The organism is Photobacterium sp. GB-50 (genome assembly GCF_003026755.1).
Classification (GTDB): Bacteria; Pseudomonadota; Gammaproteobacteria; order Enterobacterales; family Vibrionaceae; genus Photobacterium.
In genome coordinates this window covers 57,672-107,074 of sequence record NZ_PYNX01000013.1, presented here as the reverse complement: position 1 = coordinate 107,074, position 49,403 = coordinate 57,672, and the positions used below count along the sequence as shown (strand labels likewise).

Below are 49,403 nucleotides of genomic sequence, written 5' to 3'. Positions count from 1 at the left end.
ATTTTCCATCGTTTCATGCGCTTGGTTTAACTCATCAACTAACATATAAAAATCCCTACCAACAAACGTTGGTAGGGATTATTACGCAATCTTAGGATCGTTCAAGTACCTTAAACGATCGGCATTAAGCTTAGTGCTAGCCTTTTTTATTTTTAACTCTTACCACTCTCAATATTGTTAAAAATTTGCTACATTAATCATAACGTATGCCATTTTTTATGACTTAAATATTGGGAAGCCAATGACTAATCAGCCAATTGATTTTCAACTCGAACACGAGAACCCGCTTATTTGGCCGATCCTGTCCTTACTGCAACACCAACCAAAAAACTGGATGATCCACACCCTTAGCCAAGCATTACGTGAAAAAGAAATGTTAGATACGCTTGATAGTGACAGCAATAAGGATCTCTTCAAACGTAATTTCTTATTAATGAATGCACTCTACCAACTGCAGATTTTATTGTTTCCAAAACAGTGGCTACAAGTTCAAGCAATGGATATTCAACTGCTTAATATTGTTTATCAGACCCATCATATAGAACAAGAAGATCCGCTACGGGAGTATTATTTAGACTGGAAGAACTATCATGCTAATGGCGATGCGATAGAGCAACTACTGAGCTCTTTTTGGCGACGATACCAGCAACATATTAATAACCAGCCAATTAATATTACCACGACATCCATTGATGATGATTTTGATTTATTTTCTTTATCCAATACAGCATCACTAGCGGAAGTCAGAAAACAGTGGCGTCGTTTAGCATTACAATGGCACCCTGATCGTGAAAATGGTGATAGTGAGAAATTCAAACTACTTTATAACGCTAACCAACGATTAGTTAATTACTTAAAGAATAGATAGCGACACTGATAATCATACGACTGATATTTCACACATAGCTATCACACAGTTCTGACAGCACATTAACCTTCATCACCTACATTGTCCGCGACATTTATTTTTGGCTGCGAGACAATGAAACGATACTCTATATTGCTACTTTCCCCCCTTTTGTGTCAGATGGCTTTCGCAACAACGTCATCCAATACAGCACAAAGTACCCCAGCCTTTGATGGTTCAGCAAAGCTGGGCTTTATCTATTCAAAAACGACCAACACTTCTATGTCGTTAAATTCCGGTACTGATTTTAATTACGATAAAAATAATTGGTCGAATAAATTATCATTAAGCTCTTTTTATACCGATAGCACTAAAGAAGAAGATGGTGTTAATAAATACCAAATAGCACTAAAAAATGAATATGCTATCGGGCCTCATTCTTTTACTTATTTAAGTAATACCTATAACCACGATCAATTTGGCACATACCACAGTGAATATATTGTCTCGACCGGTTTAGGCTACAAATTTTATAACACCAAAACAACAAAACTAACGGTTGGTGGTGGTCCGGGTTATCGTCATAGTCGTCGCCAAAAAAATGATCCCGATTATCCAAATCAAACTGAAAAAAACATGATTGCCAATGTATTCTTGCGTGCAAAAAAACAGTTCACTCCGACTTTTTCTGCTGGGCTTGAAAGTAATATTGACTATGGTCGTTCAAATACAACCTATGATGTAAAAGCCTTTGTAAAGAACCGATTAATTGATCATATTGCACTCATGTTAGATACCCAATATATCTACAATACAGAAGTAGCAAGTGATAAAAGTAACGATGAGATATACAGTACGGTCAGTATTACTTACGACTTTTAATATTTTCCCTGATAGAAAATATTAGGTTAGATATAAAAAAGCCGAAGATAATAACCTTCGGCATTTCTATTCTCTCTTTATATATTCGCTATCTTTGTCTAACTACTTATATAAACATGGTTCACCCTCTGGGCGGGTTTTAAAGCGGTGATGTAACCACATATATTGCGAAGGTGCCGCCAAAATAGAGTTCTCTACCGCTTTATTAATATAAGCCGCAGCGGCATCTGGGTCGTTGTGTGGAAACGCTTCCAAAGGTGGAAATATTTTCAACGTATATTGACCGCTATCAGTATCACGGATCATCGCAAAAGGTAATGGCACCGCATCAGTATTATCAATCAATAAACTGGTACCTGTCGTTGTACACGCTTGCTCTACCGCAAATAAAGGTGCGAATGTGGAATTTCGACCACGACCATAATCATGATCCGGTGCATACCACAGCATTTCACCCTGTCTTAAATCCTGAAACATGCCTTTTAAATCTTTACGATCACGCATATGTTTATTTGAACGGACACGCCCTTTAAATTGAAAGAAATCAAAACATGGATTGTTATTAGGACGATATACGCCGACACCTGGCGTATGTAAACCAAAAGCACGCGCACCTAATTCAAGGTTCAGTGAATGAACAGCAATTAACAAGATCCCTTTTCCTTGTTCTTGCAGCTTATAAACATGCTCTAAACCTTCAACCTTAACGTGGCGCTCAACCCGTAAGTCAGGCCAAAACCATGCCATACTGGTTTCAAATAACGCTAGGCCAGTATTATCGATATTTTGTTTAATAAGCTTATTACGCTCATTAATATCCATATCTGGAAAGCACAACTCTAAATTACGCTCAATCGTTTTACGTCGGTCACGCATAAAATGCATTACTAAACGTCCAACATTTTGACCTAAGCGAAATTGTATAAAATAAGGCAACCAACTAATTAAATACATCACTGCCATAGATATCAGAACAGGCCAATATCTAGGATGTAAAAAAGATGAAGTAAACGTTGGAGCTGTGAACTTTCTCATAGCGACGATAATCCCGTTACAATGTATGTCTGCTTAGTGAAGTATAAATCTCTAATTATATTGATAGTATTTCTAAGCAGTTAGTAACAGTATTTTATGTTGAGTTATGGAATAGTTGCAAGCTCAAGTGTGATCATCATCGCAAATAGACAGCTTGCGTTAAGATTTTGAAAAATAAAAAGCCTGCAATATTTGCAGGCTTCAAAGTATTAATCAGATAGCTTAGGTTATTTATACAAGCATTCTTGCCCTTCTGGGCGAGTTTTAAAGCGACGATGTAGCCACATATATTGGCTAGGCGCAGCCATAATTGATTCTTCAACAATTTTATTGATGAAGGCTGCAGCTGCATCAGGATCTTTTTTCGGAAACCCTTCAACCGCTTTACGTAAGGTTAGTGTGTAATGGCCTTTATCATCTCGTACCATTGTAAAAGGTACGATAACGCAATCAGTATTATCAACTAACAAACTTGTACCTGTTGTTGTACACGCTTGCTCTACTGCAAATAATGGCGCAAATGTTGAACGACGACGCCCATAATCATGATCGGGTGCATACCATACTCGCTCACCCGTTTTTAATGCCTGCAACATTGATTTTACGTCTTTACGATCAATCAAAGTACGGTTTGAGCGTGAACGACCTAAATACTGAAAGTAATCAAAACAAGGGTTACTATTAGGACGATAAACCCCCATACCTGACATTTTAATGCCAAACGCACGCGCACCTAATTCAAGATTCATTGAATGCACAGCAACCATTAATGCGCCTTTGCCTTCTTTGGCAAGTTGTTCCATTTGTTCAAGACCCACAATTGTCACATGGCGATTCACGCGTTCATCAGACCAAAACCATGCCATGCCAGTTTCAAACAGGCCCATACCTGTATTATCGATATTTTCGGCAATTAAACGTTGTTTGTCTTCTTCCAGCATCGTAGGAAAACATAGCTCTAAATTACGCTCAATTGTACGGCGACGTTTTTTCATCAATTTAATCGCTAGGCGACCGATGTTTTTACCCATCGTTAATTGCCATGAGTACGGAAGACAACTCAGCAGATACATTACGCCAACGAGAATAAGCGTCCCCCAATAACGGGGATGAAGAAGAGATAGGGTAAATTTTGGAGTGTTATTTTTTGTCATATTTATAGCCTTCTGCCTCCTATCGTGCAAAAAGACAATAGAACGCATAATCATGTAGACGGACATAATAAGCGGTTAACAACTAATGAGGTAGTAAAATATTGTAAATAAATTATTTCCCCTAATTCATTTGATATACATCTCAATATTTACTCATAACATCGTACTAAAAGAATCATTATTGTAAGTTGGTTTTATTTAAAAATTCGTTAACCAATTAAAAAATAAATGTTTATTATTTAAAATTAGCTCATAATTAAAGGTATTAGTTCATTTTGTAATAAGTTTAAATTTTTACAAAAATAGAACATAAGTTTATTGACTTATCCCCCAGGATAATTCTTCAACTCAACGGAATCTGTATATGGAATTAAGCAAAACAAAATCGAGTTTTTATCGTCGTCTTTATATCGCTTATTTAATCGAAAATGGCATTAATAATGTCCCTAAAATTATTGCCTTTTCAGGTATGCCTCGCCGTACTGCACAAGATACTATCAAGAGCTTGATTGAACTTGATATTATTTGTCAATTTACCCAAACCAAGGGTGAGCGACATCAAACAGGCCATTACAGCATTGAACAATGGGGAGCGATTAATAAAGACTGGCTTAACCAGAATATTGAACAGATAAAAGTCGCACTAGATTATCCATAACTCGTTACACATTTACGCTATAACATTGTGCTTTTTTCCGTATAATTTTCTCACTCACCTTAGATAGACAGGTAACGCATTGGAACTGCTTCAACTAGATGACTTTTTAGGTAAACCGCTTCGTTTAGAAGGTTCACTTGCAGGCTGGCAACAGTTGTTCTGGGACAACACGCTAGTTTCACAAAAAGATGCTTCAGCATCAGATAATAACAATTTTCATCACCAATTTGCGCTTCAAAATGGCGATGAAACCATTGAATGCCAGCTATCAGGTAATCTTTCATGGCAACCTTTTTTGATCAGTTACCAAGCGCAAGTGAATAACCAAGTTATCGCGCAGGGTGAGCGTAACGAAAAAGACATAGAGCGCCAAACGCCTCATACACCAATTGTTGCTGAAAGAAGATTCAGCATAATTGGTCTAGTCTCGCTCGGTATGAAGGCATTAAAAAGTGCCAAGCTGATCAAAGTGGTATTAGCGTCAGCCAGCCTTGCTGCCTATTCTTGGCTTTTCTCATTTCAGTTTGCTTTAGCACTTATCGCTTGTTTAGTTTTTCATGAATACGGTCACGTCCGTGCCATGAAATATTTTGGTATGAAAACCAAAGGTATTTATCTTGTGCCTTTTCTTGGTGGGCTTGCGCTAAGTGATGAGAAAATAAATACTCGCTGGCAAGATGTGGTTATCTCTATTATGGGACCGCTCTTTGGTTTGATCATGTCTTTGATCTGTATGGTTGCCTATTGGATCACAGGCGAGATGTTCTTTGCAGGTCTCGCGGTATTTAATGCTTTACTGAATTTATTCAATCTACTGCCTATTTTACCGTTAGATGGTGGACATGTACTGAAAAGTATCAGCTTTTCTATGAACAGTAAGCTTGGCATTATTCTATGTGCCGGCGCGGCTATTGGTGGTGTCATTCTCAGCTATAAACTAGGATTAACCCTCTTTGGTTTTTTACTTATCATGGGCTGTATTGAAATCGTTTTTGAATGGAAACAGCGCCATCATAGTCATTTGCTTCCACTTGATCGCTATGGACAGATTTTCTCTTTCGTTTGGTATGTCGGCCTTGTTTCGTCGCTAATGGCAATTATTTGGTACTTTGCAAGTATGGGCGATACCTTACTGAGCCTGCCATTACAGATTCTAGGCACCTAATAGATATTTCAAAACGACAGAAACAAAAAAGGGACGAATTATCGTCCCTTTTATCTTTCTAGCTGGCATAAGCACGTTATTACTTTTTGCCTTTTTCCATCATTGCTTTTAAATCTGCAAATGGGTTGAACGTAGCAGCTTCATGCTCATTTTCACCAGCACGGATAACACTACTTTGACCGTTATCCGCATCAGTGTATTTCTCATGCTCATGGTCGTGACAGAATAAACAAAGTAGTTCCCAGTTACTGCCATCTTCTGGATTATTAGTATGATCATGATCTACGTGGTGAACGGTTAATTCACGGAGATTTGAATATACAAATTCACGAGAACAACGACCACATACCCACGGGTAAATTTTTAATGCTTTTTCACGGTAACCCGCTTCTTTACGTGCATAAGCGGCACTGGTGCCGTAGAAATCAGATGACATATCTTGACCTATCTTCTAACACAACAGCCCATACACTTAAGAACTATTATGCTTTAGTACTAATTTTGCTGTATTGAACCACCACCAAAGTGGTTATATCAAGCAATTCTTTTAAGATTAATGACCTTGTTATCGAATTTTAAGCCATATCTTTTTAATACAATCAGTTAGCTTGAAAACGTCACCCTCCATCCCCATTTTAGCTACATGTCAGATCATCGATGTGTCAAATACGCTAAATACACTAGTATTTAACGTAATATATTGATTGCAAATTAGGCTAAGAGACCGTTTGTTCAGGCTTTTAAGCAAAAAAACACGCTCTTATAGGCATCTTTTGCATACGTCTATGTTAATATTCGACTAATTATTTGAAGCTGATTCACACTTAATATTTAACCGAATCGCCCTTTAACCGCTAAGAGTAAACAAATATGGCTTTTGATTTTTCTAAGATGCACGTTGATTTGTCGGCTGTGCCAACTACTATCGACATGGGTCACGCATGGTTAGGCGCTCTAGTTCTAATTCTATTGGTTATGTACCTAACGAAAAAAGGTAAGCCAGTCGAAGTTGAAAAGATTATCGAAAAAGAAATCGAAGTAGAGAAAATCGTCGAAGTTGAAAAACCGGTTGAGAAAATCGTTGAGAAGATTATCGAAAAACCCGTCGAAAAAATTGTCGAAGTTGAAAAAGTTGTTGAAAAAATCGTTGAGGTTGAAGTTGAACCTAAGCTAAAAACATCGACGCCTGATGCTGCATTGCAACTTCTTTCTCTGCTTCAACAAGAAGCGCGCTTTATCGACTTCATGCAAGAAGATCTTAAAGGCTATGCTGACGCAGATATCGGTGCCGCAGCACGTGTTATTCATGAAGGCGGTCATAAAGTATTAAATGAATACTTCAGTTTTGCGCCAGTTCGCACTGAAGAAGAAGAGACACGTATTACCCTACCACAAGGCTTCAGCGCATCTGAAGTTCGCCTAACAGGTAATGTGGTTGGTGAAGCACCATTTAACGGAACTTTGATCCACCGTGGCTGGAAAGTAACAGAAGTTAAATTGCCTAAATTGGCAGAAGGCCACGATGCACATATCATCGCAGCCGCTGAGGTAGAATTATAATGCAAGACACACAACAACACCGTTACAGCGTTGGTATCGATTTAGGTACAACACACTGCGTACTTTCTTATGTTGATCTTCAAGATGAGAATGCTGATGTAACGGTTATGCCTATCCCACAATTAACCAATCCGGGTAATGTGGAAGAAAAGAACCAGCTCCCATCGTTCATGTATCAAGCACATGAATCTGAACTGGCTGAAGGTGATACTGCACTTCCTTGGAATGCAAAACCGAATGCGATTGTGGGTGCAATGGCACGTTCATTAGGCAGTAAGACTCCTATCCGTCTTATCTCTAGTGCGAAAAGCTGGCTATGTCACGGTGGCGTAAACCGTCGTGATGCATTCTTACCATTAAATAGCCCAGAAGAAGTGGTCAAAGTATCACCTCTTGAAGCCACACAACAATATCTTGAGCACATGGCTGATGCATGGAACTTCCAGCATCCTGAAACGCTTATTTTTGATCAAGACGTAACGATTACTGTCCCAGCGTCGTTTGATCCCGCAGCACGTGATTTAACCGCAGAAGCAGCACGTAATGTTGGCTTTAAGCACCTTACGTTGCTTGAAGAGCCGCAAGCGGCAGTATATAGCTGGATTAAAAACAACGATGAAAGCTGGCGTGATCAAGTGTCTGTTGGCGATATTATCCTTGTGGTTGATATCGGTGGTGGTACAACAGATTTATCGTTAGTCGCTGTCACTGAAGAAGACGGCAACCTTACTCTGAATCGTGTAGCTGTTGGCGATCACATCCTACTGGGTGGCGACAATATGGACTTAGCTCTGGCTTATCGTTTAAAAATGAAGCTAGCGCAAGAAGGCAAACAGCTACAACCTTGGCAAGTATTAGCGATTACGCATGCATGTCGTGATGCTAAAGAAGCATTACTTAATGATGCTGAATTACAAGCAATGCCAATTGTTGTTCCTAGTCGAGGTTCTAAATTACTTGGCGGCACACTTCAAACTGAACTGACTCAAGAAGAAGTGCAACAGACACTTGTTGAAGGTTTCTTCCCACAAACATCTGTTGAAGAGCACCCAGTTCAAGCTCCACGTGGCGCATTAACCCAAATGGGCTTACCTTACGCACAAGATGCGGCGGTTTCTCGCCATGTGGCAAGTTTCCTTAGCCGTCAAAGCCAAGCAGTTGATGAGCTTTTTGAACAATTTGAACAAATGCACGACGGCTTCATCCGCCCAACTGCAATTTTGTTCAACGGTGGTGTTTTAAAATCAAATCTATTATCTGATCGCCTACTGGGTATCATTAATAGTTGGTTAACTACAGGTGGTTCAGAGCCAGCAAAATTACTTCAAGGTTTAGATCTTGATTTAGCGGTTGCAAGCGGCGCATCCTACTACGGCTCTGTTCGTCAAGGTAAAGGCGTTCGTATCCGTGGCGGTATCGCAAGTAGCTACTATGTCGGCATCGAAAGTGCTATGCCTGCAATCCCAGGTATGGAACCACCACTTGAAGCACTATGTGTTGCACCATTTGGTATGGAAGAAGGCTCTCAAGCTAACGTACCAAGCCAAGAGTTTGGCTTAATCATTGGCCAACCCGTACAGTTCAAGTTCTTCGGTTCTACAGTACGCCGTGATGATGTTGCTGGTACTCATCTTGATTGGTGGCAACCGGAAGAGATGGAAGAATTACCATCGATTCAAATGACACTGCCAGTATCTGATGGCCGTACCGTAGGTGAAGTGGTTCCTGTTAAGTTAGCATCACGCGTAACAGAATTAGGGACACTTTGTCTTGAAGCGATTTCGACTGATAACGGTCAGAAATGGCAGGTAGAATTCGACGTTCGCGAAAGCTAATATCGAACTAACGGCGCATCTTTTGATGCGCCGTTTATCTATATACATACTCGTGGGTTTATAGTTATAACAATACACAATCATCTACCTTCTGTAGGGCTTTCATTTATTCCCACTTGTCAATTTTCCTATTTTACTTTGTGGAGTCGTCATGCCTTCATCTTCCCCTCGCTATTTAGTCGGTATCGATCTAGGGACAACGCACACCGTTGTAGCTTACGCTGAAATTACAGATGATCTTGAAAATAGCCCAATGCATATTTTCAATATCGATCAACTTATTGCACCGGGCGAAGTCGCTCGTAAACCTCTACTGCCCTCTTTCCGTTATCACCCCGCTCAAGGTGAAATGGATGCAACTCAACTTGTCTTACCATGGAACCCTGAACCGGTTAACGGCGAAATTGATACCGTGATCATTGGTGAGTTAGCCCGAGAACTGGGCGCAAAAGTTGAAGGTCGCCAAGTGGTGAGTGCGAAAAGTTGGCTATCTCATCCCAACGTTGATCGTAACAAAGCTATTTTACCTTGGTCATCAACGGCATCTAAATCAGATGTTAAGAAAGTTTCTCCTGTCATTGCGAGTGCCAGTTACTTAAACCATGTTCGTCAATCATGGGATTATCACCATAAGAATGCCAAGCTTGCCGATCAAGAAGTAGTGATAACTGTGCCTGCATCATTTGATGAAGCTGCACGTGCGTTAACACTGCAAGCAGCAGAGTTAGCAGGATTAAAAAAAGTCTTATTGCTAGAAGAGCCGCAAGCAGTATGTTACGACTGGTACGCGCAAAATAAAGATAACGCAGATGAATTACTCAAAGACATACCACTATTAATGGTATGTGACGTAGGTGGTGGTACAACCGATTTAAGCTTAATAAAAGTCGGTAGCAAAGATAATAAGCTCACCCTTGATCGTATAGGGGTTGGCGATCACTTAATGCTTGGTGGGGATAACCTTGATTTATCCCTTGCGCATGTTGCCGAGCAACGTCTGAACGGTGAATCAAACAAACTCAGTCAATCTGCGCTGTCAAAGCTTATACAGCAAACACGTAAAGTGAAAGAAAGCTTATTATCAGGTAATGCTCCAGATACAGCAAAAGTAACCATGTTAGGTAGCGGCTCACGATTGATTGGTGGTGCCAAAAGTATTGAGTTAAATCGTGACGAAGTGCATCGCATTGCGCTTGACGGTTTCTTCCCTATGACAGCATACAGCGAACAACCAAGCCAACGTCAAGCGGCTATGGTCGAATTTGGCCTACCCTATGCGGCAGATCCTGCTATTAGTAAACATATTGCACAATTTATCGATCTTCATGATCATGTGTGCCGTGATGCGTTCAAAGAAAATGGTATTGAAATCGATGACGATCAGCCAGCGATTCCTGTTGCCGTACTGCTAAATGGTGGTGTCTTTAACAGCCCATTACTGACTGAGCGCACACTTAACGTCATTTCATCATGGCGCGACGATAGCTGTATTACAGAGCTTAAAAACCTACATCCCGATCTTGCGGTTGCCTTTGGTGCGGTTGCTTATGCCAAAGCCCGTCATGGCGCACAACTCAAAATTGGCGGTGGCTCTGCCCGTTCTTTCTTCCTTGTTATTGGTCAAAATAAAGACGTAAAACAAGGTATCTGTTTATTACCAAAAGGTATTGAAGAAAGTACTGAAGTTAACTTAACTCATCGTAAATTTGCTTTAACCTTGGGTGAGCCCGTGCGTTTTAACCTTGTGTCTACTACCGATGAAAAATACTCAGAAGCCGGTGAACTGGTTGAAATTATTGGTGATGGTTTTGTTACTCTACCGCCATTTATTGCGACTCTTGATAGTGAACGAGATCGTAGCGAATTAGCGGCAAACCAGAAAGATCGTGAAGAGGTAACCTTAGCATGTCAGCTAACTGAAGTCGGCACCCTTCAGATCGAAGCGGTTAGCATAGCAGATCCCAAAAAACGCTGGAAAGTTGAATTTGCGATCCGAAAAGATCTCGCAAAATTACATCGTGGTGATGTCGACAGCACCCTTGCTGAAAGTGAGCTTCCTCCACGAATGAATGACGCCATTGATGCTATCAAAAAAGTCTATGGTGGCAGTAAGAATAGCGATAACAGTAAAGCGGCGAAAACGTTGCGTAACGATCTGGATAAGATGCTGGGAAAACGTGATAACTGGGAAACCCCCTGTTTACGTGAATTAGCTAACGCTCTGTTAGAAAGTAAAAAGCGTCGACGTCGTTCAGATCTTCATGAGCGTAACTGGTTAAAACTTATAGGCTTTACCATGCGTCCGGGTTTTGGCTACCCTGCTGATGATTTCCGTATGAATGAAATTTGGGCATTGTACCAACAAGGTATTCAATTTGAATCCAATACCCAAACTTGGTGTGACTGGTGGACCTTCTGGCGTCGTGTTGCCGGTGGTTTAACCCAAGAGCAACAATTAGTGATCTATAAAGACATTGCTAAATACATCACTCCTGGTGCTAGTCGTAATGCCAAACTGAATAAAGAGCTTCAAGAACGTAGTTATGAAGACATGGTACGTTTAGCCGCCTCACTTGAACATTTGCCTTTTGACAAAAAGCTTCAACTTATTGAGTGGTTATTTGGACGCTTACAGAAAACCCAATACGCACAAGCGCATTGGTGGGCGATTGGACGTATTGCTACACGTACGCCTTTCTATGGTTCAACTCATAATCTTCTCTCGGCAGAACATGTCTCTTTCTGTTTACCAGAGCTGATGGAGCTTGATTGGCGTAAAGAACCCTATATTGGCTTTGCGGCTGTTATGATGACGCGTAAAACGGGTGATCGTAACTTAGATATCAATGATGCTTTACGACAGCAAGTTATTGATAAACTTAAAGCAAGTCGTGCACCTGAAAGCTGGATTGAAATGGTATCAGAAATTAAAATATTAACTGAAGATGAAACCAAGCGCGTCTTTGGTGATGCTTTACCTAATGGTTTAAGATTAATTGGCTAATCTGCTAATTTATAAAAGTTAACCTTACTTTTAATTAAAAGGATGAGTTTTTACTCATCCTTTCATCATTTATGAAATATAACATCTGTATTTTATTACTTATCCGTTGATAAATATAAATAAACAAAGAGAATCTATTAAAATTATGAATCAATATCTACTTTTAATAACGAAAGCCTAATCTATTAATCTTCTGTTAAGGTTCATCTTGTTATTGTCTTATTAACAGCATTTGTTTGCTTGTTTTATTAACAAGTAAAGCTATTGGGGGACTCCCTTTAGCCCCTCAATAAAGACATTTAAATATATAGAAGAGTAGAAGTCGCTATGAATAATTCTCAATTCCACATCATCGCACAACGTATTTTTAAGTCAGAAAATCAACGTGTTGCAGTAGCAGCTGTTGTTTTTGATGGCCTATCAAGCTATGAGGCTGAAAAACGTTACGAACTTCCTAAAGGCACATTATCACGTAACGTGCGCAAATATAAAAATGAAGTAAAGTACATTGAATCTGTAACAGCAGCTTAATCTAAATTATAAAATAATAAGCTTTCCCATGCATATAACTGTATAGATAAAAAAACAAACGAAAGCTTAATACCGGTGCGTATAAAAAAAGGAGAGTTGATACTCTCCTTTTTTATTGTCTACTGTTTATTTTCCCGATCTAAATCTGACAGTGAGAATAAAGAAAATAACCGCAATAATGAATAATCCCATCAATGTTGGGCTACCTATTGCCATTAATGTCCCCCATGGGTGATCACTCATTAATATATTAATTGACAGATTGTTGACTTGACTTATCAAATCGCCAATGGCACTTGAATTAAAAACAATAGATCCCATTATTTTAATAAGTAAGATAATCACAAATATTGTAATTAAGGGATGCTCATTAAATTGAGAAATAAAGAATATAATACAAGCGACAGGCAATAACGCTAAACTCATGGCTGCCATTGTCGATATAAATTCGCCATAATGCTGCCCCAATGCCACAAGATTAACTGAATAGTCCGTTAATAAACTTTGTGGAAGAAACCATTGTCCGACACACCAAACAGTAAGATCAGCAAACAACAATAGGAAAGAAGTAATAATCGGTATAATCACTAAGGCAAAAATAAGTTTTACAGCTATCGCTTTAGCATCCGATACTGGCATTGAATGCCAAAACGCTAAACTGCCCTCTTTTCTCTCTTTCGACAGTGTTCTTGCTGTATAGGTGAAAAAGCTCACTAATGTCACCAACCCTGCCAGCATGAAATTAATTAGCCCGGCAATACCCGCAAAAGAATCGCTATGAGTAAAATTTGGCGACCAATTTTCTAACCCTGATGATTGCACATTAAATGAGAAGTTCTGGCTATTACTCATAATTAATATGATGCAAATAATCGAAAAAGCAGCAAGAAACAGTGGTAAGCGAGTGACAAGCTTATGCTCAAGCAATTCTTTAGTTAACAATGCTTTTATTGGGTTCATAAAGCCTCCTGTTGCTTGGCAATAAATATATCAGCAAGACTTGGCTTAGTAACTGTACCTAACATTGCTAATTCAGTTGGTGAAATATTTTCAAACAATAAACGGTGTTGGCCTAAACCTACTTTACAACTAATCGGTTTTAACTTTTTCGCTTGATCAATATGTTGATCATCAACCGAAAGGATATTAAAACGCTCAGATAAATCGCTAAGTTGTCCTTGTAAAACAGTTCGCCCTTTTTTCAACACCAACACATTTGTCAGCATATGAGCTATTTCATCAACTTCATGACTTGCAATAATCAACGCTCTTTCGCCCTCATGAAACCATTCCATTAAATAACGATAGAAGGTTTCACGGTACATTAAATCAAGGCCTAGCGTAGGCTCATCAAGAATTAAAACATTCACATCTGTCGCCATCACAAGTGCAAGATGCAACTGTACTTTCATCCCTTTAGATAGCGCAGCAATTTTACTTTTTAATGAAATATTGGTTTGAGCTAAGTATGCTGTCATCTTCTGTTGATCATAGCGAGGATGTACACCTTGTACATATTTCATCACTTGCTTAACAGTCATCCATTCAGGTAATACTGCAACATCCGATATATAGCCAAGACGCTCTACAATTTTTTCCCGTTGTTTTTGTGGCTCTAGACCAAAAATAGTTAATTCACCACTATGGTTATGCATCCCCAGCATTGCTTTAATTAATGTCGACTTTCCTGCGCCATTATGCCCAAGTAAGCCTAAGACTTGTCCCGATTTTAACTCAAAATTAACATCACTTAATACTTCATTATTTTGGTACGCTTTACTGATGTGTTGGGCTGAGATAAATGTTAGATCTACAAAACTTTTATTCACGTCCGCTTCCTTTGGAAATACCTAATAACGGTTATTTATTGGCTTGCTTATAGTAAGAGTAACGAGAAGTTCGGCAATGAATCAACTGTTAATAAAAGAATGGCTTTGCATCGTTTGATTTTTATAATGAAAATCGACAAAATTTGAAAGTCTTTGTATTTAGATGAAATATATGAAGATAAAAGTTAATCGTACTCAGCCTAGCAATAAAAGATCTCATTTATGCAAACGGATAAATAAGAAACGCCTTTATGAAGGTAAATAGCATTATAAATTTATTCTTCTCACGATTATTTAGCTAATGTCGAATTATCATTTCATTAAAAGAAACATCGTGGAAAATTGGACTATCAAGTAATATAGATAGGCTAATAGAAGGCATGAACAAGCGTACGCAGAGCATTGAATAATGCATACGCTCTGCATACGACAGCAATTCGGAGTAATAAAGCAATCTATTATGAATGCGATATATAATTTACATATAAAAGACGATACAAACCTTGTTGTATATTCTATATATAATTATCATTCTTTTTATAAATCAATAAACTGCTTGTTACTGTTTAATCTTCATATTCATCATCTAACAGCTCATAAGGAGAAACATCATCTTTTTCCATCATGGCTAATATTTCAATCATACGCGTTTGGCGTGATTCTTGTTTAAATTCATGCAGAACAGCAATAAGGTTGTTTATTTTTTGGAGTGGTATTCTTTTAATCACTGCTTTTTGACGACCTGGGACTTCATCGGCAAAATCAATCAAAATTTGGCGGTAGTCGACACGTGTTTCTTTAACAACGCCCGTCTCTTCTACACTCTTTAACATTGCACTCAGCGCTTTTTCTGCAGCTGCGAAACTATCCATTAATTACCTCGAGGACACAAATTCGCTACGGTAAAAGTACCGTATCATTTATTCGTAAAATTACTAATACCAAGCTTGATTTTGCATTAGTTTCTACATATTTAGTCTTAATGATATTAACCTCCCAACAAAGGATCGTGGGATGATAACTGTAAACACTAATGAGTTGTTCACCAAGTAGGTCTTATGCTTTAATTATAATTGAAATTTACAATTTCGTATAACAGGGAGTGTTACTTAGACAGATATTACTCTCTGTTTTGATGATTGTGAATACATAATTAAGTAAAAATTTAATTCATAACTTAGAACACACTGGCCACTAATAGAATTGTACAAAAAAAAAGGGCACAATAATGACTCGTCATTCATATTTATAACCAGAATCACATATTGATTATTGTCACTATCATGATGTTTCAATTGAGATTTGTCTAGATAGACTGGTCGATAGCTAAAATCTAACTTTTACAATGACAAAAAGTCACAACTATTAAGGTTTATAAAATAATAGACTATAGTTAGCGCCATATCATCTTTGTTATAGGTTTTACTGTGCGTAAACATCAACAAACACTAACAGCGCTTTGCTTAGGTACACTTTTCTCTTTCTCTAGTTTTGGCTCTTATGCCTCTATTGCCACATCTGGTGGTTTTACAGCAACACAAAATTGCGAAGCCTTCCAATCCTTTCGTAAGCAAACGAACCCTGACGACACTAAACTTGTCGTCGGTAAACAATATCAAATAAAGGCACTCAATGAACGCGATTATCGCTGGGTTCATATACTTGTGCCAGATGCTAAACCTGCTGTTCGCTGGGTAAGTAAAGATTGCGGTACTGTGGATTTAAGCCAAAGCATCAGCGCCCCCGTCAAAAATCATGACAACAAATATTCGAACTCTCGTAAAAGTTGCAGCACTGTGGGAGATTTTGATTCTTATGTCTTAGCACTTACTTGGCAGCCAGGTTTTTGTGAACACTTTCGCTATAAAGGTACAAAGCCTGAATGTAATGCAATTAACGATGGTAAGTTAAAAATCACCAACCTAACATTGCATGGCTTGTGGCCGAATAAAGCCAGTTGCGGAACCACCTATGGTTACTGTGATCGTTACGCTCGATTAGACCTTTCTCGTAATACCATAAACCAAATTGCACCGTGGATGCCTAACTTCTATTACCAAACAAAGTTTGGTGAATATGAGTGGAAGAAACATGGTACTTGTCAAACGCGTGATGCTAACGACTACTTCTTAACAGCAACAAAGCTGGTTGAAAAAGTAGACGCCTCTCCTATTGGCTTATTTATTAAAGACAATATAGGTCGTAACGTTTCTGTATCTAGTTTCAAGAAGAAACTCGTTGCCAGCTTTGGTAACAATGCCGTTGATCGTATCAGTCTATCTTGTACTCAGGGTAAATACCTCAATGAAGTACGCCTTAATTTAGGAAAAGATATCGATTTGAGTAAACCTATTGTTGATTTACTTAATGCTGGTCCAAAAGGCAGAGCGTTTTACGGAAACTGCCGTAAAATAATTTATATCGAAGATTCTGGTAAATAATATAAAAGGGATAAACATTGTTTATCCCTTACTCTTCACATGTATATTCTTATACAGTGTAAATGTCATTCAATATAATCATATATATGACTATTTATCTCCATTTACACTCCTCTCAATCTACTGTTAATTCTCTTATCTCGCGCGTTATAAAAAAATAAAATGCCACTTAAAAAGTTTAAATCGCTCGAATATTCTTAACCTGTGATAATGCACAGTGTTTATTTGAGTAAGTTCACTATCACCGCATACAAAAATATAACTAATTGATTAAAATAAATAAAACACTGTAACACACAGCGAAATGTAACGCGTTACATAGAATTGATTCTTTTTTTGTGATATAAACCCACTTGGATTTTTAGTGATTCGTGCTACCTTTCATCGCCTTTAGAGCAGCTAAGTCGGTGAGATGGTTGTGATATGTTCACTATAGAATATTCATTCATATTAATTATAAAAAATACCATCATACAAGCCGATAAATTAAGAACACTCACTAAATATGAATGTTCCTATTCACTTAATTATCTTGATGATTAAGTTTTATTTACAGGAAAAATTATGAATTCTACGAATGAAAATTTGCTTACAACTATTAACGATAGTCTGTTAGCAATCATTGGTTCAATCAATGGTGTACTGTGGGGACAGGTATTAGTGTATTTACTCGTAGGCGTGGGTATTTATTTCTCTCTACGTTTAGGTTTTATACAAATCCGTCAATTCGGACATGCGATTAAGGTGCTTAGAAGTGGCCGTGAACTTGAAAATGGAATCAGTTCATACCAAGTATTTTGTACATCAATGGCGGCGCGTGTTGGTACCGGTAATATGGCAGGTATTGCAGTAGCCTTAAGCATTGGTGGACCTGGTGCTATTTTCTGGATGTGGGTTATAGCTTTATTTGGTATGGCAACCGCGTTTATTGAATCCACTCTTGCGCAAGTATACAAAGTAAAAGACGTTGATGGTCAATATCGTGGCGGCCCTGCTTATTATATGGAAAAGGGCTTAGGCAAGCGTTGGATGGGAACGCTATTTTCTATCTGCTTAATTATCGCGTTTGGCTTTGTATTTAACGCAGTTCAAGCAAATACGATTACAGATGCGCTTCACCACTCTTTTGGTTTTAATGAAACAACTCAAGGCATCGTACTCGTCATCTTTTCTGCTTTCTTTATTATGGGCGGTCTTCGCCGTGTTGCTTCAGCATCAGCTAAAATTGTTCCTGTGATGGCAATTGGTTACCTCGCTATTGCTGTTATCGTCGTAATAATGAATATCACAGAAATCCCTGCTGTTCTTTCTCTTATTGTGAAGAGTGCATTTGGCTGGCAAGAAGCGGCTGCAGGCGGTGTCGCATTTACAATTTCACAAGCAATGCAAACCGGTATTGCACGTGGTTTGTTCTCAAATGAAGCGGGTATGGGCTCGGCTGCTAATATCGCAGCAAGTGCAACACCAAACCCTAACCACCCTGCCTCACAAGGCTTTGTACAAATGCTAGGTGTATTTGTTGATACTATTGTTATCTGTACTGCATCTGCTGCGATGATCATGCTTTCTGGTGTGATGGATATGCCAAATGCGGGTCAAGGTATTAGCTTATTACAAACCGCACTGTCTAACGAATTAGGTAACTGGACAACATACTTTATTGCCGCAGCAATCTTGTTATTTTGTTTTTCATCAATTATTGCAAACTACTCATACGCTGAAACAAATATCATGTTCCTAAATGGTAATACCAAAAAAGGTCTGATGCTTTTCCGCTTGTGTGTACTAGGCATGGTGATGTTTGGCTCAGTCGCTTCTCTACCTGTGGTATGGAACTTAGCTGATGCATCCATGGGCTTAATGGCATTTGTTAATATCGTAGCGCTAATTTTCTTATCAAAATTAGCTATCCGCGTTATTAAAGATTACGAGCATCAGATAAAACAAGGAAAAACGCCTGAGTTTGACCGTTCTAAATTCCCAGAGCTTGAAGATCTTGACGGTGCATGGCACCCAGATACCATTGCGAAAGCGCGCCGTAAACACGGCAACCATTTCACTAAATAATCTATAAGCGTTTTTAAAAGCCAGTATTGATATTCAATACTGGCTTTTTTCTTTTCTAATCTCCGATATTACATCTTCAATTGTTGCGTAATTGCAGCAACCATTTCATCACTTGTTGGTGATAGACTTGATGGAAATACGCCGACTACTTGCCCTTGTTTATTTAATAAATACTTTTGGAAATTCCACCCAACCGACTTACCAGACTGTGCGATTAAATGTTTATAGAATGGATTGGCCTTACTTCCCTTAACACTTGTTTTTGTCATCATAGGAAACGTTACGCCATAATTGCTATAGCAGATATTAGCCGTTTGCTGATCGCTGCCTCTATCTTGCTTAAAGTCATTAGATGGAAAACCAATAACCACCAATCCCCTGTCTTTATACCTTTTATATAATTCTTCCAGCTGTTTAAATTGAGGTGTAAAACCACATTGGCTAGCCGTATTCACCACTAATACCACTTTGCCAGTCAATTGCTGGCAAAAATCATAATACTCATCGCTATTGAGTTTCTTTAAAGGATGTTGATAGAGCGTTGGGCAACTTGAAGCATTCGCTGATGTTGTAACAAGAGAAGTAAAAAGGATCGAACTTATTAATAAAATAAGTCGTAAAGTAAAACGATTATTACTAACCACTTGCATGCTGTTTCCCTTCTATTTATCAATTAATTATTTAGCTAATTAGTCAACAATACGAAAAAGGGCTAAAGAAAGTTTATTTCTTTAGCCACTATTGAAGAGAATAAAACATTAGATATAACCGTTTTGAAATTTCCACGCCTCGCTCATCTTATCAATAACACAAGCAGGCAATGGTCGATGTGCTTTAGCTGGCTGCGTAGCAATATTTCGATAACCGCACCGTTTTAAGCGCAAATCAAACGCACGATCGATTTGCATTCCAGCACGAGCGAGATCCCAACGAAATACTCGGAGTGCTAAATATTCATGCTGCTCTAACTCACCTCCAAATGGGTATTTAAGCACTTTATTGTACGCCGTTTTTGCTAAATCGAAGTTCACTTGAATCATAAGTTCCTCCTTAGCTTTCAGCCATTAATATAAATTATCGGCTAACTTCAAGCTAAAACGTTACAGTGTCGCAAGCAAGCTTTTTCGCAATAGAAATGACAAGAAAGTGCAAATTTAGATAAATAATGTGATGTAAATCCGCAGATAATTGGTTGTTAATAGTAAATATGGCTAACAATCAAACAAAGCATAAAGAGATCTACCATCGATTTTGCTTTTCGGTAAGAAAGGCTTTTATCCGTAATTAAGCTGAATTATTATGCTTTATCGAACAACGCTAGGAACTCAATATGCAACAAATTAAAATCGCCGCTAATTCGCAGATTGCCGTTATTTTTAAGACTTGGTCATCTGAATGGGAATCGGAAGTGGAAGCAGATAAAAAAGATGCTGCGAACAAATTCCATACAGTTTATAACATTGCCGCTGAGTTGTTCGCAAAAGGCGGAGAAATTGAAATTTCTTTTATTTCTGCGCTATTTAATGATTGTAAGCAAAAGACTGAAATGGCAGAGCAAATGATCAGCAAGATCAAAGCTAGCCTAAAAGATGATCCAGAACGAGCTGAGAAATACATCGCTAAAGTTAATACCGCAGCGCAAGATGCTGCATTTTCGATGAACTACCTTGGCCAACTACTCTTAAAATCAGCTTAATGTCGCCACTTTCTAGAGCCCTTGACACAAGGGCTTTGTTGCATTTATTTGCTGCTATATTCAGCAATATTTAACTAATAAGCACTAAATAAGCCTTATACTGAGAATCCTCTTGTAAAGCCTCTTTCATGGGCATACATTACGCTATAATATACCTCTTACGAATTCCGTTAGTTTTATACTAACTCATCTCTATATTTCTTGCGTTTGTACTGTAACTAATGAAAAAGCACTCTCTTCGCTCTCTATGGTCTCGTTGGTTTTCTAATGCGGCAGATATACCTGACTCTATTCGCATTACCATTCCTATGGTGATGTCACTCGGCTTATTCTATTTTTTTGGTTTTACCGCTGCTGGAATATCAGGACTCATCACCGCCTGGCTACTCGGCACTCAAGCGCGCGATCTCCCCTATTTAAAGCGCTTACAAATCTTATTGATCTCAGTGCTTTTAACCGCTTTATCAACCTACCTCGCTTTTAGTGTCTTTGATAACTTATGGCTTAGCGCCATTACATTATGTAGCATTGCAATTGTATATGGCTTGATGTCTAACCAACGTCCGCATATTCGTTCGTTTGGTTATAATTTTGGTTTCACTTACATTATGTCCATTCATTTTGCGAGCACCGAAAATTCCTTTTTCATCATTCTGTTCGCGAACCTGTTTGCCGCAGGCAGTGTAATACTAACGTCACTGATCTTATGGCCTTTTTTCAAAGGACGTATTTTACAAAACCATATACACTCAGTGACGTTTACTCTTGCTGACTGGCTAAATACAGTCCGTTTAACCGATGATGAATCTGTTCTAGAAGAGAAACGACAGCAATTTTATTTATGCGCGCACAAAGTCGCTTACTACAGCAATTCAATTACTTCAGTTAAACGAACTGAACAAGTGCGTATGGATCTACAACGTTCACTTGAAGTCGCTGAATATGTAATTAGTCTTGAACGTATTTTAAGTTTCAATTTACAAGAAAATACACGCAGCCGTTTATCTAATTGGATTGAACAAGCCGCAAGAGAAATCAAGCACCACCAGCAAATTACAGCGATCTTTGATGTCAACGAGCATAAAAACAACCAATACATTGTCGATTTATTAGAACAACTTAAGCGCTGTTATAATTTCTCAACCTTTTCTACACTCGATTACAGTAAAAATATTTATCTTTTCACCTCAGATACGGTGTCCTTTTTACGTAATTTTAAGCATGCTTTACATCTTAAATCTAAAGAATGGCGACACGGTGGTAAAATAGCCATTACATTAGCGATTACGCAATTTTTAACGATTTTCTATCAAATCCCTCAAGGTTATTGGATTTCATTAACAGCCTTTATTGTATTACTCACCTCGTCAATAGGTGTAACTAACCACCGCATTTGGCATCGTTTTTATGGTACTGCATTAGGCGGTTTATATAGCTTTGTATGCTTATATTTTTTTCCAAATCAACACTTGATTATACTAACTAGCATCTCTGTCTTTTTTGCTTTTACGACATACCATAAAGAGCGCTATGACATTCACGTATTCTGGTTAACATCGATGATTGTATTCTCTATCAGCTTACTCTCACCGGATAATACCTATGTGACGTTTTATCGTATCATTGATACCTTATTTGGTGTAACCATTGCCTTTTCTATTAATTATTTTGTCGCGCCGAGTTGGACAATGCGTTGGTTAGATCTCTATATTGCACGCATGATACGCTCACAGATTTTGTATGTAACAGTACTCAATAAGCCACTGTTTGAGCAGAAACTAAACCTGTACAAAGCACAGGATAATTATTATGCCCTTAAAGCTGAGATATTTAATTTACTAAAAGAACCAAATCTTAGCCCTCGTACCTCTCAAGATTGGAAGAGTTTGTTGGTTATCTTACGCCGTTTAAGTGATTCACTTTTATTAGCAACCAAGCTTGGACTGAATACTCCTGATGATAATAACTATACCCAGAAGTGGATTAAACAGCTTTCTGACATTGAAAAACGATTCCCACAACGATATGAGATAGATCAACCTATTGATATTGATACGGATAATTATGAACATTCGGCTGATATGCTATGTTCATTAATTGAAGAAGATATTAATCAATTAGAATTGTGGCTATGTTATCAACAAGCATTTCCATTAAAATAAGCTAGGTTTACAGTTCAGAAAAATCTACTTTCACTGTTTATTTTGAGAGTCATTCACCCTTCTAACACTGCCAGTCGCAACATTCACTGCTAAGTAATGTTGCTGACTGTTAGCATTATCAAGTTCTTCATAACTAAATAAATAGCAGGTTTGACAATCAAAAATCGGCTGGTTGTAATCAAGCTCTAAATTCGTCCCGTTTGCTTGATAATATTCACTATCTATTGCTAATCCTACGGCTTCTAATGCTTGTGCTTTATCCGTATATTTAGCTGCTGTCGTTATCTTTTCATTATAGGTTTTATCTGAATATTGAATGAGATACGTTTGATTATTAGATGTTAATAAAATATCTTTCCAACCGTTATTCGTATCATCACCTACCAACACAGGTTGTTGAATTTTTTCCCACTTTGCCATTATTTTATATTGGTCATCAAATAAATAGGCCTTACACTCATCTTTCTCACAATAACGTTCGCTCTGCATAAGCACAAAGGTTTCTTCTTTACCGTTATTATTTAAATCCGCTCGCCCATAGAGGTAATAAGGTAATTTCTGGTCAGTATTAGGTAAGGTTTTATCTGGGGGTAAGATCTGTTTTTCTATCGCGGAGGCTAACTTTTCTTCCATACTTTGTTGATGTACTTCTTGTTCCCTTAACGCAAACACAACAAGAGCAATTACAGTGATGACAATAGAATAAAATACAATGTGGCGGTGTCCCATAATGCCTTCCTATTGATAACAACACACTCGCTCCTATTAGTGTAAGTCTAATTCAGCATCCTTGCTTTTATTACTATATGCACAGTTGCAATAATCTATCCATTCAACTGTTTTTTCTCATCAATACGTTTACGGTGCCAGATAGAATAATGACGTAATCCTGCTGGGCCATGGGCAATAAAGACTGAAAGTAAAATCACTGTAATATAAATATGTGCTTGATGTGCAGGAAGCCAAATAATAGATAACAGCATGAATAATTTAACAAATGTTAAAATACCCTTAAGCTGAATGAGCCATAGTTTTGAACGATAAATTTCTAGCGACATCATAGTAACACCGCTCATTATTGCTAATAGCCACCAATTGAGCCAAAGCGATTTATCAACATCAAACATAAAGCCAGCACTAGATACTGCAACCCCTAAAATATGTAGTGCTCTGATGGTTGTTTTTGCTAAACGCTGGCACCAAAATCGCGTTTCAGAAATAGTGTAAGGCTGGCCTTTATTCGGGTGTGGTTTATGTGTTCCACGTTGATGCGTTGATTTTTTATCGGTCATAATCGTCGGTATTAAGCTAGTAGGCGCGCAAGCATAACTGATCTTCAGTTAACACTACATATTTGCAGGGCGGAATTCTTTCATTTCTCCACCAGCGACTAAATAACAGTCCATGCCTGCCGATTGAGCTGCTTGGCAACCTAATTCGGTATCTTCAAACACCACACAATCTTGTACTGCAATACCTAATTTTTGTGCCGCTAATAAGAACGTTTCAGGAAGCGGTTTATGCTGTGTAACATCATTGGCAGTGACAATAGCATCAAGATACGGCATTAAGCCTGCACTGGTTAAAATTTCTTCAGTGTGGCGACGCTGACATCCCGTCCCTATTGCAGTTGGAATACCTTTCGATTTTGCTTGTTTCAATACCTCGAAAGTCCCCGTTATCACCTCACCTTTATGTGTAATATCATCAAAGTGATGGAGTTTTGATTCAGCAAGATAAACAGGATCTACATCTAACTGATATTTTTCAATGAGAGCTTTTGCCGTATTTAAGGTTGGTGAACCACCCATGGTATAAAACCAATCGTGATCAAAAGGAATATTGTGCGCTTCACACGTGAGTTGCCAAGCATAAATATGAGCTGGCATAGAGTCCACTAAGGTTCCATCCATATCAAAAATGACTGCTTTGTATTTACTAATATCCATTGATTAAATCCCTTCTCAATCGTTTATCGTTACTTTTTTGCGGCGTAACCTGTCATAAATAAATCAACACAGCTTTCAATATAAGCATCATTTTCTTGCTCTGTCATATCACAAGGTTGACCTAGTTGCGCTAAAAATACCATTCGACCATGCAACATTAATAATAACTGCATCGCTGCATCAGAGGCTGAAATTGAAAAATTCAACACACCTTGTTGCTGTTGAACAGATAAGTATTGAGCCAACATTTCAATAGTCGTTTCAGGTCCGGCAGAAACAAACACTTTAGCCAGATCAGGATGCGATTCTAACTGACGAATCGCTGTTCTATAGGTCAAAATAGCTTCTTCTGTTCGTAAAATCGATTGAAAACGTTTAGCAAAATCACACAATACATCTCGCGGCCTTCTTCCATCATCCAATGGTAATTTATCCATCTGGCTTTCCATACATTTAGCACGAATACAAGTTTCAAACAGATCATCTTTAGTTTTGAAATGCGCATAAACCGTTTGTTTAGAAACATTCGCAGCTAATGCAATGCTATCCATAGAAATCGCATAACCATGTTGAGTAAAGAGCTCAGTAGCAGCATCTAATATTTGTTGTTTCTTTAATTGACTTCTTGCTGTTAGCAATTTTCCACCTACGAGCACATAAATGCTAATTATTTACATAAATACACACAATCAAACTAGACAGTCCAGTTTGAATGGTATACTTTTTAATCATATGGACTTGTCAGTCTAGTTTAATATTAGGATAGCCAGTAATGCAACGGATAACCAAATCTTCTTTAGCGTTATATGTAATAATAAGTACAGCTACGCTAACTGGATGTGATGCACCAGCAAAAGAAGAAAATAAAGCATCATTACAACTGCTTAGTGTAGACACTCATCAACTCAAGCAACAACAAGAGTTTGCGATTGAGCGTGAATACGTTGGATTTGTTCAAGCAGGTCAACAGGCAAACCTTGGCTTTGAACTCGGCGGTAAAATTGACAGTATTTATGTCAATGTGGGTGACACAGTTCAGCAAGGTGATCCTCTTTTAGCACTCGATACTTTATTACTTGCAACTGAAGCCGACCAATTAAAAGCCCAACAAGCTCAAATATCAGCGCAACTTGAGTTAGTTAATGCTAATTTAAAACGCCAAAAATCACTAAAATCCAAAGGCTTTAGCGCGGCATCGGATATAGATAGCCTGACAAGCCAACGTAAAGAGCTGCAAGCGAACTATCGTCAACTCTCAGCGACCCTTGCAGCAAACCAACTACGGTTAGTGAAATCCACCATTATTGCTCCCTACAGTGGGGTCATCAGCGCCCGTCATGTTTCCCATGGCGATGTTGTAAACGCGGGCTCCCCTACTGTTACTCTGCTGGCGAATAAAAACAAAGAAGTACATATCGGTATTCCTATCGACAAGGTACAAGGCGTGACCCAACAAAAATCATGGACAGTACGAGTAGGTAAAGATACTTACCCTGTCACCTTGCTCAATCCGGGCGCTACCGTGAACCTTAATAGTCGTGCAATTAATTTCCGTTTTTCATTGCCAACGAATGCCAATGTTATTAACGGTCAATTAGCCTATCTCAATTACAACGATACACAACAGCAAGCAGGATTTTGGGTTCCCTTATCAGCGTTAACTGATGGTATTCGCGGTACATGGAATATTTTTGCGGTTGTTGAAAATGGTGCGGGGCCGGAAGTTGAACGACGCTCAGTACAACTCCTCTATGCTGCAAATGATAAAGCCTATATCCAAGGTGCCGTTGATGAAGGCGAACAGATTATCGCAACAGGATTACATCGTTTAGTACCAGGCCAAATCGTAACCATAACCCCAAGCGTAACACCGAAACAAAAAACAGCCACCAAGCCAGCATTAACTGATGATAATGGGGCTTAAAATGAAACGTATTCTTTCTAATACCCGCCTACTGGTTTTGGCTGTCGCTTTATTGATCGTGAGTGGTCTTTCTGCTTTATCTTCGTTGCCAAGAGCTGAAGACCCAATTATTAATAATCGTAACGCTTCAATTATAACCCATTATCCGGGGGCAACGGCTGAACGTGTTGAAGCGCTCGTTACCGAGAAAATTGAAAATAAACTACGACAAATAGATGATATTAATAACATTACATCGGTTTCTCGTCCGGGTATTTCGCTGGTTAGTATAGAACTAAAAGACAGCGTTACCGATTCAGAACCAGTATGGTCTGATGCAAGAGATAAACTCTCTGATATCACACCGAACCTACCAGAAGGTGCTTCTGTTCCTAATTTAGACAGCGATCATTCTTATGCCTTTACCGTCATTACCGCGCTTACTTGGCAAGGTCGCTCTCCCACAGATTTACTCACTCTACGCCGTTATGCCATTGAACTAGGTAACCGCCTACGTGCACTTAATGGTACAGAGTTTGTTGATGAATATGGCTTACCCGAAGAAGAAGTGGTGGTAAAAATTGATCCTGTTGCCGTTAGTGCATTAGGACGCTCAGCCATTTCTATTTCTTCTGCCATACAAGGTGCAGATGCAAAAAATGCTGCCGGTGAACTGGTAAATGGACAAAGTCGATTTAGTTTAGAAATTGCCGATTCTTTAGACTCACTCGACCGTATCAGACAAGTACCTATCACTATTGATAGTAACGGTCATCTTGTGCGGTTAGAAAATATCGCCACCATTCAACGTCAGCAAACAAACCCAGCAGCTGAGATAGCTGTTATCGATGGAAAGCTCGCTGTTATTGTTGCTGCGCGTATGCAGCCTCATCTACGCGTTGATCAATGGACAAAGAGCGTTAATCACTTTCTGACTCAATTTGAACAAGAGCTCCCGAGTAATATAAAACTCAATCGTATCTTTGAGCAGCAAGGATATACACAAGTTCGTCTTACTGATTTAGCCCAAAATTTATTGCTCGGCTTCTCGCTTATTTTAATCGTATTATTTATTACGCTTGGGATCCGTTCTGCGTTTATTGTGGCACTATCATTGCCACTTACTTGCTTATTCACCCTCGCTTTAATGCATTTTACGGGGTTACCGATGAACCAAATGTCGGTAACGGGGTTAATTGTTGCGCTTGGGATCATGGTCGATAATGCGATTGTAATGGTAGATACTATTCAACATTATCGTAAGAAAGGTTTTGAACGAATCGATGCAGCCTTAAAAGCTATTCAACATTTATGGGTTCCGTTACTCGGCTCAACACTGACAACCATTCTTGCCTTTGCCCCTATTTTCCTAATGCCAGGTCCTGCTGGTGAATTTGTAGGTGCTATTGCTATCACCGTATCTTTTTCTCTGATCGGTTCTTATCTTATTGCTCATACTCTGGTTGCAGGATTTGCAGCGCGTTGGCTTCCTAAACAAACCCAACATAATGAATGGTACCAAACAGGCTTAACCCTACCATGGCTTGCCAATGCATTTGGCAATACCGTAAAAATGGCAATTAAGCGTCCGTTATTAGCGCTCATTACAATGTCAGTATTACCTTTTGTTGGTATCTGGAGTGCATCTCAGTTAACCGAACAATTTTTCCCACCTTCTGATCGTGATATGTTCGAGATCCAAGTGTTTTTACCGCCACAAGCGAGTATCAATGCAACAGAAGCAACCACGAAAAAAATCGATCACTTACTTAAAGAATATAAGGATATCGAACAAGTTAATTGGTTAATTGGGACTAATTTTCCCTCGTTTTACTACAACATGGTCGCCAACCAACAAGGCACACCTAACTTTGCTCAAGCGATGATCAAAACCACTAACTTTAAAGTTGCTAATACGCTGATCCCTAAACTGCAAAAGCAATTAGATAATGCGATCCCAGAGGCGCAAATTTTAATACGTAAGTTAGAACAAGGCCCTCCGTTTAATGCGCCACTTGAAGTACGTTTATACGGCAATAACCTTGATATGTTGAAAACCATTGGTGAAGATATCCGCTTATTGATGGCGAGTACGCCAAATGTCACGCATACCCGTGAAACATTATTATCAGGTTTACCGAAAGTCAGTGTGGATGTGAATGAACAAGCCAGCCAATTAAGTGGTTTAAACCTCTCTCAAATCGCAGATCTCTTGCAAGCATCACTGATTGGGATCACTAACGGCAATATTATCGAAGGTGCAGAAGCAATCCCTATTCGTGTTCGTGTGGATAACCTCTCTCGCGAAAATATGACGAACTTAGCAAACCTTCATATTCCAGTGGTTAATAACCATGCAAGTGAGCAGTTTTCAGGTATTGCTATTTCATCCATTGCTGATCTATCACTGACCCCAACACGTGGTGCAATACCACATCGAAATGGTCAACGCATTAATGTTATTGAAGGTTATTTAGAAGCCGGTGTTTTACCGCAAACAGCATTGAATGCATTTAAAGTAAAGCTCAATCAATACATGACGACATTACCTGCTGGATATACTGTTGAAATTGGGGGGGAATCTGCACAACGAAATAAATCTGTAGGCAACCTCATCACCAATTTATCCATGGTATTTACACTCATGATCATGGTGGTTGTGATTTCATTTAATTCCTTTAGATTAAGTTTGATCATTTTCACCGTTGGCTTTATGGCATCAGGGTTAGGGCTGCTCTCAGTATGGCTGTTTAATTATCCGTTTGGCTTTACCGTCATTATTGGTTTACTCGGTTTAATTGGTTTGGCAATAAATGCCGCTATTGTCATCCTTTCCGAGCTAAAAGCAGATCCTAATGCATTAAATGGCGATAAACAGGCCATTCATATTGCCGTAATGAGTTGTACGCGACATATAACCTCAACCACGATTACAACCGTTGGTGGATTTATTCCTCTGATGTTAGAAGGTGGTGGTTTTTGGCCTCCGTTTGCCGTTACCATTGCAGGCGGTACAGTATTAACAACATTACTTTCTTTCTACTTTGTACCTGCTGCTTTTACACTATTAATGAAGCGTAAACAGCAACATGTAATGCCATTACAAACAGCCTAATAAAAACAAAGCCCAATGCTTATCACTTCAAGTGAGGCATTGGGCTTTATTTATAAGCCGTTATCACAACGCTGTTGCAGTATTTTATTAGTATTTAAAAAAGAGGTATTAGAAAAATACTCTCTATTAATTTTAATACTTTGACTATTTACCCAGTGATCCCGTTCTGAACCTATCCCATAGGCAATGTTATAAACCAAAAAATTCTGCTGCTGGTACATAAAACGTAAATTAGCGGGCAATGCCGTTCGTTGCTGAGTCATATTGACATAATAATAAAAATGACGATCACAGCGCTGCACAATGTAAGAACCTACTTGATTACGTATTGCAATGTAAGGTGGTTGATCTGTTGGTTGGAATAAAGTCCATTCTCCGACGATTTGTGTTAGCTCTATTGGTCGATGTGTCGTTAATTCTGGCTTAGGGGAAATAAGCTCTTCAACAGCGACTTTTTGTGGAACTAGCGATGGCTCTATCAACCTATTTTCTCTTTTGAAAATTACACGATCAACAACATTAGACTTGGTAAGTGTTATTGCAGCAACTGCTAATCCAACATTTAATACAACAGAAGATATAACTAATCCATATTTAATTATTCGATATCTTTTTTCCCACGTCTTATTTTCATAAGGCAGCACTGTGCTAACAATCTTTTTTCTTTGTTTCTTTTCTAACGTTTCCGTTAATCGTTTATTCTCACACGATTGATGTTCTAATTTTTTTCTTAATTCTAAGACTTGTTGTTCTAACTCAACATTCTTTCTTTTTTGCAGTGCTAACTCTTGCTTTACTTTTTCTGCATACTTCTTTGTTAATAATATTTTTTCATGATTAATATGGGTTAATTCGCAATGCCTATTACCATTACCACATAATACTTCATTATAAGCATGCGAGATTAATTGCATTAAAATAACAGAACCTGATTTATCAGGATGCAATCGATGAGATAACAATTTATAACGTTTTTTGATATCACTTCTTGTGAAGTCTTCTGTTGTTCCCAGCAGTTCATGGTATGTTGTCATTGTGAATATTAGTAACGGTGACGTTAAAATACTCTGCAATGAAGATGTTCGTTAGGCAACTATTAATTAAATTTACTACAAAAAAATTCATTTTTTTTGACGACTGGCACGAAATTCACCAGGGGAACAACCAATATGCTTTTTAAATACTCTTGAAAAGTAAGACACGTCTTTAAATCCAGCAGATGAGGCAACGGCTGATATTTTTTCTTGATCTGAACTTAAGAGGCCACAAGCTAAATCTAACCGCTTTTTAATAATGTACTGCTTGAGTGTCACTCCCATTATGTTGTGAAATAAACGAGAGAAATACGTCGATGAAAATTGACACGCACTTGCTAACTCTTCTTCCCGCAAGGGGGCACTGATATCTTTGTCGATAATTGTTAAAGCAGGAAGGATCGAAAGTTCTCGCTGAGAAATATCTTCAACATTTATCATATTATCGTCATGGGTATGTAAGCGCGTTAAGCAGGCATCAACTTTTTGACGGATTGCATTACTCGATAAAATATCTTCAGCACCAGATCGCAAAGCAGACACAGCCAATTCAGCGTCTAAATCATGATAAACAATAACAATCTTCACATCAGGAAAGCGCTGCTTTATGGTACGTAATAATTTAAAGCCATTTGATTGTGAGTCTTGTATTTCAATGAAAATTAATTCAAAACCAGTCATTGTTGATAGTATTTCAAATGGCGATACATCAACGAGATTGTGATACTGCAGTAGAATATCTTTAGTGCTGGTATGTTTTTCTTTATGACAACAATTTACCCAAATCACATCATCACCTGTTTGGTTATTCTCTTAATAAAAATCTTTAATGATCATCCTTTATCAAAAAATAATATTGTTCCTAATTTACTCAGATATTAATTATTAGATACTTATTAATATGGCTAATAATGGTTATAAACACTAATTTATCCAGTCATATTACATATTCTTAATTATTAATAACGAGATAACTATTTTGTTCTAGTCCGAATTAATTATCAACTATATACATATATTTGTTATTTATAGTGATTCCTTTATAACATAACGAACCATCCAACATCCGTTAAAATAACAATTCAGTATAAAAAAAACAGAAATACTTTGTAGCAAAAAAAAAACAAATACCGTATTTCTAATACAAATTTTTACATGTAAAATTTTCTTTTTAGTGTATCTTTGTGATCATTGTCATAATGTATAACAATTCACATAACTCAATAAAAACAAACAACGATAGTATACTTGTTTTATATTAATTTATGTTTCGCGATTAGGGATCTATCAATGCGTTATTTCTTACGGAATTATTATCTTCCCGTTATTACCGCAACTTTAATTAGTTGTTTCTTTTCCAATCAAACCGCAGCTCAGTCAATAACGCACTCAACACCTGTTATTGCTGCATATTATCCAGATTGGAAAGTGTATACCCCTAAAACGCCATACAGTGCCAACATGCTTCCTGTTAATGATCTAACGCATATTATTTATGCTTTTCTTGCTGTGTGCGGACCTGTTGATGCCTCTCCCGACAACATAAAAAAAATAATGAAAACTCACTGTAAAAATAAACCAATAGGTACAGCTATCGTCTTAGATGACTATGCCGCACTTCAAATGAAACTGAAAGGTAAGACATCAAGTAAAGTTGGTTACCATGGAAACTTCGGTCAACTAAAGTTACTTTCAGACGAAAATCCAAATTTATCTATTCTTCCTAGTTTTGGCGGCTGGACATTATCTGAGCCTTTCCATACTGTGGCGTTAAACGATGAATACAGAAAAACATTTGTGGATAGTGCTATAAAATTAATCCAAAAATATGATTTCTTCGATGGCATTCAAATCGATTGGGAATACCCTGGTGGACATGGTTTATCAGGCTTAGGCAATGATAATGTTGAAAGTGAGCGTCTTGCATACACAAAATTAATTCATGAACTTCGTACCCAATTAAATGCACTCGGTATAAAAAACAACCGCACCTACCAACTTTCAGCGGCAGTCAATGGTGCACCTAAAACATTACCCGGTATTGATTGGAAAAAAGTATCACAAGATCTCGATCAAATATTCTTAATGAGCTTTGATTTTTTAGGCAGTTGGGGCCCTAAGGTTGGCCACCATAGTAATTTATATAGCACCCCATTAACGCCTGATGATATGTCGATTGATAGCCAAGTAAATGCCCTATTAAAACATGGGGTAGACAGGAAAAAGATCATTATTGGTAGCCCCTTTTATGGTCGTGGCTGGAAAGGTGTCGACAATGCTTCCGCTGATAAACTCGAAGGGCTAAGTAGTAAAGGGACAATGGATAAAGGTTCAGATATTGCAGACCCTGGTTATTTTAACTACTCCGATATTGTGAAATATTTAATCAACAATAAAAAAATGGGTTACCAGTACTATTATGACGAAAAAGCGGAAGCTGCCGTCTTATTTAGCCAAAAGAAGAATGAATATATCAGTTTTGAAGATAAGCGTTCATTACAAGCTAAAGCTGATTATGTGAAGGAACATCAACTCGGTGGCGTTTTTGGTTGGGAAGTGACATCAGATCACAACCATGAGTTAATAAAATTACTCAGTAAAAACTTCAAACAATAACGACGTCTTGTTTATATAAACTGATTCCACATACTAATAAGCTTACTTTCCCGATAAGTAAGCTTGTTTTTTGTCCACCAACAAATTTCTGCCCCCATCACCCGCTTATTTTTTTCACATTTAGACTTTTTTTCACTGTTTGCACATTTTTTTTGCTGACAATCACATTTCATTCCCCTAACATTGCAATCCGAAATATGAGTTCCGATGAAGACAGCAGGAGAGCGGCAAAAGAAATTACCATGATGGTATCTCTTACGCCCGCCGAAGAAGTAAGCGTTTTTAATAAGTTGAGCCCTCAATTTATTAAATCGTAAATCTTTCAGGCACCATGTCGTATTTTACGATAGGTATGGACTGTTGTTGGAGGAGCCTCTGGAGAGACTCGTTAAATCGAGCGCCGAAGGAGCAAGCCCTATATGGGTGAAACTCTCAGGCAAAAGGACAGAGGAGATAAGAGCAGCAACCAGATATTATCTGCATCCAACATTTATGTTGTTCTATATCTCTTCCTTTGAAGTTTAAAGGAGGAATAATGAATCCACTACACGATACAATTTTTAATTTTCTTAAAGCCTTTGACAGTCTTGTTTGGGGACCGCCATTACTGATCTTACTAGTCGGTACAGGTTTGTACTTAACCATCCGTCTTGGTTTTATCCAAGTCCGTTATCTACCACTGGCATTGCGCTATGTATTTGGTGGCAAAAAAGATGCTGATAGTAAAGGTGAAGGCGATGTTTCTAGCTTCGCCGCACTATGTACTGCCCTTTCTGCAACAATTGGTACCGGTAATATTGTTGGTGTAGCCACTGCAATTAAACTTGGTGGCCCTGGTGCACTTTTCTGGATGTGGCTTGCTGCTGTATTAGGTATGGCAACTAAATATGCAGAATGTTTATTAGCGGTAAAATACCGCGAAGTTGACAGTAACGGCCAAATTTTAGGCGGCCCAATGTACTACCTCGAAAAAGGTGTGGGTAGCAAATGGCTTGCGAAACTGTTCGCACTTTTTGCTGTTGGTGTTGCATGTTTTGGTATTGGTACTTTCCCACAAGCGAACGCCATTGTTGAAGCCGCACAGCTTTCTTTCAATGTACCGAAAGAAATCACCGTTGTTATTTTAACTGTATTGGTTGCGACAGTGACACTGGGTGGTATTAAATCCATTTCAAGTGTTGCAAGTACTGTTGTTCCACTCATGGCTGGTTTTTACATCATTGCTTGTATCAGTGTATTAGCGAGTAATTTTGACGCCATTCCAAATGCTATTAGCTTAGTTATTGAATCTGCATTCACAGGGCATGCCGCTACAGGTGGTTTTGTAGGTGCTGGGATCATGCTTGCTATTCAGTCTGGTATTGCGCGCGGGGTATTCTCAAATGAATCTGGCTTAGGTAGCGCACCTATTGCAGCGGCTGCAGCACAAACTGATTCTTGTGTGCGCCAAGGCCTTATTTCTATGACAGGTACTTTCTTTGATACCGTCATTATCTGTACGATGACAGGTCTAACATTGATTGTTACTGGCGCTTGGTCTTCTGATTTTGCTGGTGCTGCAATGACAACCCATGCTTTTGCTGAAGGTCTACATTCGAGCTATTACGGTCCATTAATGGTCTCTGTTGGCTTAATGTTCTTTGCCTTTACCACTATTTTAGGTTGGAATTACTATGGCGAACGTTGTATTACTTACCTTTTCGGTGTGAAAGCGATTTTACCTTACAAGTTATTTTTCCTTGTACTTATCGCTGGCGGCGCCTTCATGCAGCTAGATATGATTTGGGTAATTGCAGATATTGTTAATGGCTTAATGGCTATCCCTAACCTTATTGGTCTCGTTGTATTACGCCACGTAGTCATTGCTGAAACACAGGCTTTTTTCGCAAAATTAAAGCAAGAAAATAGCCAACCTATTTCAGCACTATAAAATAGAATATCTATGGGCCTCACTATTGTGAGGCCCATTCTTCACTCTTTGCTTACTTTTACACAGCAAAAATCATCTTTTTTGACATTACTTACGTAATATTGATTTAATCTATAAGTAGATTAAACAATCAGCTTTATCCATCACTCGTCTATATTAGTAGTAGATGATGCGTAGGTCACTTATTGATTATCCCCTACTTTAATAATTAATAAGTTAAATGAGTTGAAACTCATGTGCTTAAAAAAGGACATTGCAATGAAAAATCAATCTTCACGTCGACGCTTTTTACAATTGACTGTTGGTGGAATTATTGGTCTGAGTATTGGAAGCAAGCTATTAGTAAAACCGGCCCAAGCGGCTGAACTTCCACATTTGTCTACCGATGATCCACAGGCAAAAGCACTAAAATATGTTAACGAATCCACTAAAGGTGACAGTAATTGTAATAGCTGTATGCTTATTGAAGGTGATGCAAGCGCGGCATGGCGCCCATGTAAAATATTCCCTGGTAAGCTTGTTAATGCTAAGGGATGGTGTTCTGCTTACGCCCCTAAACCTGCCTAGCTCTTTTCAAATAAAAAGGCCATATCAAAGGCCTTTTTATCACTTTATTAGAATTAACGGTAACAACGTTCAGCCCAACGTGCTAATCCAGCAGTAACTGAACCAAAAAAATTACCACTTACAATAGGAATATCTGGCAACTGCAGCTCAATACACTGCCTCAAAATTGGAGAACGTGCGGTTCCTCCCGTCATAAACACCACATCTGGTTTTTTATTACTCTGTGCTAGCACTTCCACGATAAGATCACGCATCTTATCTGTCGGGGTTGCGATCGCTTCTGCAAATTGCTTAACAGTAATATCGACTGCAAATACGTCGTTGATTATTGCCATATCAACACGATATTTATTTTGCTCAGATAACGCTATTTTAGCTTCTTCTGCACGTCGTACAATTTGGTATCCCAAGGTCTCATGATAAACATGAATAAGGCGGCTTAGTTTTGCAGGATCTGCAGCGTCATAACGTAACTTTTCTAACGCGCGTAAATTGGCTTCAGAATAAAACTCAGTTTGTGCCGCAACATTATTAATCGCGATAGGATTCCAAAATTGATTAAACGGCATATCAATGCCTCGTGCAGTTCTGCTCCCTAAACCAAATTCTGGCATCAATTGCTTAAAAGCAAGATGAATGTCTAAATCATTCCCACCCACACGCTGTCCGCTATGTGCAAGTAGAGACTGTGTTCTATCTTGCTCATTAATCCATTTAGGCCCCATTTCTATGAGTGAGCAGTCTGTAGTACCACCACCGATATCAACCACAAGTACTGTCTTATTCTCAGTTAATGTTGATTCAAACTCTAAACCAGCTGCAACGGGTTCGAACTGAAACGAAACATCTTTAAAACCTGCGCGTTTCGCTGCTTGAGAGAGAATTTTTTCAGCCTGAATATTTGCAGCTTCCCCCCCTGTCCCTTGAAAGTTGATCGGACGACCAATCACGGTTTGTGTAATATCTGATTGAAGATGCTGCTCTGCATTATGTTTAATATTCGCCATCATAGCGCAAACAAGATCTTCAAAAAAACTGATCTGCGCGTCACGTAAGCCATTGGCACCAAGAAAAGATTTAGGAGATTTAACGTAATAGACTTCTTCAGGATCAGACAAATAGGTATTTAGTGCGGCTTCACCAAACTGTAAATCACCACGGAAAATTTCAATATCTTCTTCACGGTTAACAGCCATTGCGCGACGTAATACTTGCTCTCCAACACTGTCTGTTGGGGATATCCCCATAAAACGGTATAGATACTCTGATACCGCCTCTCGTGTAGGGGCACACAACGTTGATGGAATAAAATGATTATTGTGTTCTAGCGGTAACAGTTCGGGGTTACCATTTACCATTCTTGCGACTGAACAATTTGCCGTCCCATAATCAAATCCAATAAACATTTGAAGCACTCAAAGCAATAATAAAGCCAGCAATAATACCCCATCAACATAGGCTTTTCACTGAGTTATTCACACTATTTCTTTACGTTTATTCATCAACAAAATAACGCTAACATTAGAAAATTTGGTGTTATTTTGTAACTTTACGATGCAATGTTATTTAATTATCGCCATAATACTCTTTATTTAATTCTATAAAGAAGACCACAATGAAACGTATTTACCAATCTTTCTTCGTTGTACTATTAGCAGCACTAACATTAACAGCATGTTCTGATTCTAAAACACCCCAAGAAGGCGATAAGTATTCAATAATTCCAACCCCTATGCCTAACATGCCCGCTGTCACAGAGATTTTTTCACTGTCTTGTGGGCACTGCCGTAATATGGAAGGTATGCTGCCAGAAATTCAAAAATTAACAAACACTAAAAACATCAATCAAGTACACGTGACTTTCAATGAAAGCGCGCAAAAAGCGGCTTTTATTTTCTACGCAGCAATGATTCAAACGAATAACGAACCTAGCCATAAACTAGTAGAAGCGTTATTTTCTTTCGTACAAGACTCACCAAAAGATATGACAGATGCGCAACGTAAAGTCGCATTATCGAAAATCTTCCATGATAACGGTTTAAAAAGTCCGTATGAATTAACAAAACAACAACAAGCTGAAATCTTTAAGCTACTCCAACAATCTGAAGATACCGTTCGCAATGCTGCATTACAATCAGTGCCCGCATTCCTGATTAATGGCAAATATCTTGTAAATACAAGTGCTCACGACAGCTTACAAGATATGGCAAACACAATTACATACCTTAAAAACAAAAAATAAATACATGCTCTAAAAAAATACCTACCTCATTGGTAGGTATTTTTTTATCGATGCAACCCTCATTTTTATTCCCCCCAATGTAAAAGTCTGCAACAACCGCACTATTAATTGAATAAATATCAAAGATACATCTATCAGTAATATTTTTCTCTTATCATTACATAAACTTATATGTGCATACTACACAGCAAACGCTCTCGTATGCATATCAGTGATTAATAATGGATAAGGCAAATGGAATTATGATCAACACACTTAAGCACAAATTATTACTACTAAGCTTATTGCCTATGATCGCTATTCTCGGTATAGCGATGTGTATCGTCATCTATTTAGAGAACCAATCTCTAACAAAAAATGTGGCACATTATAAGCAAGAGCTTATTTCAGAAAGACAACAAGAACTCAAAGACGCGGTTATTATTACCAAGCACGCCATTGAAAATATCATTTCTAAAAACAGTGATGAAGCAACACAGCTTGTAGAAATCCGCCAACTTATTACGCCTATTCGATTTGCAGCCAATGATGCAGGTTACTTTTTTATCTACACAATGGAGGGAGTAAATGTTGCTCACCCTCTTAAGCCTTCAATTCAAGGTACTGATCAAATTGGCGCGACGGATGCTAACGGCGTTGCGTACATCAAAGTATTAATTAATGCGGCTAAAAATAATGGACAGTTTGTTAAATACAGCTTTCCTAAAAAAGCGAACCAGCCAGCCCAACCAAAAGAAAGTTATGCGATTACACTTAATAACAATAAATGGTTTATTGGTACAGGCTTATATCTAGATGACATAGATAACAGTGTTGAACAATACACAGCACAGATTCATGCTGATATGAAAGATCGTATCAATACCGTCGCTTTTATTTCGATCATTTTAGCCGTAATTTCTGCCATGATTATTTTATTGATCACAAGCCGTATCATTAAACCAGTTGAGCGTATGGTTAAAACACTTAATGATATTGCAGATGGTGAAGGTGATCTAACCAAACGTCTGGTGGTTGAAGGTAATGACGAAATTGCACAACTTGGAAAAGCATTTAACCGTTTTGCTAATAAACTACAAAGCATTATTTCCCAAGTTTCAGCGACGACAGATAGCCTGACAACAACGGCGCATAATGTACATAATCAAACTAATGCCTTAACTGCTAAACTGAACGAGCATAATTGCGAGACTGAACAAGTCGTTGCTGCCGTTGAACAAATGAGCCTAGCTGCAAATGAGATAGCAGAGAACACAAACGATGTTGCTTCTGGTACTGAAAAAATGAGTGATGTTGCGCTTATCGCTCAACAACAAGTGGATACATCATTAGTATCAATAAATACATTAGTAGATGAAGTAACCCAAGCCTCTGGCTACATTGATGCACTAAATCAGCAATCGCATAATATTAACAATGTACTAAAAGTGATTGGTGATATTGCTGAGCAAACAAACCTACTAGCATTAAATGCCGCTATTGAAGCCGCACGTGCTGGTGAACAAGGTCGCGGTTTTGCCGTTGTTGCTGATGAGGTTCGTGGGCTTGCGAGTCGTACTCAAAGTAGCACATTAGAAATTAATGAAATGCTAGACCAATTACATAACTTGGTTACACAAGCCGTTCAAGCGATGGATAAAAGTCAGACATCTTGTAATGATGCGGTAAGTTCGACAAATCAAATCTCGAATAACCTCATTTCTGTCACAGAAGCCGTAACCGAAATAAATGGCAAGATTAATCAAATTGCAGCGGCCTCTACCGAGCAAAATGCAGTAACAGGTGAGATAAGCGGCAACATGGGTTCTATCCAAAATATTGTGACCGACTTGATTCGAGAAAATAAAAACTCTGAACTTATCGTAAGTCAACTGGATGATGCGGGTCATAAATTGCAGCAACTAGTAGGACAATTTAAAACACAATAATTGCCATTCAAGCTAATAATAAAACCGACTAAAGGCACTCTATAGTGCCTTTATTTTTATCAAACGTTCACCAACCTGACACATGTTTCAGGTAAATGACGAGTTCAATCCTCACAATTAAATAGTGACTTTCATCACGTTCTTTGTATGATTTAGAAAATTTTAACGAATGTTTTGTATGAAGAATTATTCTCGCTTTGCAATCAAATATTTCCGCCAACTACTTGTGTTTCGCGTGTTTGTTGCACTTAGTATTATTGTCTCTATTATTCAAATGTTTAGCTTACCTTATGGCTCATGGGCGCTGATTACTACAGTAACAATCATGGGCAGTATTCACTTTCTTGGTGGTGTTTTATCCAAAGCTAATCAACGAATAACAGGAACTATATTAGGGGCGATTATAGGTTTATCTCTCTATTTAATACCCACTTCATACAGTTGGCTCCACCACATTATTTTAATCACTACGGTGGTTACAGCAATTTACTATACACAAGGTAAGTATTCTTATGCGGCACTTGTTGTTGCTATTACTGTTGTTGTGGTTGCCGGCGGTGGCCCAGAGGATTTACATGCTGCAATGTGGCGCACAATCAATGTGTTTTGGGCCGCTATCGTTGCTATTTGTTGTAGCTTATATATTTTTCCTGCTCGTGCAACGGAGCATTATCTTAATTACACTCATCAGTTCATCAAGCTCTGTTGTAACTATTATCATCAGCATAACCAGCAAATAGCGGCAGAAAACTTTCAACTTATAGATATCAATCCCCTATCAAACATACTTGATAAACAAACTAGCCTTCAGCCACATACTAAAAATGAGAATATTGCCAGTAAACAGCTCTTAACTGAGATCATGCTGACAGAAGAACAAATATTTACCATGATGGGATCAATGCTACACACAAGGTGGGATAAACAGTTAGGACAGAATAAAATTAACGACATGCCTGGTCTAATGGAGGCAAAAGAGCAATTAGCAGACCGATTCTCACGTCTAGCTATTCAAATAGAAAACCAACATATTTTACCTGTTAAACAAGAAGAAATAAAAATGCTCTCACTTTTACCTCCGGCAGAAAACCATGAGCAAAGTGATGCCAGTAATATTAGTTATTATGGTTATTTATGGCTTAACCGTGAGATAGCTCGCCAATTTTCAGTGCTTACTCATTTATTAAGTGAATACTACTCTCACTTGAATAACAAATAATTATAAGGACATAACGTTATGCCCTTTTACCTTATCAACATTAAATATGTTCAAGTAACACCATAACTTCAACATGCTCTGTGTGCGGGAACATATCAAACCATTGCAACTTCATTACCTTATATCCTGTTAACCTCGCTAAGTCTTGCTCTAGCGTATAAGGGTTACAACTTGAATAAATAATATGTTTTGGTGCAAAATCATTTAGTTGTTGGCACAGTTGTTCACCAATCCCCCGCCTCGGTGGATTCACCAATACTAATTCTGGCGCACTTTTATTTGATTGCGAAAAACTGGTTGAATCTAAAGCTGCAAACCGTAAATTCGTCACCCCCATAATTTCAGCAGAATGTTTAGCACTCTCAATGGCTTCTGGCTCTATTTCGATACCAGTAACATGCTCTACCTCTTCAGCACAATGTAACGCAAAACCACCAACACCACAGAATAAATCCCACATAGAAGCTGGCTTTATCTCACTAACCCAACGTTTTGCTGTTGCATAAAGGCTCTCTGCCACTTTTGGATTGGTTTGAAAAAAGCTTTTAGGTCTTACAACTAATGGAACATGATTAAATTGTTCTAATAAATAATGATCAGAGGTTAAGAAAATTTCTTCTTCCCCTTCTAAGCGTGCCATGTGTACGGGCTGAATATTCACCGATACGACTTTTACCGTAGGAAATGCCGCCATTAGTTCAGGTAAATTATTAACAATACGAGCGATAGCCTCATGGCTTCTCAATACAAATCGAAGCATAAACTCACCTCGACTATCACTGCGTGTTAATAACACAAATTTCAGCTCACCTTTCTTTTTCTTTACGTTATAAGGTGGAATACCAGCACAACGAATCCAACGCTCAATATAGATCAACAACGCTTGCATATCTGCGGGATACAAAGGACAAGTACACAAACTAATCGGTTTAGATCCTGCCGTTGAATCCTCAGTCTGCTTTTGAATACCTAAACATGGTTCATGAGCTGCGCCCAGCACCACCATTTTGGCTTTATTACGATAGCCAGAAATGGCACTTTCTACTGGTGCTAACCATTGCTGTGGGTGATGTTCTGAAAACAAACTACGTAACACATCATCTTTTTGTTTAATCTGCTGCGGATATGAAAGCGAAGCTAAAGGGCACGATTGGCATACCCCTTGAAGTGAGAATGGACAATGCATAGTTCAAACGTTTACAGGAAAAAATGGTAGTCTAACCTGTGAAATAAAAATGACTATTTAGATTACAAATCATCATAATTAAAAATTTTTATCACCCATTTAAATGTCGCATTTTATTACTGCATATCATCAATAAATCAATACCATTTGCCTAATCAACAAATACTAAATTTTCAATGCCTTGATAATTCACTTTTACAATCCCAGTACTAAATACCTTCTCTAACTGTGAAACAATCATTACCTCCTGCGTCCTACCAACAGCAAAACAATGGCCTGCTTCTAGCAATACCACTTTGTCGGCTTCGCGTAATGTCCGATTCAAATCATGGTTAGCCATAATCACTGCGATCCCTTGTGACGCAATCTTCCGTATCAATTTATACATAGACGCTTCTTGGCCAATATCTAAAGATGCAGCGGGTTCATCAAGTAATAGAAATTTAGCGTCGGGATTTAATGCAGGCCAAACTTGTAAACAAGCGGAAGCTAATCTGACTCTCTGCCACTCACCACCAGAAAGTGTTTGTATACTTCGCGATAATTTATCAACAATACCTAAATACCCACACACTTCATCAATTGCAGCTTGTTTAATCACGTCTTTTACTTCACCCAACGCCGTAAAAGACATTAGAAGATACTGGTATACAGGAATGGCAAAATTTGGCTTATCTTGCTGAGACATATAACTACGCACACGCGCTAATGAAGCAAGATCATAATCCATTAGATCAATTCCTTCCAAAGTGACATTGCCAGCCGCAGAAAATAACCCAGAAATAAGCCCTATTGCGGTACTTTTGCCACTACCATTAGGACCAATAAAATGCACGATCTCACCGCTATCAACAGAAAAGGTTAAAGGCTCTAATCGATGTTCAGCAGCAATACGATTAATCATTAACATATTATTAATCCAGTTGTGCTCGCATAAGCATCCAAATAAACACTGGTGCACCCAGTGATGTAGTCACAACGCCAACAGGAAGATCAGCAGAAGGCAGTAAAATACGTGATAACGTATCGGCGAAGGCTAATAATACCCCTCCAGCTAAAGCAGATAACGGCAACAAAAAACGATTTTCTGTGCCTAACATCAAACGTATCAAATGCGGAACAACAAGCCCAATAAAGCCAATAATCCCAGCTAACGCGACAGCACTACCGACTAATAACGATACCATTAAGATCAATTTCCAACGTAGAGTCGCTACGTTCAAGCCAAGTTGCCGCGCATGGAGCTCTCCCAACATTAAAATATCGAGTTTTTTCCCCTGACAACATAAAACAGCTAACACAGGAACAATAAAAAATAGCAAAGAGAGTTGCTGCCAATTAACCCCACCAAGGCTTCCCATAAGCCAGTACATTAACTGTCGCATATTAAGATCATCACTAAAATAAAATGCCCAAGTAATAACAGCACTAGACAAAATACCCAACGCGACACCAATCAGTAATAAACGAGTCATTGAAACACTACGTCGACGTGAGAGCCCTACGAGAATTAATGTAAATAATAATGCGCCTCCCATCGCTGTAAACATGGTAAGCATTGGAGATGGTGCAAATGGCAAAAAGAATAATACTGCAACTAGTGCTAAACTTGCACCACCGGAGATACCCAATACACCCGGCTCTGCTAATGGATTACCAAGTAATACTTGCAGAACGGCACCAGAACTTGCTAAAGCAGCCCCTATAGCCAGAGCAGCTAATAACCGAGGCAGACGTAACTGTAGGAGTAATTGTTGTTCTAAGCCGCCTTCAGGTGCCCATGGTGTGATCCACAACTCCCCAACGGATAAGGAAAAAAAACAAACAAGAATAAGTAGTAAAACTATTAGCCAAAAACTAAACCGCCAGCGTGATTGCTGACGGGCTAATAATGCATTAAGAGACATACGATCCATCGTCAAAATGGTAAAAGCCCCCTACCCTACAACCTTCGTAAAAGAACAAAAGTATGAGATTGTAATAATGAAAAACATGATTTTTTAAAACTTATCCACATAACCGTATCTGCTCATCAAAGATGATATGTGCTTTTTTTACCATTAATGCTGCTCGTTGGCCTAAAGCTACATTCGCATTAGGAAAAACAACAGCCTCTCCTTTTTCATCCGCAATAAACTCTTGTTCTTTATCGCTACCTAAATAGGTGCCTTCTTCGAAAAATGTAAAATTTGGCAAGTCATTCGGAAAAGAGAAATTGAAATCGTCAGATTGCTTCAGCAGAGTGCGGCTAACGCGGTAGACCTCGACATCATTATTCCATGTAATAGGCAAGGAGCTTTCAGTCACCAACTTCATCATCGTTCTACTAAAATGCGCCAATAGCGCTAAATTGTTATTGCCAAAATCTGCAACTTTACCCAGTTCAATCGTCAGCGCTTGTGCGCCATGATATTCCGCACTAAACCAACTAAAAGTAGAAGAAGGATCGTTTGCCAATAACACCGCTTCTATTTTTGCATGCTGAATAAAACTAAACAGACTATTGCTACGTGATAACTTATGGCTATATGGACTAATCGCAAAGGTATAGTGTTCTGAGCGTCGAATTGCACAGTGAAGGTCAAGATGCCACTTTTCTGGTTGAATAGCTGTAGAAGAACCATAAAAGCTATTTACAGCCTCTTGCAGTTGATTTGCAATCGTACAGTCAATGTTCCTTTCTTGATTCCGAACTTTGAATAAACGATTCATATTTTCATCAATGAAGCGTGTTTTGTTATTAATAGCTTCAGGGTGAGCAATAATTAACAGTAACCGATGAACCGGTTCAATATGCCCAAGTAAAATACCTTCCGCTAACTGTTGTATTAATTCTATTGGCGCCGTTTCATTACCATGCACACCAGAAGATAAAACAATATCTTTTGCCGTACTCATTTGCTCTACCGGCGTGATTTGTAGTACACCACGCTGCAACAATTTACAATGAATACCAGATTCCAATATCCATTCGCCGACCGTGAATGGTAATGATAAATCACAAGTTGCCGATAAAAAACGGCCTTTTTTCACTTCATCAACAAACGTCATATTACCTCCATGTACATAAACGTTATGAAATACAATCGCCCAATAGCTTTAACCTCCAGTATAAAACACCAAACTTTAAACACAATAGCAACATAATGACAACCCACAGCCTCATGAAGGTTCACTTATCTCAGCAAGAGGTAATAAAAAACCCAAGAGAATAAATTCACTTGGGTTTCGATTTGACTAAGCGTTAAACGGGCTTATTTAGGTACTTCTAATGTTTCTACACGTGCTTTTAGTTTCTGACCTGGACGGAAAGTGACTACACGACGCGCAGAAATTGGAATATCTTCGCCAGTTTTCGGGTTACGCCCTGGTCTCTCGTTTTTGTCTCGTAAGTCAAAATTACCAAAACCAGACAGTTTTACTTGTTCGCCATTTTCTAGAGCCTTCCTAACTTCTTCAAAGAAGACTTCCACCGTATCCTTGGCGTCCCGTTTGCTTAATCCAACATTCTCAAACAGGTTCTCAGCCAAATCGGCTTTTGTGAGCGCCATAGATAACTCCCTCAAGACTATGTTGAATGTATAGTAACAACACTGGCATCATTCCAATTTGTTACTGTGAATAAGGTTACGTTAATAAGGCTAATAACACCTATAGTTGGTGCTTGAAGAGATTAACATCTCAACTTCCTTATCAACTAGAGTCAAGTCTAAGCCAACTTGCTGATTTCCGCCAACTTTTTTACGTAAACTTCACGTTAATTTCTTAATATATTTTTGCTTCACACACTTTCCATTGTGCAATCAGTTGAAATAAAAACAAAACAGACCAACAATAAAATCATTTAAAAACAAACAGTTATCATCTTATATATTTTATAAAACATAGAAAAAGTAAAAAATATCTATTAATCAGAGTCTTATTAATTTTTTGGAGAAAGATCAAAAAAAAAGCAGCCGTTGCTGGCTGCTTTTAAAAAACAAGGAGTTAAACGCGTCAATATTTTGTAATTAACGCTATTAACTTTTATTGACGAGTCTTAGTCACGTAGTGATGCACCGAACTTTTCAGCAAGTGCAGCAACAATAGCTTCTACTGCTGATGCAATATCGGCTTCTTCTAATGTGCGCTCCGCTGATTGTAGCGTTAGTGCGATTGCAAGGCTCTTGTTACCTTCTTCAACGCCTTTACCCGTGTAAACGTCAAATAGGTTAACATCTGTCAGTAGCTCGCCACCGTTTTCACGACAAGCAGCAACAACATCACCAGCTAATACATCTTCGTTTACCACAACGGCGATATCACGACGGTTTGCAGGGAACTTAGATACAACTACCGCTTCAGGAAGCATACGAGTGTTAATTGCCGCCCACTCGATTTCAAACATGATTGTACGACCATTCAAACCGAACTTACGCTCTAGCTCTGGGTGTACAGTACCAATGAAACCAACTTCTTTGCCGTCAACAACGATTGCTGCTGATTGGCCAGGGTGAAGTGCTGGGTGTTTAGCGGCTTTGAAACTAAATGCTGCTTCATTAGCTGTTAGCTCAAGTACGGCTTCTACGTCACCTTTAAGATCAAAGAAATCTACAGTGTTAGTTGCAATATCCCAGTGCTCATCACTACGGTTACCTGCAATCACACCAGCAAGCATCATTTCTTGACGCATACCGTTTTCTGCTGATTGCTCAGGAACAAAACGTAAGCCCGCTTCAAATAGACGAACACGTGGTTGCTGACGCTTCTGGTTGAACACAACTGTATTTAGTAAGCCAGTCCACAAGCTTAAACGCATTGCTGACATATCTGCAGAAATTGGGAAAGGCAGAATCAATGGCTCAATTTCAGGCACGATAAGTTTTTGTTGCTCAGGCTCAACGAAGCTGTAAGTAATCGCTTCTTGGTAACCACGATCAACAAGCAGATCACGTACACGCTTAAGCGGAAGGTTCGCTTCTTTGTGTAAGTTCATGCTTAGTGCAGCAACTGGCGATTGATTTGGAATGTTGTTGTAGCCGAAGATACGACCCACTTCTTCCACTAAATCTTCTTCAATTGCCATGTCAAAACGCCACGCAGGTGCTGTTGCTTTCCAGCCAGCATCTGTAGTTTCAACGTCACAGCCTAGACGTGTTAGGATTTCAACCACTTCCTCAGAAGCAATTGAGTGGCCTAATAGACGGTCTAACTTAGTGCGACGAAGTTCAATCGTTGCAGCTTTTGGCAAATCAGCTTCTGATTCAGCTTCAACGATTGGCGCAACTTCACCACCACAAATTTCAACGATAAGTGCTGTTGCACGCTCCATCGCCTTCATTTGTAGTGTTGCATCAACACCACGCTCAAAGCGGTGTGAAGAATCAGTGTGTAGACCATAGCTACGAGCACGACCACGGATAGCATCAGGAGCGAAGAATGCACACTCAAGTAGTACGTCTTTCGTCTCAGTGTTAACACCAGAGAACTCCCCACCGAAGATACCAGCAATCGCTAGTGCTTGCTTGTTATCAGCAATGACTAGGGTGTTGTCGTTAAGTTCAGCTTCGTTACCGTCAAGAAGTGTTAGTTTCTCACCTTGCTCTGCCATACGAACAACGATGCCACCGTCGATCTTAGCAAGATCGAATGCGTGCATTGGTTGACCCATTTCAAGCAATACGTAGTTAGTGATATCTACAATTGGATCAATTGAGCGTGTACCACAACGACGTAGTTTTTCTTGCATCCATAATGGTGTTTCAGCTTGAACATTAACATTACGAACAATACGACCAAGGTAACGTGGACATGCCGCAGGTGCTTTAACATCAATAGCAATAGTGTCAGCAGCTGTAGGTGCAACGATCTCAAATTGAGGCTCAGTGACTTCAGCACGGTTAAGTACGCCAACTTCACGAGCAAGACCTGCAATACTTAGACAGTCAGCACGGTTAGCAGTTAGATCAACGTCGATAGTAACATCGTCAAGACCTAGGAATTCACGGAAGTCAGTACCTAATACTGCATCCTCTGCAAGTTCCATGATGCCGTCAGATTCAACATCAATACCTAGCTCAGTGAATGAACAAAGCATACCGTGAGAAGGTTGACCGCGTAGTTTTGCTTTCTTAATTTTAAAATCACCAGGAAGCACAGCACCAACCGTTGCAACCGCAACCTTGATACCTTGACGGCAGTTAGATGCGCCACAAACGATGTCTAGAAGCTCTTCAGCACCTACATCCACTTTTGTAACACGAAGTTTATCTGCGTCTGGGTGTTGTGCACACTCAACCACTTGACCCACTTTAACGCCAGTGAATTCACCAGCAACTGCTTCAATACCGTCAACTTCCAGACCAGCCATTGTGATCTGGTGAGCTAGCTCTTCGCTGTTTACTGCAGGATTAACCCACTCGCGTAGCCAAGATTCAGAGAATTTCATAGATTTCTAGCCCCTAGTGCTTACTTAAACTGTTTTAGGAAACGTAAGTCGTTCTCAAAGAACGCACGTAAATCGTTAACGCCGTAACGAAGCATAGTTAGACGCTCAACGCCCATACCAAATGCAAAGCCTGAGTATTTCTCAGGATCGATGTTAACTGAACGTAGAACATTAGGGTGTACCATGCCGCAGCCTAATACTTCTAACCACTTACCATTCTTGCCTTTTACATCAACCTCAGCTGAAGGCTCTGTAAATGGGAAGAACGAAGGACGGAAACGTACTTCAACTTCTTCTTCAAAGAAATTACAAAGGAAATCGTGAAGAATACCTTTTAGTTGCGCAAAGTTTACGTTTTCATCAACTAACATACCTTCCACTTGGTGGAACATTGGTGTGTGAGTTTGATCGTAGTCATTAC

General features: G+C 38.7%; 42 protein-coding genes and 1 riboswitch (1 of these 43 only partly in view). Of the genes, 20 read left to right on the top strand and 22 right to left on the bottom strand.

The features are described from left to right. Nucleotides 1-241: 241 nt before the first annotated feature. Both C9J41_RS15610 and C9J41_RS15605 read left to right on the top strand, forming a co-directional pair. Nucleotides 242-868 carry a DNA-J related domain-containing protein gene (locus C9J41_RS15610; protein ID WP_107290341.1) on the top strand — a complete coding sequence of 209 codons (627 nt, stop codon included), beginning with the start codon at nt 242-244 and terminating at the stop codon, nt 866-868. A gap of 114 nt (nt 869-982) precedes the next feature. Beyond that, nucleotides 983-1,729, top strand: coding sequence for a YdiY family protein (locus C9J41_RS15605; protein ID WP_107245305.1), 747 nt, complete (start codon nt 983-985; stop codon nt 1,727-1,729). Between the two features lie 102 nt (nt 1,730-1,831). Here the strand turns inward: C9J41_RS15605 and lpxL are convergent, their stop codons facing one another. Together lpxL and C9J41_RS15595 are read right to left on the bottom strand one after the other, a co-directional pair. Further along, complete coding sequence (lpxL, locus tag C9J41_RS15600; protein ID WP_107294767.1) at nt 1,832-2,764, bottom strand: LpxL/LpxP family Kdo(2)-lipid IV(A) lauroyl/palmitoleoyl acyltransferase; 933 nt, start codon at nt 2,762-2,764, stop codon at nt 1,832-1,834. Between the two features lie 227 nt (nt 2,765-2,991). After that, entirely contained in the window at nt 2,992-3,918 is a 927-nt protein-coding gene (locus C9J41_RS15595; RefSeq protein WP_107205889.1) for an LpxL/LpxP family Kdo(2)-lipid IV(A) lauroyl/palmitoleoyl acyltransferase, read from the bottom strand. Nucleotides 3,919-4,282: 364 nt separating this feature from the next. Between C9J41_RS15595 and C9J41_RS15590 the strand changes: the two genes are divergently transcribed. Next, nucleotides 4,283-4,576: a helix-turn-helix domain-containing protein gene (locus C9J41_RS15590; RefSeq protein ID WP_107205888.1), complete on the top strand. Its 294-nt coding sequence runs from the start codon at nt 4,283-4,285 to the stop codon at nt 4,574-4,576. 79 nt (nt 4,577-4,655) lie between these two features. Continuing rightward, nucleotides 4,656-5,741 carry a site-2 protease family protein gene (locus C9J41_RS15585; protein ID WP_107205887.1) on the top strand — a complete coding sequence of 362 codons (1,086 nt, stop codon included), beginning with the start codon at nt 4,656-4,658 and terminating at the stop codon, nt 5,739-5,741. Nucleotides 5,742-5,820: 79 nt separating this feature from the next. On the opposite strand, the gene C9J41_RS15580 is transcribed toward C9J41_RS15585, so the two are convergent. Continuing rightward, nucleotides 5,821-6,177, bottom strand: coding sequence for a YajD family HNH nuclease (locus C9J41_RS15580; protein WP_005367488.1), 357 nt, complete (start codon nt 6,175-6,177; stop codon nt 5,821-5,823). Between the two features lie 455 nt (nt 6,178-6,632). Between C9J41_RS15580 and C9J41_RS15575 the strand changes: the two genes are divergently transcribed. The 4 genes from C9J41_RS15575 to C9J41_RS15560 all read left to right on the top strand — a co-directional run bounded on the left by C9J41_RS15575 (nt 6,633) and on the right by C9J41_RS15560 (nt 12,671). Continuing rightward, nucleotides 6,633-7,301, top strand: coding sequence for a DUF2760 domain-containing protein (locus C9J41_RS15575; protein ID WP_199194443.1), 669 nt, complete (start codon nt 6,633-6,635; stop codon nt 7,299-7,301). After that, complete coding sequence (locus C9J41_RS15570; protein ID WP_107294765.1) at nt 7,301-9,136, top strand: Hsp70 family protein; 1,836 nt, start codon at nt 7,301-7,303, stop codon at nt 9,134-9,136. Before C9J41_RS15575 ends, C9J41_RS15570 begins: the two co-directional genes overlap by 1 nt. Nucleotides 9,137-9,287: 151 nt before the next feature. Beyond that, nucleotides 9,288-12,140 (top strand): Hsp70 family protein, encoded by a 2,853-nt coding sequence (locus C9J41_RS15565; protein ID WP_107294764.1) that lies wholly within the window; start codon nt 9,288-9,290, stop codon nt 12,138-12,140. A 327-nt stretch (nt 12,141-12,467) separates the two neighbouring features. Continuing rightward, a complete protein-coding gene (locus C9J41_RS15560) occupies nt 12,468-12,671 on the top strand; it encodes a hypothetical protein (protein WP_005367479.1) in 204 nt (67 codons plus the stop codon). Between the two features lie 126 nt (nt 12,672-12,797). On the opposite strand, the gene C9J41_RS15555 is transcribed toward C9J41_RS15560, so the two are convergent. The 3 genes from C9J41_RS15555 to C9J41_RS15545 form a co-directional block, all read right to left on the bottom strand. Continuing rightward, the gene (locus C9J41_RS15555) at nt 12,798-13,631 is read right to left on the bottom strand and encodes an ABC transporter (protein WP_107294763.1); all 834 of its coding nucleotides are present in this window, start codon (nt 13,629-13,631) and stop codon (nt 12,798-12,800) included. Next, entirely contained in the window at nt 13,628-14,500 is an 873-nt protein-coding gene (locus C9J41_RS15550; RefSeq protein WP_107205882.1) for an ABC transporter ATP-binding protein, read from the bottom strand. Before C9J41_RS15550 ends, C9J41_RS15555 begins: the two co-directional genes overlap by 4 nt. 566 nt (nt 14,501-15,066) lie before the next feature. After that, nucleotides 15,067-15,372: a hypothetical protein gene (locus C9J41_RS15545; RefSeq protein ID WP_107205881.1), complete on the bottom strand. Its 306-nt coding sequence runs from the start codon at nt 15,370-15,372 to the stop codon at nt 15,067-15,069. Nucleotides 15,373-15,927: 555 nt separating this feature from the next. Between C9J41_RS15545 and C9J41_RS15540 the strand changes: the two genes are divergently transcribed. Next, entirely contained in the window at nt 15,928-16,941 is a 1,014-nt protein-coding gene (locus C9J41_RS15540; RefSeq protein ID WP_107294762.1) for a ribonuclease T2, read from the top strand. A 564-nt stretch (nt 16,942-17,505) separates the two neighbouring features. Further along, nucleotides 17,506-19,008: a sodium:alanine symporter family protein gene (locus tag C9J41_RS15535; protein WP_107205879.1), complete on the top strand. Its 1,503-nt coding sequence runs from the start codon at nt 17,506-17,508 to the stop codon at nt 19,006-19,008. 68 nt (nt 19,009-19,076) lie between these two features. Here the strand turns inward: C9J41_RS15535 and C9J41_RS15530 are convergent, their stop codons facing one another. Next, nucleotides 19,077-19,658 carry a glutathione peroxidase gene (locus tag C9J41_RS15530; protein WP_107294761.1) on the bottom strand — a complete coding sequence of 194 codons (582 nt, stop codon included), beginning with the start codon at nt 19,656-19,658 and terminating at the stop codon, nt 19,077-19,079. A 108-nt stretch (nt 19,659-19,766) separates the two neighbouring features. Next, entirely contained in the window at nt 19,767-20,048 is a 282-nt protein-coding gene (locus C9J41_RS15525) for a hypothetical protein (RefSeq protein ID WP_005367462.1), read from the bottom strand. A gap of 290 nt (nt 20,049-20,338) precedes the next feature. Between C9J41_RS15525 and C9J41_RS15520 the strand changes: the two genes are divergently transcribed. Beyond that, the gene (locus tag C9J41_RS15520; RefSeq protein WP_107205877.1) at nt 20,339-20,704 is read left to right on the top strand and encodes a hypothetical protein; all 366 of its coding nucleotides are present in this window, start codon (nt 20,339-20,341) and stop codon (nt 20,702-20,704) included. A 221-nt stretch (nt 20,705-20,925) separates the two neighbouring features. Further along, nucleotides 20,926-22,866, top strand: a complete 1,941-nt coding sequence (locus tag C9J41_RS15515; protein WP_107205876.1) for an FUSC family protein — start codon at nt 20,926-20,928, stop codon at nt 22,864-22,866. A 30-nt stretch (nt 22,867-22,896) separates the two neighbouring features. Here C9J41_RS15515 and C9J41_RS15510 read toward each other — a convergent pair whose 3' ends face one another. The 4 genes from C9J41_RS15510 to C9J41_RS15495 all read right to left on the bottom strand — a co-directional run bounded on the left by C9J41_RS15510 (nt 22,897) and on the right by C9J41_RS15495 (nt 25,453). Then, the gene (locus C9J41_RS15510; protein WP_107290350.1) at nt 22,897-23,595 is read right to left on the bottom strand and encodes a hypothetical protein; all 699 of its coding nucleotides are present in this window, start codon (nt 23,593-23,595) and stop codon (nt 22,897-22,899) included. Between the two features lie 95 nt (nt 23,596-23,690). Further along, nucleotides 23,691-24,158, bottom strand: a complete 468-nt coding sequence (locus C9J41_RS15505) for a hypothetical protein (protein WP_107294760.1) — start codon at nt 24,156-24,158, stop codon at nt 23,691-23,693. A 54-nt stretch (nt 24,159-24,212) separates the two neighbouring features. After that, on the bottom strand, nt 24,213-24,815 hold the full coding sequence (locus C9J41_RS15500; protein WP_107294759.1) for an HAD family phosphatase: 603 nt from the start codon (nt 24,813-24,815) through the stop codon (nt 24,213-24,215). A 29-nt stretch (nt 24,816-24,844) separates the two neighbouring features. Then, entirely contained in the window at nt 24,845-25,453 is a 609-nt protein-coding gene (locus C9J41_RS15495) for a TetR/AcrR family transcriptional regulator (RefSeq protein WP_107290352.1), read from the bottom strand. Nucleotides 25,454-25,587: 134 nt separating this feature from the next. Here C9J41_RS15495 and C9J41_RS15490 point away from each other — a divergent pair, with 134 nt between their 5' ends. Both C9J41_RS15490 and C9J41_RS15485 read left to right on the top strand, forming a co-directional pair. Further along, entirely contained in the window at nt 25,588-26,739 is a 1,152-nt protein-coding gene (locus C9J41_RS15490; RefSeq protein ID WP_107294758.1) for an efflux RND transporter periplasmic adaptor subunit, read from the top strand. A 1-nt stretch (nt 26,740) separates the two neighbouring features. Next, nucleotides 26,741-29,833, top strand: a complete 3,093-nt coding sequence (locus tag C9J41_RS15485; protein ID WP_107294757.1) for an efflux RND transporter permease subunit — start codon at nt 26,741-26,743, stop codon at nt 29,831-29,833. A gap of 50 nt (nt 29,834-29,883) precedes the next feature. Here the strand turns inward: C9J41_RS15485 and C9J41_RS15480 are convergent, their stop codons facing one another. Beyond that, entirely contained in the window at nt 29,884-30,867 is a 984-nt protein-coding gene (locus C9J41_RS15480; RefSeq protein ID WP_107245322.1) for a DnaJ domain-containing protein, read from the bottom strand. A gap of 87 nt (nt 30,868-30,954) precedes the next feature. Then, entirely contained in the window at nt 30,955-31,656 is a 702-nt protein-coding gene (locus C9J41_RS15475; RefSeq protein WP_107205868.1) for a DNA-binding response regulator, read from the bottom strand. A 501-nt stretch (nt 31,657-32,157) separates the two neighbouring features. Between C9J41_RS15475 and C9J41_RS15470 the strand changes: the two genes are divergently transcribed. From C9J41_RS15470 to C9J41_RS15460, 3 genes are all read left to right on the top strand, one after another. Beyond that, the gene (locus tag C9J41_RS15470; protein WP_107294756.1) at nt 32,158-33,483 is read left to right on the top strand and encodes a glycoside hydrolase family 18 protein; all 1,326 of its coding nucleotides are present in this window, start codon (nt 32,158-32,160) and stop codon (nt 33,481-33,483) included. Between the two features lie 365 nt (nt 33,484-33,848). After that, nucleotides 33,849-33,941, top strand: a riboswitch (glycine riboswitch). A gap of 77 nt (nt 33,942-34,018) precedes the next feature. Then, complete coding sequence (locus C9J41_RS15465) at nt 34,019-35,413, top strand: sodium:alanine symporter family protein (protein WP_107245325.1); 1,395 nt, start codon at nt 34,019-34,021, stop codon at nt 35,411-35,413. Between the two features lie 258 nt (nt 35,414-35,671). Beyond that, entirely contained in the window at nt 35,672-35,980 is a 309-nt protein-coding gene (locus C9J41_RS15460) for a high-potential iron-sulfur protein (protein WP_107205865.1), read from the top strand. A gap of 53 nt (nt 35,981-36,033) precedes the next feature. Here C9J41_RS15460 and yegD read toward each other — a convergent pair whose 3' ends face one another. Then, nucleotides 36,034-37,386 carry a molecular chaperone gene (yegD, locus tag C9J41_RS15455; RefSeq protein WP_107205864.1) on the bottom strand — a complete coding sequence of 451 codons (1,353 nt, stop codon included), beginning with the start codon at nt 37,384-37,386 and terminating at the stop codon, nt 36,034-36,036. 209 nt (nt 37,387-37,595) lie between these two features. On the opposite strand from yegD, the gene C9J41_RS15450 reads away from it, so the two are divergent. The 3 genes from C9J41_RS15450 to C9J41_RS15440 all read left to right on the top strand — a co-directional run bounded on the left by C9J41_RS15450 (nt 37,596) and on the right by C9J41_RS15440 (nt 41,369). Next, entirely contained in the window at nt 37,596-38,222 is a 627-nt protein-coding gene (locus tag C9J41_RS15450; RefSeq protein ID WP_107205863.1) for a thiol:disulfide interchange protein DsbA/DsbL, read from the top strand. 242 nt (nt 38,223-38,464) lie between these two features. Continuing rightward, complete coding sequence (locus C9J41_RS15445) at nt 38,465-40,150, top strand: methyl-accepting chemotaxis protein (protein WP_107245694.1); 1,686 nt, start codon at nt 38,465-38,467, stop codon at nt 40,148-40,150. A gap of 178 nt (nt 40,151-40,328) precedes the next feature. Next, nucleotides 40,329-41,369 carry an FUSC family protein gene (locus C9J41_RS15440; RefSeq protein ID WP_107205861.1) on the top strand — a complete coding sequence of 347 codons (1,041 nt, stop codon included), beginning with the start codon at nt 40,329-40,331 and terminating at the stop codon, nt 41,367-41,369. Between the two features lie 40 nt (nt 41,370-41,409). On the opposite strand, the gene rlmC is transcribed toward C9J41_RS15440, so the two are convergent. From rlmC to pheS, 7 genes are all read right to left on the bottom strand, one after another. Then, nucleotides 41,410-42,555, bottom strand: coding sequence for a 23S rRNA (uracil(747)-C(5))-methyltransferase RlmC (rlmC, locus tag C9J41_RS15435; protein ID WP_107245328.1), 1,146 nt, complete (start codon nt 42,553-42,555; stop codon nt 41,410-41,412). Nucleotides 42,556-42,706: 151 nt separating this feature from the next. Then, nucleotides 42,707-43,465 (bottom strand): vitamin B12 ABC transporter ATP-binding protein BtuD, encoded by a 759-nt coding sequence (btuD, locus tag C9J41_RS15430; RefSeq protein ID WP_107205859.1) that lies wholly within the window; start codon nt 43,463-43,465, stop codon nt 42,707-42,709. A 4-nt stretch (nt 43,466-43,469) separates the two neighbouring features. After that, nucleotides 43,470-44,462 carry a vitamin B12 ABC transporter permease BtuC gene (gene btuC, locus C9J41_RS15425; RefSeq protein ID WP_199186998.1) on the bottom strand — a complete coding sequence of 331 codons (993 nt, stop codon included), beginning with the start codon at nt 44,460-44,462 and terminating at the stop codon, nt 43,470-43,472. Nucleotides 44,463-44,562: 100 nt separating this feature from the next. After that, nucleotides 44,563-45,606 carry a succinylglutamate desuccinylase gene (gene astE, locus C9J41_RS15420; RefSeq protein WP_107294755.1) on the bottom strand — a complete coding sequence of 348 codons (1,044 nt, stop codon included), beginning with the start codon at nt 45,604-45,606 and terminating at the stop codon, nt 44,563-44,565. Between the two features lie 203 nt (nt 45,607-45,809). Next, on the bottom strand, nt 45,810-46,106 hold the full coding sequence (ihfA, locus tag C9J41_RS15415) for an integration host factor subunit alpha (protein WP_005367406.1): 297 nt from the start codon (nt 46,104-46,106) through the stop codon (nt 45,810-45,812). 488 nt (nt 46,107-46,594) lie between these two features. Beyond that, complete coding sequence (pheT, locus tag C9J41_RS15410) at nt 46,595-48,982, bottom strand: phenylalanine--tRNA ligase subunit beta (protein ID WP_107245333.1); 2,388 nt, start codon at nt 48,980-48,982, stop codon at nt 46,595-46,597. Between the two features lie 20 nt (nt 48,983-49,002). Further along, nucleotides 49,003-49,403: the final stretch of a phenylalanine--tRNA ligase subunit alpha gene (gene pheS, locus C9J41_RS15405; protein ID WP_005367402.1), read on the bottom strand. Its footprint extends 583 nt past the window's final position; the window shows 401 of its 984 coding nt (coding positions 584-984); its start codon lies off the right edge, out of view; the stop codon is at nt 49,003-49,005.

Bases quoted from the DNA above. Each gene is read 5' to 3' on its own strand.
- C9J41_RS15590 (WP_107205888.1), top strand. From the start codon at position 4,283: ATGGAATTAAGCAAAACAAAATCGAGTTTTTATCGTCGTCTTTATATC.
- C9J41_RS15450 (WP_107205863.1), top strand. From the start codon at position 37,596: ATGAAACGTATTTACCAATCTTTCTTCGTTGTACTATTAGCAGCACTA.
- C9J41_RS15595 (WP_107205889.1), bottom strand. From the start codon at position 3,918: ATGACAAAAAATAACACTCCAAAATTTACCCTATCTCTTCTTCATCCC.
- C9J41_RS15560 (WP_005367479.1), top strand. From the start codon at position 12,468: ATGAATAATTCTCAATTCCACATCATCGCACAACGTATTTTTAAGTCA.
- C9J41_RS15580 (WP_005367488.1), bottom strand. From the start codon at position 6,177: ATGTCATCTGATTTCTACGGCACCAGTGCCGCTTATGCACGTAAAGAA.
- rlmC (WP_107245328.1), bottom strand. From the start codon at position 42,555: ATGCATTGTCCATTCTCACTTCAAGGGGTATGCCAATCGTGCCCTTTA.
- C9J41_RS15570 (WP_107294765.1), top strand. From the start codon at position 7,301: ATGCAAGACACACAACAACACCGTTACAGCGTTGGTATCGATTTAGGT.
- C9J41_RS15505 (WP_107294760.1), bottom strand. From the start codon at position 24,158: ATGACCGATAAAAAATCAACGCATCAACGTGGAACACATAAACCACAC.
- C9J41_RS15530 (WP_107294761.1), bottom strand. From the start codon at position 19,658: ATGCAAGTGGTTAGTAATAATCGTTTTACTTTACGACTTATTTTATTA.
- pheT (WP_107245333.1), bottom strand. From the start codon at position 48,982: ATGAAATTCTCTGAATCTTGGCTACGCGAGTGGGTTAATCCTGCAGTA.
- C9J41_RS15545 (WP_107205881.1), bottom strand. From the start codon at position 15,372: ATGGATAGTTTCGCAGCTGCAGAAAAAGCGCTGAGTGCAATGTTAAAG.
- lpxL (WP_107294767.1), bottom strand. From the start codon at position 2,764: ATGAGAAAGTTCACAGCTCCAACGTTTACTTCATCTTTTTTACATCCT.
- C9J41_RS15480 (WP_107245322.1), bottom strand. From the start codon at position 30,867: ATGACAACATACCATGAACTGCTGGGAACAACAGAAGACTTCACAAGA.
- C9J41_RS15605 (WP_107245305.1), top strand. From the start codon at position 983: ATGAAACGATACTCTATATTGCTACTTTCCCCCCTTTTGTGTCAGATG.
- C9J41_RS15510 (WP_107290350.1), bottom strand. From the start codon at position 23,595: ATGGGACACCGCCACATTGTATTTTATTCTATTGTCATCACTGTAATT.
- btuC (WP_199186998.1), bottom strand. From the start codon at position 44,462: ATGTCTCTTAATGCATTATTAGCCCGTCAGCAATCACGCTGGCGGTTT.
- astE (WP_107294755.1), bottom strand. From the start codon at position 45,606: ATGACGTTTGTTGATGAAGTGAAAAAAGGCCGTTTTTTATCGGCAACT.
- C9J41_RS15445 (WP_107245694.1), top strand. From the start codon at position 38,465: ATGATCAACACACTTAAGCACAAATTATTACTACTAAGCTTATTGCCT.
- C9J41_RS15485 (WP_107294757.1), top strand. From the start codon at position 26,741: ATGAAACGTATTCTTTCTAATACCCGCCTACTGGTTTTGGCTGTCGCT.
- C9J41_RS15575 (WP_199194443.1), top strand. From the start codon at position 6,633: ATGCACGTTGATTTGTCGGCTGTGCCAACTACTATCGACATGGGTCAC.
- C9J41_RS15525 (WP_005367462.1), bottom strand. From the start codon at position 20,048: ATGATTCAAGTGAACTTCGATTTAGCAAAAACGGCGTACAATAAAGTG.
- C9J41_RS15500 (WP_107294759.1), bottom strand. From the start codon at position 24,815: ATGGATATTAGTAAATACAAAGCAGTCATTTTTGATATGGATGGAACC.
- C9J41_RS15470 (WP_107294756.1), top strand. From the start codon at position 32,158: ATGCGTTATTTCTTACGGAATTATTATCTTCCCGTTATTACCGCAACT.
- C9J41_RS15520 (WP_107205877.1), top strand. From the start codon at position 20,339: ATGCAACAAATTAAAATCGCCGCTAATTCGCAGATTGCCGTTATTTTT.
- ihfA (WP_005367406.1), bottom strand. From the start codon at position 46,106: ATGGCGCTCACAAAAGCCGATTTGGCTGAGAACCTGTTTGAGAATGTT.
- C9J41_RS15440 (WP_107205861.1), top strand. From the start codon at position 40,329: ATGAAGAATTATTCTCGCTTTGCAATCAAATATTTCCGCCAACTACTT.
- yegD (WP_107205864.1), bottom strand. From the start codon at position 37,386: ATGTTTATTGGATTTGATTATGGGACGGCAAATTGTTCAGTCGCAAGA.
- C9J41_RS15515 (WP_107205876.1), top strand. From the start codon at position 20,926: ATGAAAAAGCACTCTCTTCGCTCTCTATGGTCTCGTTGGTTTTCTAAT.
- C9J41_RS15460 (WP_107205865.1), top strand. From the start codon at position 35,672: ATGAAAAATCAATCTTCACGTCGACGCTTTTTACAATTGACTGTTGGT.
- C9J41_RS15535 (WP_107205879.1), top strand. From the start codon at position 17,506: ATGAATTCTACGAATGAAAATTTGCTTACAACTATTAACGATAGTCTG.
- C9J41_RS15490 (WP_107294758.1), top strand. From the start codon at position 25,588: ATGCAACGGATAACCAAATCTTCTTTAGCGTTATATGTAATAATAAGT.
- C9J41_RS15610 (WP_107290341.1), top strand. From the start codon at position 242: ATGACTAATCAGCCAATTGATTTTCAACTCGAACACGAGAACCCGCTT.
- C9J41_RS15555 (WP_107294763.1), bottom strand. From the start codon at position 13,631: ATGAACCCAATAAAAGCATTGTTAACTAAAGAATTGCTTGAGCATAAG.
- C9J41_RS15565 (WP_107294764.1), top strand. From the start codon at position 9,288: ATGCCTTCATCTTCCCCTCGCTATTTAGTCGGTATCGATCTAGGGACA.
- btuD (WP_107205859.1), bottom strand. From the start codon at position 43,465: ATGTTAATGATTAATCGTATTGCTGCTGAACATCGATTAGAGCCTTTA.
- C9J41_RS15465 (WP_107245325.1), top strand. From the start codon at position 34,019: ATGAATCCACTACACGATACAATTTTTAATTTTCTTAAAGCCTTTGAC.